Annotated in this window: 54 protein-coding genes (2 of these 54 only partly in view); 26 read left to right on the top strand and 28 right to left on the bottom strand. The window is 71.7% G+C overall.

The features are described 5' to 3' along the window. The 8 genes from REH65_RS02210 to REH65_RS02175 form a co-directional block, all read right to left on the bottom strand. Positions 1-1,166, bottom strand: the 5' portion of a protein-coding gene (locus tag REH65_RS02210; protein ID WP_406691029.1) for a hypothetical protein. The gene continues 124 nt to the left of window position 1, outside the view; only the first 1,166 of its 1,290 coding nucleotides appear in the window; its start codon is at positions 1,164-1,166; its stop codon lies beyond the left edge, outside the window. A gap of 151 nt (positions 1,167-1,317) precedes the next feature. Then, a complete protein-coding gene (locus REH65_RS02205) occupies positions 1,318-1,806 on the bottom strand; it encodes a winged helix-turn-helix domain-containing protein (RefSeq protein ID WP_406691028.1) in 489 nt (162 codons plus the stop codon). A gap of 50 nt (positions 1,807-1,856) precedes the next feature. Further along, positions 1,857-1,937: a putative leader peptide gene (locus REH65_RS02200; RefSeq protein ID WP_406693064.1), complete on the bottom strand. Its 81-nt coding sequence runs from the start codon at positions 1,935-1,937 to the stop codon at positions 1,857-1,859. Between the two features lie 66 nt (positions 1,938-2,003). After that, positions 2,004-2,504 (bottom strand): DUF1992 domain-containing protein, encoded by a 501-nt coding sequence (locus REH65_RS02195; protein ID WP_406691027.1) that lies wholly within the window; start codon positions 2,502-2,504, stop codon positions 2,004-2,006. Positions 2,505-2,571: 67 nt separating this feature from the next. Next, a complete protein-coding gene (locus REH65_RS02190) occupies positions 2,572-3,081 on the bottom strand; it encodes a mycothiol transferase (RefSeq protein WP_406691026.1) in 510 nt (169 codons plus the stop codon). Between the two features lie 98 nt (positions 3,082-3,179). Next, the gene (locus REH65_RS02185; protein ID WP_406691025.1) at positions 3,180-4,094 is read right to left on the bottom strand and encodes a ribonuclease Z; all 915 of its coding nucleotides are present in this window, start codon (positions 4,092-4,094) and stop codon (positions 3,180-3,182) included. A gap of 43 nt (positions 4,095-4,137) precedes the next feature. Next, on the bottom strand, positions 4,138-5,775 hold the full coding sequence (locus REH65_RS02180; RefSeq protein WP_406691024.1) for a cytochrome bc complex cytochrome b subunit: 1,638 nt from the start codon (positions 5,773-5,775) through the stop codon (positions 4,138-4,140). Between the two features lie 106 nt (positions 5,776-5,881). Next, positions 5,882-6,067 (bottom strand): hypothetical protein, encoded by a 186-nt coding sequence (locus tag REH65_RS02175; protein WP_406691023.1) that lies wholly within the window; start codon positions 6,065-6,067, stop codon positions 5,882-5,884. A gap of 163 nt (positions 6,068-6,230) precedes the next feature. Here REH65_RS02175 and REH65_RS02170 point away from each other — a divergent pair, with 163 nt between their 5' ends. Next, on the top strand, positions 6,231-7,337 hold the full coding sequence (locus REH65_RS02170) for a VIT1/CCC1 family protein (RefSeq protein WP_406691022.1): 1,107 nt from the start codon (positions 6,231-6,233) through the stop codon (positions 7,335-7,337). 44 nt (positions 7,338-7,381) lie between these two features. Here the strand turns inward: REH65_RS02170 and REH65_RS02165 are convergent, their stop codons facing one another. Further along, on the bottom strand, positions 7,382-8,365 hold the full coding sequence (locus REH65_RS02165; protein ID WP_406691021.1) for an aldo/keto reductase: 984 nt from the start codon (positions 8,363-8,365) through the stop codon (positions 7,382-7,384). A 90-nt stretch (positions 8,366-8,455) separates the two neighbouring features. Further along, positions 8,456-8,767 (bottom strand): GNAT family N-acetyltransferase, encoded by a 312-nt coding sequence (locus REH65_RS02160; protein ID WP_281454397.1) that lies wholly within the window; start codon positions 8,765-8,767, stop codon positions 8,456-8,458. A 74-nt stretch (positions 8,768-8,841) separates the two neighbouring features. Between REH65_RS02160 and REH65_RS02155 the strand changes: the two genes are divergently transcribed. Together REH65_RS02155 and REH65_RS02150 are read left to right on the top strand one after the other, a co-directional pair. After that, the gene (locus REH65_RS02155) at positions 8,842-9,834 is read left to right on the top strand and encodes a pirin family protein (RefSeq protein WP_406691020.1); all 993 of its coding nucleotides are present in this window, start codon (positions 8,842-8,844) and stop codon (positions 9,832-9,834) included. Between the two features lie 78 nt (positions 9,835-9,912). After that, entirely contained in the window at positions 9,913-10,917 is a 1,005-nt protein-coding gene (locus tag REH65_RS02150) for an NADP-dependent oxidoreductase (RefSeq protein ID WP_281454395.1), read from the top strand. A gap of 1 nt (position 10,918) precedes the next feature. Here the strand turns inward: REH65_RS02150 and REH65_RS02145 are convergent, their stop codons facing one another. Then, complete coding sequence (locus REH65_RS02145) at positions 10,919-11,725, bottom strand: SDR family oxidoreductase (RefSeq protein WP_406691019.1); 807 nt, start codon at positions 11,723-11,725, stop codon at positions 10,919-10,921. Positions 11,726-11,780: 55 nt separating this feature from the next. Next, positions 11,781-12,395 carry a hypothetical protein gene (locus REH65_RS02140; protein WP_406691018.1) on the bottom strand — a complete coding sequence of 205 codons (615 nt, stop codon included), beginning with the start codon at positions 12,393-12,395 and terminating at the stop codon, positions 11,781-11,783. A 200-nt stretch (positions 12,396-12,595) separates the two neighbouring features. Here REH65_RS02140 and REH65_RS02135 point away from each other — a divergent pair, with 200 nt between their 5' ends. Beyond that, positions 12,596-13,777, top strand: a complete 1,182-nt coding sequence (locus tag REH65_RS02135; RefSeq protein ID WP_406691017.1) for a fumarylacetoacetate hydrolase family protein — start codon at positions 12,596-12,598, stop codon at positions 13,775-13,777. 33 nt (positions 13,778-13,810) lie between these two features. On the opposite strand, the gene REH65_RS02130 is transcribed toward REH65_RS02135, so the two are convergent. Then, complete coding sequence (locus tag REH65_RS02130) at positions 13,811-13,963, bottom strand: hypothetical protein (RefSeq protein ID WP_406691016.1); 153 nt, start codon at positions 13,961-13,963, stop codon at positions 13,811-13,813. Between the two features lie 216 nt (positions 13,964-14,179). Here REH65_RS02130 and REH65_RS02125 point away from each other — a divergent pair, with 216 nt between their 5' ends. From REH65_RS02125 to REH65_RS02105, 5 genes are all read left to right on the top strand, one after another. Then, positions 14,180-14,584 (top strand): DUF5313 family protein, encoded by a 405-nt coding sequence (locus REH65_RS02125; protein ID WP_281454390.1) that lies wholly within the window; start codon positions 14,180-14,182, stop codon positions 14,582-14,584. 202 nt (positions 14,585-14,786) lie between these two features. Continuing rightward, positions 14,787-15,629 (top strand): nitrilase-related carbon-nitrogen hydrolase, encoded by an 843-nt coding sequence (locus tag REH65_RS02120; RefSeq protein WP_406691015.1) that lies wholly within the window; start codon positions 14,787-14,789, stop codon positions 15,627-15,629. Between the two features lie 11 nt (positions 15,630-15,640). Continuing rightward, positions 15,641-17,035, top strand: coding sequence for a dihydropyrimidinase (gene hydA, locus REH65_RS02115; RefSeq protein ID WP_406691014.1), 1,395 nt, complete (start codon positions 15,641-15,643; stop codon positions 17,033-17,035). A 10-nt stretch (positions 17,036-17,045) separates the two neighbouring features. Next, entirely contained in the window at positions 17,046-18,044 is a 999-nt protein-coding gene (locus REH65_RS02110) for a TIGR03842 family LLM class F420-dependent oxidoreductase (RefSeq protein ID WP_406691013.1), read from the top strand. A 111-nt stretch (positions 18,045-18,155) separates the two neighbouring features. After that, on the top strand, positions 18,156-19,496 hold the full coding sequence (locus REH65_RS02105; protein WP_406691012.1) for a uracil-xanthine permease family protein: 1,341 nt from the start codon (positions 18,156-18,158) through the stop codon (positions 19,494-19,496). Here REH65_RS02105 and REH65_RS02100 read toward each other — a convergent pair. Further along, entirely contained in the window at positions 19,493-20,152 is a 660-nt protein-coding gene (locus REH65_RS02100; RefSeq protein WP_406691011.1) for a TetR/AcrR family transcriptional regulator, read from the bottom strand. The two genes, REH65_RS02105 and REH65_RS02100, sit on opposite strands and share 4 nt — an antisense overlap. 335 nt (positions 20,153-20,487) lie before the next feature. On the opposite strand from REH65_RS02100, the gene REH65_RS02095 reads away from it, so the two are divergent. Both REH65_RS02095 and REH65_RS02090 read left to right on the top strand, forming a co-directional pair. Next, positions 20,488-20,622, top strand: a complete 135-nt coding sequence (locus REH65_RS02095; RefSeq protein ID WP_281454384.1) for a hypothetical protein — start codon at positions 20,488-20,490, stop codon at positions 20,620-20,622. Between the two features lie 361 nt (positions 20,623-20,983). Then, the gene (locus tag REH65_RS02090) at positions 20,984-21,580 is read left to right on the top strand and encodes a class I SAM-dependent methyltransferase (protein ID WP_406693063.1); all 597 of its coding nucleotides are present in this window, start codon (positions 20,984-20,986) and stop codon (positions 21,578-21,580) included. A 202-nt stretch (positions 21,581-21,782) separates the two neighbouring features. Here the strand turns inward: REH65_RS02090 and acnA are convergent, their stop codons facing one another. From acnA to REH65_RS02040, 10 genes are all read right to left on the bottom strand, one after another. Then, positions 21,783-24,581, bottom strand: a complete 2,799-nt coding sequence (acnA, locus tag REH65_RS02085; protein WP_406691010.1) for an aconitate hydratase AcnA — start codon at positions 24,579-24,581, stop codon at positions 21,783-21,785. A 569-nt stretch (positions 24,582-25,150) separates the two neighbouring features. After that, a complete protein-coding gene (locus REH65_RS02080; RefSeq protein ID WP_406691009.1) occupies positions 25,151-29,485 on the bottom strand; it encodes an HAD-IC family P-type ATPase in 4,335 nt (1,444 codons plus the stop codon). A gap of 16 nt (positions 29,486-29,501) precedes the next feature. Further along, a complete protein-coding gene (locus REH65_RS02075) occupies positions 29,502-29,891 on the bottom strand; it encodes a hypothetical protein (RefSeq protein WP_406691008.1) in 390 nt (129 codons plus the stop codon). A 96-nt stretch (positions 29,892-29,987) separates the two neighbouring features. After that, positions 29,988-30,686 (bottom strand): sirohydrochlorin chelatase, encoded by a 699-nt coding sequence (locus REH65_RS02070; RefSeq protein WP_406691007.1) that lies wholly within the window; start codon positions 30,684-30,686, stop codon positions 29,988-29,990. Continuing rightward, positions 30,665-31,810: a uroporphyrinogen-III synthase gene (locus REH65_RS02065; RefSeq protein ID WP_406691006.1), complete on the bottom strand. Its 1,146-nt coding sequence runs from the start codon at positions 31,808-31,810 to the stop codon at positions 30,665-30,667. Before REH65_RS02065 ends, REH65_RS02070 begins: the two co-directional genes overlap by 22 nt. Next, positions 31,807-32,130, bottom strand: coding sequence for a nitrite reductase small subunit NirD (gene nirD, locus REH65_RS02060; protein WP_281454378.1), 324 nt, complete (start codon positions 32,128-32,130; stop codon positions 31,807-31,809). Before nirD ends, REH65_RS02065 begins: the two co-directional genes overlap by 4 nt. Then, on the bottom strand, positions 32,127-34,646 hold the full coding sequence (nirB, locus tag REH65_RS02055) for a nitrite reductase large subunit NirB (RefSeq protein ID WP_406691005.1): 2,520 nt from the start codon (positions 34,644-34,646) through the stop codon (positions 32,127-32,129). Before nirB ends, nirD begins: the two co-directional genes overlap by 4 nt. Further along, positions 34,643-36,052: an FAD-dependent oxidoreductase gene (locus REH65_RS02050; RefSeq protein WP_406691004.1), complete on the bottom strand. Its 1,410-nt coding sequence runs from the start codon at positions 36,050-36,052 to the stop codon at positions 34,643-34,645. The genes nirB and REH65_RS02050 overlap by 4 nt, the downstream gene beginning before the upstream one ends. Beyond that, positions 36,049-38,124 carry a molybdopterin oxidoreductase family protein gene (locus REH65_RS02045; RefSeq protein WP_406691003.1) on the bottom strand — a complete coding sequence of 692 codons (2,076 nt, stop codon included), beginning with the start codon at positions 38,122-38,124 and terminating at the stop codon, positions 36,049-36,051. Before REH65_RS02045 ends, REH65_RS02050 begins: the two co-directional genes overlap by 4 nt. Then, the gene (locus tag REH65_RS02040; protein WP_406691002.1) at positions 38,117-39,511 is read right to left on the bottom strand and encodes a nitrate/nitrite transporter; all 1,395 of its coding nucleotides are present in this window, start codon (positions 39,509-39,511) and stop codon (positions 38,117-38,119) included. The genes REH65_RS02045 and REH65_RS02040 overlap by 8 nt, the downstream gene beginning before the upstream one ends. 265 nt (positions 39,512-39,776) lie before the next feature. On the opposite strand from REH65_RS02040, the gene REH65_RS02035 reads away from it, so the two are divergent. The 8 genes from REH65_RS02035 (at position 39,777) to REH65_RS02000 (ending at position 47,519) form a co-directional block, all read left to right on the top strand. Then, positions 39,777-40,562 (top strand): SIR2 family NAD-dependent protein deacylase, encoded by a 786-nt coding sequence (locus REH65_RS02035; RefSeq protein ID WP_406693062.1) that lies wholly within the window; start codon positions 39,777-39,779, stop codon positions 40,560-40,562. A gap of 137 nt (positions 40,563-40,699) precedes the next feature. Beyond that, the gene (locus REH65_RS02030; protein ID WP_406691001.1) at positions 40,700-42,010 is read left to right on the top strand and encodes an NlpC/P60 family protein; all 1,311 of its coding nucleotides are present in this window, start codon (positions 40,700-40,702) and stop codon (positions 42,008-42,010) included. A gap of 47 nt (positions 42,011-42,057) precedes the next feature. Beyond that, the gene (locus tag REH65_RS02025) at positions 42,058-42,630 is read left to right on the top strand and encodes a molybdenum cofactor guanylyltransferase (protein ID WP_406691000.1); all 573 of its coding nucleotides are present in this window, start codon (positions 42,058-42,060) and stop codon (positions 42,628-42,630) included. A gap of 259 nt (positions 42,631-42,889) precedes the next feature. Further along, positions 42,890-44,026: an AAA family ATPase gene (locus tag REH65_RS02020; protein WP_406690999.1), complete on the top strand. Its 1,137-nt coding sequence runs from the start codon at positions 42,890-42,892 to the stop codon at positions 44,024-44,026. An 83-nt stretch (positions 44,027-44,109) separates the two neighbouring features. Beyond that, positions 44,110-44,994 (top strand): DUF58 domain-containing protein, encoded by an 885-nt coding sequence (locus REH65_RS02015; RefSeq protein ID WP_406693061.1) that lies wholly within the window; start codon positions 44,110-44,112, stop codon positions 44,992-44,994. Between the two features lie 2 nt (positions 44,995-44,996). Next, a complete protein-coding gene (locus tag REH65_RS02010; protein WP_281454650.1) occupies positions 44,997-45,977 on the top strand; it encodes a VWA domain-containing protein in 981 nt (326 codons plus the stop codon). Between the two features lie 23 nt (positions 45,978-46,000). Continuing rightward, positions 46,001-46,591, top strand: coding sequence for an SAM-dependent methyltransferase (locus REH65_RS02005; RefSeq protein ID WP_281454371.1), 591 nt, complete (start codon positions 46,001-46,003; stop codon positions 46,589-46,591). A gap of 205 nt (positions 46,592-46,796) precedes the next feature. Then, positions 46,797-47,519, top strand: a complete 723-nt coding sequence (locus REH65_RS02000) for an MgtC/SapB family protein (protein ID WP_406690998.1) — start codon at positions 46,797-46,799, stop codon at positions 47,517-47,519. Positions 47,520-47,565: 46 nt separating this feature from the next. On the opposite strand, the gene trxA is transcribed toward REH65_RS02000, so the two are convergent. Continuing rightward, positions 47,566-47,922 (bottom strand): thioredoxin, encoded by a 357-nt coding sequence (gene trxA / locus REH65_RS01995; RefSeq protein WP_281454369.1) that lies wholly within the window; start codon positions 47,920-47,922, stop codon positions 47,566-47,568. A 294-nt stretch (positions 47,923-48,216) separates the two neighbouring features. On the opposite strand from trxA, the gene fabG reads away from it, so the two are divergent. The 3 genes from fabG (at position 48,217) to REH65_RS01980 (ending at position 50,927) form a co-directional block, all read left to right on the top strand. Then, positions 48,217-48,921 carry a 3-oxoacyl-ACP reductase FabG gene (fabG, locus tag REH65_RS01990; protein WP_406690997.1) on the top strand — a complete coding sequence of 235 codons (705 nt, stop codon included), beginning with the start codon at positions 48,217-48,219 and terminating at the stop codon, positions 48,919-48,921. A 92-nt stretch (positions 48,922-49,013) separates the two neighbouring features. Next, the gene (gene fabI, locus REH65_RS01985) at positions 49,014-49,781 is read left to right on the top strand and encodes an enoyl-ACP reductase FabI (protein WP_281454367.1); all 768 of its coding nucleotides are present in this window, start codon (positions 49,014-49,016) and stop codon (positions 49,779-49,781) included. A 126-nt stretch (positions 49,782-49,907) separates the two neighbouring features. Further along, complete coding sequence (locus REH65_RS01980) at positions 49,908-50,927, top strand: ferrochelatase (RefSeq protein WP_406690996.1); 1,020 nt, start codon at positions 49,908-49,910, stop codon at positions 50,925-50,927. 60 nt (positions 50,928-50,987) lie between these two features. Here REH65_RS01980 and REH65_RS01975 read toward each other — a convergent pair whose 3' ends face one another. Next, positions 50,988-51,782: a hypothetical protein gene (locus REH65_RS01975; protein ID WP_281454365.1), complete on the bottom strand. Its 795-nt coding sequence runs from the start codon at positions 51,780-51,782 to the stop codon at positions 50,988-50,990. Positions 51,783-51,912: 130 nt separating this feature from the next. Here REH65_RS01975 and REH65_RS01970 point away from each other — a divergent pair, with 130 nt between their 5' ends. The 3 genes from REH65_RS01970 (at position 51,913) to REH65_RS01960 (ending at position 54,371) form a co-directional block, all read left to right on the top strand. Further along, complete coding sequence (locus REH65_RS01970) at positions 51,913-52,719, top strand: DUF3097 domain-containing protein (RefSeq protein WP_406690995.1); 807 nt, start codon at positions 51,913-51,915, stop codon at positions 52,717-52,719. 72 nt (positions 52,720-52,791) lie between these two features. Next, entirely contained in the window at positions 52,792-53,220 is a 429-nt protein-coding gene (locus tag REH65_RS01965; RefSeq protein ID WP_281454363.1) for an NfeD family protein, read from the top strand. A 20-nt stretch (positions 53,221-53,240) separates the two neighbouring features. After that, positions 53,241-54,371 carry an SPFH domain-containing protein gene (locus tag REH65_RS01960; RefSeq protein WP_406690994.1) on the top strand — a complete coding sequence of 377 codons (1,131 nt, stop codon included), beginning with the start codon at positions 53,241-53,243 and terminating at the stop codon, positions 54,369-54,371. 45 nt (positions 54,372-54,416) lie between these two features. Here REH65_RS01960 and REH65_RS01955 read toward each other — a convergent pair whose 3' ends face one another. After that, entirely contained in the window at positions 54,417-54,818 is a 402-nt protein-coding gene (locus tag REH65_RS01955) for a PAS domain S-box protein (RefSeq protein ID WP_406690993.1), read from the bottom strand. A gap of 140 nt (positions 54,819-54,958) precedes the next feature. Then, entirely contained in the window at positions 54,959-55,636 is a 678-nt protein-coding gene (locus tag REH65_RS01950) for a GntR family transcriptional regulator (RefSeq protein WP_406690992.1), read from the bottom strand. Between the two features lie 72 nt (positions 55,637-55,708). On the opposite strand from REH65_RS01950, the gene REH65_RS01945 reads away from it, so the two are divergent. Continuing rightward, positions 55,709-56,925: the 5' portion of an MFS transporter gene (locus tag REH65_RS01945; protein WP_406690991.1), read on the top strand. The gene runs 67 nt beyond the window's last position; 1,217 of the gene's 1,284 nt are visible here — the first part of the coding sequence; it begins with the start codon at positions 55,709-55,711; its stop codon lies off the right edge, out of view.

The raw sequence follows: 56,925 nt of genomic DNA, 5'->3' as shown, positions 1-56,925 counted from the left end.
CGGATCAACCGCCTGCCGCTCGGATCGGTGATGCCCATCAGCGTCGCCAGCTCGCTGGGGGAGACCGCCCGGCCGTGCAGCTCCCGCTCCAGCGAGACCAGGCGGGACAGCGTCGTCGGACTCAACCCGACGTCGCGGGCCAGCCGCTCCAGCTCCGCGCTGTGATCCCGGTAGGCGAACTCCGCACGCCGACCGGACCCGCCGATCGGCCCGATGATCACCCCGCTGTCCTGGATGACGAACCCGCACGAGTACGGCTCGGCCTCGGCGCGCACCACCGCGCGCTCGGCCAGCGAGATGCCCTCCCGCACCGACGGTCCCAGCCCGAACCCGGCCGCGATGCGCACGTTCATGTCGCGCTCTGCCCGCTGCAGCCCCGGAACCACCTGCCAGTCCGAGGTCGCCCGCTCCAGCAGAGCCTTGTGCCCGAACAGCACCAGCCCGCGCCTGCCGCGGTTCTCCACCCAGGACCCGGCCAGCTGCGGGTCCTGCAGCAGGAACTCCCGCAGGGCCGCCCGCCCCCGGTCCACGTCGTCGCCGTCGCGGATCTGGAAAACCCCTGCGGCGACGCGACAATCCTCGGCCTGGTCGGCGCGCACCCGCAGCGCCAGCTCCTGCAGCTGCGTCCGCACCGTCGACGCGGGCAGCTCGACCTCGACCACCGGTGCCTCGGCGCGCAACGAGTCGGCGACCTGCCTGCGCGGGGTGAGCACCACCCCGCCGTTGCGCAACGCCTCCCGGTGGTGCGCGACGATCTCCTCGACCGGCTGGCCCGGCGCGTAGGGCAGCGCCGAGTGGCGCACGCCGAGCGAGGTGGCGACCTCCTGGATCACGTGGTGGTCGAAGGAGTCGATGCTGGCCCGTCGGTGCTCGGGGAACTCCGCGCGCATCCGGCCCACGGCCAGCGCCAGCTCCAACGGACCCGGTCGCACCACCGCCACCGGCATCCGCTCGGGGATCTGATCGCGCACCGCGTCGTAGGCGTGCGGGCCGAGGAGCAGGCCGTCCACACCGGGCGAGGACAGCAGCTCCCGCAACCGGTCGGGCACCTCCTCGGGTGCACCGTGGACACCCCAGCGCGCGGTCGTGCCGGTGATGGTGCTCGCGGCCTGGCGGAAGACCTCCTGGCGCCGCGCGTGCACCAGCACGCCGATCACCACGCTCATGTCGCCACCCGGATTCGTTTCGCCGACGAAACTTCACCAGGATTGCGCGAACCGGAGACGCGGTCAACGTGATCCGGAGAGGAAGTGCGTCGTGGTTGCTCCGCCCGGCGGAAAGGTGGGTCCCGCACCTGAAACGGCGGGTGTCGCCGCACTAGTCGGTGACGATCCGGACGCGTTCCGCGTGATCCAGGCGATACCCGACGCCGCGGACGGTGGTGATGAGATCGAGATCGGGGCCGAGCTTGGTGCGGATGCGGCGGACGTGGACGTCGACCGTGCGGGTGCGGGGTTCGCTGGCGAAGTCCCACACCGCAGCGAGCAGCGTGTTCCGGTGGTGCACGCGGCCGGGATTGCGGGCCAGGAACAGGAGCAGGTCGAACTCCAGTCGCGTGAAGCGGACGAGGGTGCCGTCCGGGCGCACGATCTGCCTGGCCGCCACCAGGATTCGCAGTTGCGGCCGCGCCGCCGGCGCGGTGTCCACGATGGACTGGACGGGGATCGAGCCGCGCGCCTCGGCGTTGCGGGTCAGGATGCGTTCCAGCAGTCCCAGGTCCTCGCGGGTGATCACGAATCGGGCGTTGACCTCGACCAGCTCGGCGTCCTCCGGGGCGAAGTCCGCTGCTGTCGGTTCCAGCGTCATGGCACGTTTCTCCATCGCTGCGGGGTGTGAACGGGCGGGAGCGGCAGAGCTCAACCGCGCGGACACGCCGCGGAGGCGACCCGCAGCAGGTCGATGTGCGCACGCTGCACCAGCAGCGTTCCCGTGGCCATGCCACAAGATGGAATCAGGTCCCACGGGGGCGGTCAAAGGGTGTCCGCACCGTGAGAACACGCAGGTCAGCGCCGGAACCAGCGAGGGAACCGGCGGTGAGGCTTGCGAGGCGGCTCCGGAACGGGTTCCGGTTCGTCGGGTTTCGGTCCGTCGGATTCCGGGGCCGCCCGGTCGGCCCGCCAGCGCCGGACCACGTCCTCGACGTCGACCGGCGCGACCGCCACGCGCGGCCCCTCCGGGAAGCGCAGGTGCTCGACGATCCGGCGGTTGAGCTCCGCGGCCAGGTCGCGCACCGACTGCTCGCTGGTCAGCTCCGCCACCGTCGACGGCAGCCGCTCGACCTCGCGGCGCAGCCGCAGGGGAGTGGGCAGCAGCGCGTCCCCGGACAGGCCCTCGCGGCGGATCTGCTCCTTGACCCACCACTGCTCGTCCAGCGGCGCACCGGCTCCCGGCAGCGGCTTGCCGGCGCCAGGCAGGTCGTCGAACTCACCGCGCTCCTGGGCGGTGCGGATCTGCCGGTCCACCCACGACTCGAACGTGACCCCGGGAGGCTTGCGCTCGCTCATGCCTCCCAGTGTCCGGCAAGGGCGGGTGTCCGGCAACGATCCGGTGTCCGGCAACGACGTCCCGATGTCAGGCGGTGCGGCGCAGGAACCCGTTGAGCAGCGCCGCCTGACCGGCGTGCTGCAGGTCGTCGGCGATGACGCTCACCAGTCGCACGCCCAGCGTCACCGGCGGGGACCAGCTCGCGTCGATGACCTCGTCCAGCTCGGCGTCGTCGAGGCCGGTGACGAACCGCAGCGTCTGCTCGTGCACCGCGTCGTAGTAGCCGGTCAGCAGCTCACCGGAGGCGCGCACCGACTCCACCTGGTCGGTGTCGTGGCCGTAGCCGGTGTCCTCCTCGTCCAGCGGCAGCGCGAACCGCGACGCCCAGTTCTGCGCCAGCCACACCTGCTCGATCTCGGCGACGTCGGCGATGTGGTCGTCCTGGACGCGCGCGAGGTGCCACACCAGCCAGGCGATCGAGTTCGCCCCGTCGTCGATCCGGTGCGCCAGCTGCTCCTCGTCGAGCCCGTCGACCGCCTCGTGCACCGCCTCCTGAACCCTGCTGAACGCATCGACAAGCACATCGGCGCTGGTCATCGGGTCCCGCTCCTCACATCCGGATGCACACGCTGGTGCCGACAACCGTACGGCGCTTCCTCCGCCGCGGCAGCGCTTTTCGCTCCCGGTGTGTTGGGTCAGCGGCGCGGTGGCACCGGGATCCGGTCGAGGTCGGCGGCCACCACGATCCGCCCGTCGAAGGCCGACGCCGCCTCGTCGTGGAAGCGGCGCGGGTCCGGGTAGCGCTGCGAGAAGTGGGTCAGCACCAGGCACCGCACCCCGCACTCGGCGGCGACCCGGCCCGCCTGCGCGGCGGTGAGGTGCCGGTAGCGCTCGGCCAGCGCGGCGTCGGCCTCCAGGAACGTCGACTCGATCACCAGCATGTCCGCGCCGTCGGCCAGCTCGAACACCCCGTCGCAGAGCCGCGTGTCCATCACGAACGCGAACCGCTGACCGGCCCGGGCCTCGCTGACCTCCGCCAGCGCCACCGCCCGGTCGCCGACCCGCACCGAGCCGTCCCGCTGCAGCCTGCCGATGTCGGGGCCGCGCACGCCCAGCTCGGCCAGCCGCCCGGGCAGCATGCGACGGCCGTCGGGTTCTTCCAGCCGGTAGCCGAACGCCTCGATCCGGTGGTCCAGCCGCACTGCCCGCAACGTCCCGAACCGGCCGCGCGCGACCTCCCCGTCCCGGGTGATCGGGTGCTCGTCGAGCCGCACCGAGTCGTCGTAGGCCGAGGCGTAGCGCAGGTGCTGGAAGAACTTCGCCCCCGACGCCGGGTAGTGCGCGTGCACCGCGCCGCGCACCCGGTCGGTCGACATCCGGTGGATCACCCCGGGCACGCCCAGGCAGTGATCGCCGTGGAAGTGCGTCAAGCACAGGTGGTCGACGTCGTTGGCGCTGACCCCGGCGAAGGTCATCTGCCGCTGCGTGCCCTCGCCCGGGTCGAACAGCAGCCCGGTCCCGTCCCAGCGCAGCAGGTATCCGTTGTGGTTGCGAGTGCGGGTCGGAGCCTGGCTGGCCGTGCCGAGCACGACGAGTTCCCGGTTGGACACGCCGGTCACCCTATGCCGCCGATCCCTCCGCGCGGGGACGCCGTCACGCCTCGGGCCGGCCGGGCCGGGAGGATTTCACCTGGGATTCCTCCTGGTGTTCCCGCGCGGACTCCAGCGCTGCGGTCTCCTCCTGCGGATCGGGCCGCAGCAGGCTGCCGGGAACCGAATGCCCGGCCGCGCCCAGCTTGTTCATCTTCTTGGGCACCGGAGCGCCCTGGTAGTCCAGGTGCTCGGGGTGACCGCGCTCATCCACCGGGCCCAGGGGCTGGTGGATCTCGATGAACTCGCCGTGCGGCAACCGCCGGATGATGCCGGTCTCCACGCCGTGGTCCAGCACCTCCCGGTCGCTGCGCTGCAACCCCAGGCAGATCCGGTAGGTGATGTAGTAGGCCAGCGGCGGCAGCACCAGCACCCCGACGCGGCCGGCCCAGGTCATCATGTTCAGCGACAGCCCGAACACGAAGGCGACGATGTCGTTCATCCCGGAGATCAGCACCACGAGGAAGAACGCGATCGCCATGACCCCGAGCGAGGTGCGCACCGGGTTGTCGCGCGGCCGCTGCAGCAGGTTGTGGTGGGCGTCGTCGCCGCTGAGCTTGCGCTCCAGCATCGGGTAGGCCGCGGCGACGGTGAACACCAGGCCCAGCCCCAGGATCAGCGGGAAGAACGGGGCGCCGATGGTGAACGGGCCGAGGTAGAGCTCCCACGGCGGCCACAACCGGCCCATCCCGTCGGTCCACATCATGTACCAGTCGGGCTGGGACGCCGCGGACACCTGGGAGGCGACGTAGGGTCCGAAGTTCCAGATCGAGTTGATCTGGAAGATGCCGCTCATGATCGCCAGCACGCCGGTGACGATGAGGAAGAACCCGGTGGCCTTGACCGCGAACACCGGCATGATCCGCACCCCGACCACGTTGGACTCGGTGCGCTTGGGACCCGGGTACTGGGTGTGCTTCTGGTACCAGACGATCGCCAGGTGCGCGGCCACCAGCGCCAGGATGATGCCCGGCAGCAGGAACACGTGGAACAGGTAGAAGCGCGGGATGATCTCGGTGCCGGGGAACTCCCCGCCGAACAGCAACCACTGCAGCCACGTGCCGATGACGGGGATGGACAGCAGGATGCCGGAGGCGATGCGGAGGCCGGTGCCGGAGAGCAGGTCGTCGGGCAGCGAGTAGCCGATGAAGCCCTCGAACATGCCCATCACGAACAGGCCGATCCCGATGAGCCAGTTCGTCTCGCGCGGGCGCCGGAACGCTCCGGTGAAGAAGATCCGGAACATGTGCGCGGTGATCGCGGCCATGAAGATCAGCGCGGCCCAGTGGTGCAGCTGGCGCGCGAACAACCCGCCGCGGACCTCGAAGGAGATGTCGAGGGTGCTCTCGAACGCCCGCGACATCTCCACGCCGCGCAGGTTGGCGAACCGGCCGTCGTAGGCGACCTCGGCCATCGACGGGTCGAAGAAGTAGGCCAGGTAGGTGCCGGTGAGCAGCAGGACGATGAAGCTGTAGAGGGCGATCTCGCCGAGCAGGAAACCCCAGTTGGTGGGGAAGACCTTGTTCAGCTGCCGCCGGATGCCGGGTGCAGCGCGGAACCGCTGGTCCAGCTCGTCGGCGCCGTGGGCCGCCGAACGGGACAGCCTGCTCTCGGGTTTCGTCGGCTGCGTCAGCTTGCTCATGTCGACTCCAGGCATGCCGGAATGCGCGACACCGCGCGACCAGACTAATGCCTCCGGCGCCGCTGAGCAGCTGATTTTTTTCCGGCGCCAGGGCCCTAAACAGGCCTTACTTGCCGTGGAAGAGGGTTTGGAAGAACGTCGTGAGCGAGCTGACCACGGTGGTCAGCGCGGCGATGACGGTGGTGAAGGCGTCGCGGACGGTCTGCGCCGCCGACACGGGGTCGCGGACCAGCAGCGAGCCGCAGACCAGCACCACGACGATCACGATCACGGTCACGGCTTTGCGGTTCATGGATCAGCCTCCGTCGGTCCGCCCGGCGCGCCGCAGGCACCCTACCTCGCGCACCCGCCCCAGCCGTCACGCGACGGGGTCATGCGTGTCGCCGCCCCGGCCGGGGGCCGGGTGCGCGGCGAGTCGAGTGGAGACCGCTCGTCGGCGCTGCGAAGCTGCAACCGTGCAGGACGAGATCACCGACGGCCGTTCGATCCGGCGCTGGCGCCGCAGGCTCGCCGACGAGCGCGAGGAGGCGCGGGTCTACCGCAGCCTGGCCGCTCGCCGCAGCGGCGAGGAGCGCGAGATCCTCCTCGGGCTCGCCGAGGCCGAGGAGCGCCACGCCCGCTACTGGGAGGAACTGCTCGGAGACGACATCGGCCCGCACCGCCGCGGCCAGTTCCACATGCGCATCCTGGTCGCCCTGGCGCGCCGCTTCGGCTCGGTGTTCGTGCTGGCCCTGGCCCAGCGCGCGGAGAGCCACTCGCCGTACCGCTACGACCAGGACGTCCCGGCCTCGATGGCCGCCGACGAGCGCATCCACGAGGAGGTGGTGCGCGCCCTGGCGGCCCGGGGCCGCGCCCGCGTGTCGGGCTCGTTCCGCGCGGCGGTCTTCGGCGCCAACGACGGCCTGGTCAGCAACCTCGCCCTCGTCCTGGGCGTCATCGGCGGCAGCCTCCCCACCGAAGCCGTCCTGCTCACCGGGTTGGCCGGCCTGCTGGCGGGTGCGCTGTCGATGGGTGCCGGCGAGTACATCTCGGTCCGCTCGCAGCGCGAGCTGCTGGCGGCTGCCGCCCCGGACCCGCGCGCCCGCGCGGTCGTCCCGGACCTCGACGTCGACGCCAACGAACTCGCCCTGGTCTACCGCGCCCGGGGCATGGACGAGGGCGAGGCCCAGCGCCGCGCCGACGCGTTGCTGCAGAAGCTCCAGCTGAAGCCCGAGGCCGCCTCCGAGACCGCCCACCCGGGTGCCGGCGAGGCGTCCGCCGACACCTCCGGCGACCACGAGGTGGTGGGCACGGGCGCGAAGGCGGCCGTGTCGAGCTTCGTGTTCTTCGCCTCCGGCGCACTCGTCCCGGTCCTGCCGTTCGCGGTGGGGCTGAGCGGGGGCCTGGCGGTCGGGATCGCGATCGTCCTGGTGGGTCTCGCGCTGATGCTCACCGGCGCCACGGTCGGCGTCCTGTCCGGAGCGGCCCCGCTGCCGCGCGCCCTGCGCCAACTCGCCATCGGCCTCGGCGCGGCGGGCGTGACCTACCTCCTCGGCCTCCTCTTCGGCGCCACGGTCGGCTGAGCTGGCGGGTCCGCGGGTCGGTGAGGGCCCGCGGACCGCCTCGATCAGCGATCCAGCCTGGACATGCCGTCCGGGTGGTAGCGCTCGCCCTCGGCCGCGCCGGGCGGGAACCGGGCGGACAGCTCCGCGACCAGGTCCGGGGTGAGGGTGACGCTCGCGGCTTCGAGGTTGGCGCGGACGCGCTCGATGCGGCGGCTGCCCGGGATCGGCACGATGTCCTCGCCCTGGGCCAGCAGCCACGCCAGCGCCAGCTGCGCCGGGGTGATGCCGAGGGACTCGGCGTGCTCGCGCAGCGGCCGGGTCAGCTCGATGTTGCGCTGCAGGCTCTCCTCCTGGAAGCGCGGGTAGCGCTTCGCCCGCACCTCCAGGTTCTCCACGTCGGAGACGCTGGAGAACGCGCCCGTGAGCACCCCGCGGCCCAGCGGCGAGTACGCCACCAGGCTCACGCCCAGCTCGCGGGTCGTCGGCAGCAGGTCGTCCTCCGGTTCGCGGGTGAACAGCGAGTACTCCTGCTGGACCGCGGTGATCGGGTGCACCGCGTGCGCGCGGCGCAGGGTCGCCGCGCTGATCTCCGAGAGCCCGACGTGGCGGATCTTGCCCTCGGCGACCAGCTCGCCCATCGCGCCCGCGGTGTCCTCGATGGGCGTGGTCTTGTCCAGCCGGTGCAGGTAGTAGAGGTCGATGTGATCGGTGCCCAGCCGCGTCAGGCTGGCCTCGACCGCCTTCCGGACGTAGTCGGGCTTGCCGCCGCCGGTCTCCTTGTTGGCGCCGAACTTGGTGGCCAGCACGACCTCGTCGCGGCGCTGGGCCAGCAGTCCGCTGATGAGCTCCTCGTTGTGGCCGTCGCCGTAGACGTCGGCGGTGTCGAGGAAGTTCACGCCGAGGTCGAGCAGCTGCTCCAGCAGCCGCGCCGACTCGGCGTCGTCGGCGTTGCCGTAGACCCCGGACAGGCCCATCGCGCCGTAGCCGATGGCGCTGACCTCGGGACCGCTGCGGCCGAGCCGGCGGCGTGGGGGAGCGTCGGACACGAGATCGACTCCTCAATTCCGAGTGCGGATGTGGTTCACCGGACAGCCTAGACCCGGTCGTGAGCAATGCTCACGATCCGGGAGTTGGGCTCAGAGCTCGAAGTCCGCGCGGCGCTCGGCGGGCACCAGGTCGAGGTAGTCGGGGTGCTTGCCGATCCAGCCGCGCACGAACGGGCAGAACGGCAGCACGGCCAGGTCCCGGCCGCGCACCTCGTCCAGCGCGGCCCGCACGAGCTTGCCCGCCAGGCCCTGGCCGCTGAAGCCGTCGTCGATCTCGGTGTGGGTGAACGAGATCTGGCCGGGCTTGAGCTTGTACTCGGCGAACCCGGCGAGGGCGCCGTCCACGCGGATCTCGAAGCGGCTCGCGTCGGGGTTGTCCTTGACGTCGGGCTCGGTGCTCACGGCGTGCTCCCGTCGATAGATGACCTTTCAACCAATATTGTGCACGCGCGTGGCCGATGGAGGAGGCTGAGGACGTGAGCAACGTCGAGAACCGACCGGACGAGCTGCGCTGCGGTGGCGTGGCCACCGCAGCGCCGGAACCAGAACTGCTGCAACCCCGGGAGGTCCCGCTCGGCGGACCTCGGGCGATGCTGGTGGGGCGGACCCTGCCCAACCGCGACCGCCGCATGGTCGGGGCCTGGTGCTTCACCGACTTCTACGGCCCGGCCGACATCACCGGCCAGGCCGGCATGCAGGTCCCGCCGCACCCGCACACCGGCCTGCAGACCGTCAGCTGGTTGCTCGACGGGCAGGTGCTGCACCGCGACAGCCTCGGCAACGTCCAGCTCATCGAACCGGGCCAGCTGAACCTGATGACCGCGGGGCACGGCATCTCGCACTCCGAGGAGTCCCCGGCCGACCACTCGGCGATCCTGCACGGCGTTCAGCTGTGGGTCGCGCTGCCCGCCGATCAGCGCGGCGTCGACCCGCACTTCGAGCACCACGACGACCTGCCGGTGATCACCACTTCAGAGGGCACCGCGACGGTGCTGATGGGCTCGCTGCTCGGCGGCACGTCCCCGGCCAAGTGCTACACGCCGCTGGTCGGCGCGGAACTGCTCATCAACCCGGGGCGGACGATGCGCATCCCGGTGGAGGCCGGGTTCGAGCACGCGGTGCTGGCGCTGTCGGACATCACCGTCAACGGGCGCGAGGTCGCCACCGGCGACATGCTCTACGTCGGCACGGGCGGCGACGACGTGACGATCGGTTCGGCCGGCGAGGGGCGGGCGATGCTGCTCGGCGGCGTGCCGTTCGAGGAGGAGATCGTCATGTGGTGGAACTTCGTCGGCCGCACCCACGACGAGGTCGCCGGAGCTCGCGCCGAGTGGGAGCGGGGGCGCGAGAAGTCCGACGGCCGCGGGCGTTTCGGCGTCGTGCACGGGTACCACTCGCCGGCGCTGCCCGCCCCGGCCCTGCCGAACGCGGCGTTGCGGGCTCGCGGGCGCACCCGCAACCCGTCCTGAACCACCGGCTCGTGGCCGGGGCGAGGCGGGCAGCGTAAAGTTGCCAAATGAAACTGTTCTAGTGAAAGGAGCACTTTTATGAGCAAGGGTCTGGAGATCCGCCTCGCGTCCCGGCCGCAGGGTCTGCCGACGATGGACAACTTCGACTTCGTCGAGGTGGAGGCTCCGCAGCCGGGCGAGGGCGAACTGCTGGTCCGCAACCTGGTCATGAGCGTCGACCCCTACATGCGGGGCCGGATGAACGAGGGCAAGTCCTACGTCCCGCCCTTCGAGCTCGGCGAGGCCCTGCAGGGCGGTGCCGTCGGTGAGGTCGTGAGCAGCAACGTCGAGGGCTACCAGACCGGCGACCTCGTGCTGCACATGTTCGGCTGGCGCGACTACGCCGTCGTGCCCGCCAAGCACGCCACCAAGGTCGACGCCGGGATCGCCTCCCCGAGCGCCTACCTCTACGTGCTCGGCATGCCCGGCATGACCGCCTACGCGGGCCTGGTCGACGTCGCCGAGCAGAAGGAGGGCGACGTCGTGTTCGTCTCCGGCGCGGCGGGCGCCGTCGGCTCGCTGGTCGGCCAGATCGCCAAGCTGCGCGGCGCCAAGAAGGTCATCGGCTCCGCCGGTTCCCCGGAGAAGGTCAAGTACCTGCTCGACGAGGTCGGCTTCGACGCCGCCTTCGACTACCACGACGGTCCGGTCCGCGAGCAGCTTGCCGAGGCCGCTCCGGAGGGCATCGACGTCTACTTCGACAACGTCGGCGGGGAGCACCTGGAAGCCGCGATCTCCGCGTTCAACGACTTCGGCCGGGCCGCCGAGTGCGGCATGATCTCGCAGTACAACAACGAGACCCCGCAGCCCGGCCCGCGAAACCTGATGATGATCGTGCAGAAGCGCCTCAAGATCCAGGGCTTCATCGTCGGCGACCACGCCCACATCAAGGACCAGTTCTTCTCCGAGGTCGGGGCCTGGCTGGCCGAGGGCAAGATCAGCTACCGGGAGACCGTCGTCGAGGGCCTGGGCAACGCCCCCGACGCCTTCCTGGGCCTGATGCGCGGCGACAACACCGGCAAGATGCTGGTCAAGATCGCCTGAGCTACCGCCCCTGGGCGGGGTGGTCGTGCAGCCACTCCGCCCAGGTGGTGCGGCCGTGCCGGTCGTTCGGGCACGTCCAGTCGGAGGCGATGCGCCGCAGGCGCTTCGGCGCCGGGACGCCGATGACGCGCGGCCGCGCCCCGCGCATCCGGCGCCACGTCGCCATCGCCTCGTCGAGCGTCAGCACCTCCGGCCCGCCGAAGTCGGCTCGGCGCCCCGCCGGTCCTTCGGCCACGCAGGTGGCCAGGTGATCGGCGAAGTCCCGGTCGTCGACCGGCTGCGTCGGCAGCGACCCCGGCAGCGGCAGGAGCGGGAACCGCGCGGCGCGACCGAACATCCGGTCCAGCAGCCAGTGGAACTGGGTCGCCCGCGCGATCGACCACGGCACGTCGGAGACGCTGACCAGCTCCTCCGCGGTGTGCTTGAGCCGCAGGTACGGCAGCGCCGGGCGGTCCACGCCGACGATCGAGACGTGCACGAAGTGCTCCACGCGCGCCGCCGCGGCGGCCTCCAGCAGCCGCGAGGTGCCGTCGACGTCGACCTCCGGCGGGCTGCGCCACAGGTCCACCGGGTGCGGGAACCCGCGCTGCGCCGCCGGTGAGGAGGTCGCGGCGTGCACCACGGTCCGGGCCCCGTCCACGAGCTCGTCCACACCGGATCCGGTCGCCAGATCCCCCGCCACCCACTGGATTTCGGGATCCGTGCCCGGGTGGCGGGTCAGCACCCGCACCCGGTGCGTCGGCTTGAGCAGCCGCACCAGCTGGCGCCCCAGGTGGCCGGTGCCACCGGTGATCGCGACCGTGTCCATGCCGGCACCTCCCGGGATCGACGATCCCACCGGTGCGCGGCTCCCGCGAGCGGCGTCAGCGCCCCAGCAGCGGGTCGGTCAGGCCCTGCACCACGTCGCCGACCAGCGGCAGCAGGACCGGCTGCGGCTCGCTCGTCTCGCTGGGCTGAGTCTCGCTGGGCTGGGTCGTTTCGCTGGGCTGGGTCGTCTGGGCGGGTTCCGAGGTCTGCGTCGGCTCGGACGTCTGCGTCGGTGCCGAGGTCTGAGCGGGCTCCGACGTGGGAGCGGGCTCGGAGGTCTGGGTCGGCTCGCCGGCTTCGCCGGTCGAGGTCGGCGCCGAACGGCGCGTGGTCTCCTCGCTCGTCGACGTGTCCGCGGCGGGTTCGGGCGCGGCCTGCGCCGGAGTGGTCGGCGCGGGCGGCGCGACCGGGGGAGGGGTCGGGCCGGGAGCGGGATCGACGAGCTGCGGCAGGTACTGCCGCGTCGGCGCTCCGGCGTGCGCGCGCACCGCGTTGGCCGGCTCGGGCATCGAGGCTTCCTCGGCGTGGGTCTGCGAGTAGTGCGCGCTGGTGGCGGCGATGACCGCCAGCACCGCCGCGGTCGTGTAACCGAGAACCGGTGCGGTGTAGCGCCACGCGGCGCCACGGCGATGACGCCCGCGCCCGGCCCGTGCCAACGACGACCTGCCCACTGCAACTCACCCCACTGTCGAATGATCCATTCCGACCACAGACCTTCACCCGAACGTGTGAAGGCGGGTCGAACCCTACGTCACCGCGGGGGACTCTCGCCAGCACCCCGAAAGCCGGGGGAGGGGCGTCCGTTCCGAGCGCGGTCGGGGAGGTGTTCGGGCCGCTAGGTTGATCGGCGAGTGCGAACGAGAGGTGAGACGTGAAGCTGCTCGACGACGCCCGTGACGTGCTGCCCGCCGATCACGACGCGGCCACGCTGGTCGGCCGCCTGCACGACCCGGACGAGGGCGGCCCGGCCGTGGTCGCCGTGCGCGGCGACGAGGTGGTCGACCTCAGCGGCACCGCCCCGACCCTGACCGACCTGCTCGAACACCCCGAGCCCGTCGAGCTCGCCCGCACCGCCGCCCCGCGCAAGAGCTGGCCGCTGCGGGCCGTGCTGGCCGCGACGCTCGACGGAGGTCCGGGGCCGAGACTGCTCGCGCCCGCGGACCTGCAGGTCCTCAAGGCGGCCGGCGTCACCTTCGTCAAGAGCATGCTCGAACGCGTCATCGAGGAGCGCGCCGCCGGTGACGTGACCCGCTCGGCGGAGATCCGCCGGCAGGTCGAGACCGCCATCGGCGGTGCCCTCGCGGCCGTGCGCCCCGGCTCGGACGAGGCCCGCGCGGTCAAGGACGTGCTGGTGCGCGACGGGCTGTGGTCGCAGTACCTGGAGGTCGGGCTCGGCCCCGACCCGGAGATCTTCACCAAGGCGCCGCTGCTGTCGGCGGTGGGCGCGGGCGCGGAGATCGGCATCGCCGAGGGCTCGGACTGGAACAACCCCGAACCCGAGGTCGCCCTGGCCGTGCGCTCCGACGGCCGGATCGTGGCCGCCGCGCTCGGCAACGACGTCAACCTGCGCGACGTCGAAGGGCGGAGCGCCCTGCTGCTGCCCAAGGCCAAGGACAACAACGCCTCGGCCTCGCTGGGCCCGTTCCTGCGGCTGTTCGACGACGGGTTCGGCCTCGACGACGTCCGCGACCTCGACGTGCGCCTGGAGGTCCGGGGGCGGGACGGCTTCGTCCTCGACGGGCTGAGCTCGATGCGCGAGATCAGCCGGGATCCCGAGGAGCTGGCCGCGGCCGCGCTCGGCGCGCACCACCAGTACCCGGACGGGCTGATCCTCTACACCGGAACCCTGTTCGCTCCCACCGAGGACCGCGGCGCGCCCGGCAAGGGCTTCACCCACCACGTCGGTGACGTCGTGCGGATCTCCACGCCGAAGCTCGGCACGCTCGCCAACCGGGTCAACCGCAGCGAGCAGTGCCCGCGGTGGACCTTCGGCGTGCGCTCCCTGCTCGCCAACCTCGTCCACCGCGGGCTGCTCCAGACCCCCTCGGTGTGACGTGACCGCCTCGCCCCCGAGGCGGTCACGCGCTCAGTCGCCCAGACGGGCGCTCCGCTTCACCTGCGCCGCGATCTCCTTGAGACCGCGCCGGGTGCTCATCGACCCGGTGCCCTCCAGCGCGTCGGTGAACATGACGAACCCCAGAACCAGAACCAACAGCATTGCCACGACGACGACGAACACTTTGTCCTCCCCTATCTGCCTGCGGTATCGAGCTCCCGCAATCCCTCGTTACTAGGGGGACGCGCATCACCCGCGAGCGTGGCGCGACTTCACCCGAATGTGTCTCACATCACCTCCGGTGGTCGCGTCATGTCGCCGGGAAACCGGTGCATAGGATCTGCCGCAGCGGCCGAACGGACCGCCGAGCAGCCCCGCGACGAGGACTAACCTGGAGCCATGGCGACCACCCCGCCCGCGCCGAGGACGCGACCCAATCCGGCGCAATGGGTCTGGTACGCCTTCGGAGGCAAGCTGCCGGACCGGTGCGCCGAGTGGGTGCTGCACGACGTCACCTGCCGCACGTGGGTGCTGCGCCACATCGCCCGCGCGCTGACCCAGCTCGCCCCGTTCTGCGCCGTGCTCATGCTGGTGCCCGGTCCGCTGTCGATCCGGCTGAGCTCGCTGACCCTCGGCGTGCTGGTCGGGCTGTTCTACTCGCTGTGCTACATGGGCGAGACCGGCGAGCACCGCGCCATCAAGCACGGGTTCCCGCCGGGCGTCGCCCGGGACACCCGCGCCATGCGCCGCGACCTCGACCGCGCCAACAAGCACGGCGTCGGCTACCGACCCTGGTGGGAGTGAGCCCGACACACCGGCGCGTGATCCGGCCGGGCGAATTCCGGAAACCGGCCCCGAACCCGTCGTCCCACGCAGCGGCCCCGCACGCCCGCCGTCGATCACCGTGCGTGTCCGGTCGGTGATTGCGGGTGTTCACCGGCGGGCCTACGTTCGTTCCCACCCGCTGAGATCCGGCGGGAGTCCGAGCGAGCAAGGGGTTCCGCCGATGCCCGACATCGTTCGCGCAGCGCTGGTGCAGGCCAAGTGGACCGGGGACACCGGCAGCATGGTCGACGCGCACGAGCAGCACGCCCGAGCCGCCGCCGCGCGGGGCGCGCGCATCATCGGGTTCCAGGAGGTGTTCAACGCGCCCTACTTCTGCCAGGTCCAGGAGGACCAGCACCACCGGTGGGCCGAAGCGGTGCCGGACGGCCCGACGGTGCAGCGCATGTGCGCGCTGGCCCGGGAGCTGTCGATGGTCATCGTCGTGCCGGTCTTCGAGATCGACGGCCCGGGCTTCCACTACAACACCGCCGCCGTGATCGACGCCGACGGCAGCTACCTCGGCAAGTACCGCAAGCACCACCTGCCGCACCTGCCCGGCTTCTGGGAGAAGTACTACTTCCGCCCCGGCAACCTCGGCTGGCCCGTCTTCGACACCGCCGCGGGCCGCGTCGGCGTCTACATCTGCTACGACCGGCACTTCCCGGAGGGCTGGCGCGCGCTCGGCCTCGCCGGTGCGCAGATCGTGTACAACCCCTCGGCCACCAGCCGCGGCCTGTCGTCCTACCTGTGGAAGCTCGAACAACCGGCCGCCGCGGTCGCCAACGAGTACTTCATCGCCGCCATCAACCGCGTCGGCGTCGAGGAGTACGGCGACAACGACTTCTACGGCACCAGCTACTTCGTCGACCCCTACGGGCGGTTCGTGGGCGAACCCGCGAGCGACACCGACGAGGAACTGCTGGTCCGCGACCTCGACCTGGGGATCATCGACGAGGTCCGCCGCACGTGGGCCTTCTACCGCGACCGCCGCCCGGACGCCTACGAGCCGCTGACCCGGCCCTGAAGGAGACCGCGATGAGCAGAACCATCATCCGCGGCGGCCTGGTGATCACCGCGACCGAGGAGACCGAGGCCGACGTCCTCATCGAGGACGACAAGATCGTCGCCATCGCCACCCCCGCGCTGGCCCGGGAGTGGACCGCCGACACCGTCCTCGACGCCACCGGCCGCTACGTCATCCCCGGCGGGGTCGACGCCCACACCCACATGGAGATGCCCTTCGGCGGCACCTACGCCTCGGACACCTTCGAGACCGGCACCCGCGCCGCGGCCTGGGGCGGCACGACCACCATCATCGACTTCGCCATCCAGCCCGTCGGTCGCACGCTGCGCGAGGGCGTCGAGACCTGGCACGCCAAGGCCGACGACCGCTGCGCCATCGACTACGGCTTCCACGGCATCCTCTCCGACGTCGGCGACGGCCTGCTCAAGGAGATGGACGCGCTGGTGGGGGAGGGGATCACCAGCTTCAAGATGTTCATGGCCTACCCCGGCGTGTTCTACAGCGACGACGGGCAGATCCTGCGGGCCATGCAGCGGGCCGCCGACAACGGCGCGCTGATCATGATGCACGCCGAGAACGGCATCGCCATCGACGTCCTGGTCCGCCAGGCGCTCGACGCCGGGCTGACCGACCCGAAGCACCACGGCCGCGTCCGCCACCCGCTGCTGGAAGCCGAAGCCACCCACCGCGCCATCCAGCTGTCCAAAGTGGCCGGATCACCGCTGTACGTCGTGCACGTCTCGGCCACCGAGTCGGTCGCCGAGATCACCCGCGCCCGCCACGAGGGCCACAACGTCTTCGGCGAGACCTGCCCCCAGTACCTGTTCCTGACCGTCGACGAGCTCGACGCACCGGGATTCGACGGAGCCAAGTACGTCTGCTCGACCCCGCTGCGCCCCGTCGAGCACCAGGCGGCGCTGTGGCGGGCGCTGCGCACCGGCGACCTCTCGGTGGTCTCCACCGATCACTGCCCGTTCTGCTTCGCGGGCCAGAAGGACCTCGGGCGCGACGACTTCTCCAAGATCCCCAACGGGATGCCCGGCGTGGAGAACCGCCTGGACCTGCTCCACGACGCCGTGGTCGCCGGCCGCATCACCCGCCGCCGCTGGGTGGAACTGGCGTGCACCGCTCCGGCGCGGATGTTCGGGCTGCACCCGCGCAAGGGCACCATCGCGCCCGGCTCCGACGCCGACGTGGTGCTCTACGACCCCGACGCCGAGCAGGTGCTCTCGGCCGAGACCCACCACATGAACGTCGACTACAACGCCTACGAGGGCAGACGCGTGATCGGCCGGGCCCGCACCGTCCTTTCCCGCGGCGAGGTGATCGTCGACGACGGCGAGTACCGCGGACGACCGGGACGCGGACGGTTCCTGCACCGCGACGCCTGCGGCTACCTGACCTGAGGAGGCGGAGATGGACTTCGGAGTGGTCCTGCAGACCGACCCGCCCGCCTCCTTGGTGGTCGAGCGGATGCGGCAGGCCGAAGCGCTGGGCTTCACCCACGGCTGGACCTTCGACTCCTGCGTGCTGTGGCAGGAACCGTTCGTCATCTACAGCCAGGTCCTCGCCGCCACGGAGCGGCTGCGCGTCGGCCCGATGGTGACCAACCCCAGCACCCGGGACTGGACGGTCACGGCCTCGCTGTTCGCCACCCTCAACGACATGTTCGGCCCGCGCACCGTCTGCGGCATCGGCCGCGGTGACTCGGCCGTGCGCGTCACCGGCGGCACTCCCGCCACGCTGGCGCGGCTCGGCGAGGCGATGGCGGTGATCAAGGATCTCGTCGAGGGCCGCGAGGCGAGCCCGAACGGCACGCCCGTGCGCCTGCCCTGGGTCCGCGACGGGCGGTTGCCGGTGTGGATGGGCGCCTACGGCCCGAAGGCCCTGGAACTGGCCGGACGCCAGGCCGACGGGTTCATCCTGCAGCTCGCCGACCCGTACCTGACCCGCTGGATGGTCGAGCACGTCCGCGACGCCGCGCGGCGGGCCGGACGCGATCCCGCCGAGGTGACCGTGTGCGTGGCGGCCCCGGCCTACGTCGGCGACGACCTCGCGCACGCGCGCGAGCAGTGCCGCTGGTTCGGCGGCATGGTCGGCAACCACGTCGCCGACCTCGTCGCCCGCTACGGCGACACCGGTGGTGCCGTGCCTGCCGCGCTCACCGACTACATCAAGGACCGGCACGGCTACGACTACTCGCACCACGGTCGCGCCGGCAACGCCAGCGCGGAGTTCGTGCCCGACGAGATCGTGGACCGGTTCTGCCTGCTCGGCGAGCCCGCCGCGCACCTGGAACGGCTCGCCGAACTCCGCGAGATCGGGGTCGACCAGTTCGCGATCTACGCGATGCACGACGCCGTCGACGGCACCCTCGGGGCCTACGGCGAGAAGATCATCCCGGCGCTGCGCTGATCAATTCCGCGTGAATTCCCGGCCTGAGGTGCCGATCACAAGGGCGGTGGTTTGTAGAGTTCCGCCTCGATTCGGGGTTCCCGCGCTGCGGGCGGAACAGGAAGGTGCGCCATGCGGCAGGGATTGGGCGCCAGGCTCGGCATCGGGTGGAGACTGCACGGCGACGGCGGCACGCCGCGCCCCGGGGAGGCCGTCGCTCCCGACGAGCGCCTCTCCTGGGGGCGCACCATCGGGCTCGGCGCCCAGCACGTGGTGGCGATGTTCGGCGCCACCTTCGTCTTCCCCGTCCTGATGGGGCTCGACCCGAACCTGGCGATCCTGGTCTCGGGCGTGGCCACGATCCTGTTCCTGCTCATCGTGCAGGGCAAGATCCCCAGCTACCTCGGCTCCAGCGCCTCGTTCGTGGGCGCGGTGACCGTCATCCGGGCCGGAGGCGGCGACAGCTCCGCGGTGACCGGCGCGATCCTGATCTGCGCGCTGGTGCTCGGGGCGGTCGGGGTGATCGTGCACTTCGTCGGTGCCGGGGCGGTGCACCGGATCCTGCCGCCCGCGGTCTCCGGTGCCGTGGTGATGCTGATCGGCTTCAACCTCGCGCCCGTGGTCGCCGAGACGTACTGGCCGCAGGACCAGTGGATCGCGCTGATCACGATGGTGATCGTGCTCGCGGCCACCGTCCTGCTGCGCGGGTTCTGGGGGCGCATCGCGGTGTTCCTGGGCCTGGCCTCGGGCTACGCGCTGTCCTGGGTGTTCGACGTGGTCTTCGGCCCGATCACCGCGCCGGACGCCGACGGCAACGTCGGCACCCACCTGCGGCTGGACCTCAGCGGCGTCGGCGACGCGCCCTGGTTCGGGCTGCCGCAGCTGCACGGGCCGTCGTTCGACCTGGCCGCGATCGTCGTCGTGCTGCCGGCCGTGATCGCGCTGATCGCCGAGAACACCGGTCACGTCAAGGCCGTCGAGCAGATGACCGGGGCGCGGCTGGACGGCAGCCTGGGCCGGGCGATCTTCGCCGACGGGTTCGCCAGCGCCCTGTCCAGCGCCGTCGGGGGACCGCCGACCACCACCTACGCGGAGAACATCGGCGTCATGGCCGCCACCCGCGTCTACTCGACCGCCGCCTACTGGGTGGCGGCGATCGTGGCCATCGCCTTCGGCCTGTGCCCGAAGTTCGGCGCGATCATCGCCGCGACGCCGGGCGGTGTGCTCGGCGGCATCACCGTCGTGCTCTACGGGATGATCGGCCTGCTCGGCGCCAAGATCTGGGTGGAGAACCGGGTCGACTTCGCCGACCCGGTCAACCTGCTGCCGCTGGCGGCCGGACTGGTCGCCGGCATCGGCGGGGTGTCGCTGCAGATCACCCCGTCGTTCGAGTTCAGCGGCATCGCCCTGGGCACGCTGGTCACGCTCATCGGCTACCACCTGCTGCGCGCGACCACTGCGCGTCGGGCTTAGAAGTCGATCTCCGGCGTGCGGATGACGACCTCGTCGGCCTCGATCGGCCTGCCCGGCAGCGGGCGGCTGTTCTCGGCGCGCAGGCCGTCGAGCAGCACCGCGATGTAGCGGGCGGGGGCGAGGCTGCGCAGCTCTTCGGGCAGCGCCTGCATGCCCTGCAGCGCGAGGCCGCTGAGCACGGCGATGTCACCGGTGCTGATGTCGTCGCGCAGCTTCCCGTCGGCCTGGGCGCGCCGGACGAGGTCGCCGACCAGCTGCAGGAACTGCTTGTTGACGGCCTCGGTGTTGGGGTCGGCGTTGATGAGCGCCCGGGCCCGGGAGGACAGGACCGTCAGCCGGACCACGGTGCGCAGCGCGAGGCCGCGGTGCATGATCTGGCTCAACGCGGTCCACGCGTCGGGCTCCTGCTCTATGGTGGCTCGGGTGTCCTCCAGGACGGTGGCGAAGGCGTCCTGGGCGACGGCCCGGATCAGGGAATCGCGGTCGGGGAACCGACGGTAGAGGGTGCCCACGCCCACCCCGGCGGAGCGGGCGACCTCCTCCATCGGCACCTCCGTACCGCGTTCGGTGAACACGGCCTGAGCAGCGCTGATGATCCGGTCCCGGTTGCGGCGCGCGTCCGCGCGCAGTCGCGGCGTCGTGTCGGTGGTGGTCATGATCCTCGATTCGGCCCTGGTGTGCTTGCGGCGGATTGTCGCACGACCGGTACTCCGTTAAGGGGATGAGCGGCATCCATTTCCCCCTGCGTCGCACACGCTTTCGTCACCTGCATCTATCCCCCGGAGGGGTGACGGAGAGGGTCTCACACGAATCGACTGTTCGGGTGTCGCGCACATTACATCCGCCCGGTTTGGGTGTTCGGGAACCGCGGCCCTAGGATTGGTTTGTACCGGGTTATCACCCAAACCTTCTTCCGATCGACCTGCCTTCGGGCGGGGGTGTGCGTGCGCGCGTTCGGAAGGCGGGGAGGACAGTGGAGAGGAGGCAAGAAGTGGCAACGGTGTGGGTGGCCCTCGCGGCCGAGGCGATCGTTCTCCTGGCTGCGGCCGGAGCGCTGACCAGCTGGGTTCGTCGTCCCAGCGAGGTTTCGGGTCAAGTCGTCGAGCCCGCCGGGCAGACCGCCTGAGGTAAGCGCGCGCACGGGCTTGCTCCCGCTGGGACAAGCCCGTGAAGCTTCTTCAATCGTTCTCGGAACGCATTTCGTTACACCTTTTCCGGCGCCGTCTTCGCGCCCATTCCGCTACCGGCCGGTTTCGTTTCGGCGAATTGCGGGAAACCCGATCTCGACTTCTCGATCTCCTCGCGCCGCGTGGTGTGGGGCACTGCTGTGCGCCCGGTCGCACATCGCCCGATAGGCTGGTGCGCACCAACGACCGGCCGCACCGATCGGGAAGGCATCCGTGACCTCATCGCACACGCCCAGCAGCCCGCAGACCTCGACGACGCCCGCTGCGCAGGCGCCGGGGAGCGGCCGCGGCGGGGGATCGGTGCTGCAGAACTACCGGACCTTCCTGCAGCGCGCGGCGAGCAAGCCCGGCCAGGTCGGTGCGGTGGCGCCCAGTTCGCCGCACCTGGCTCGCGAGATCGCCTCGGTGGTGCCGCGCACCGGTGAGCCGGTGGTCGTGGAGCTCGGCCCGGGCACGGGCGCGTTGAGCTCGGCCATCGCCGACCGGCTGCCCGCTGGTGGCCGCCAGCTGGCCATCGAGCTGGACGCGGGCATGATCGAGCACCTCGAGCGGGAACTGCCGTGGCTGGAGGTCATCCAGGGCGACGCCTCGCACCTGGGCGCTCTGCTGGCGGATGCGGGCATCGATCGGGTGGACGCGGTCGTCAGCGGCCTGCCGTGGTCGATCTTCCCGGCCAAGCTGCAGCACGACATCCTGCAGCAGGTCGGCTCGGTGCTCACCCCGGGCGGCGCGTTCACCACGTTCGCCTACCTGCACGCCCTGGGCATGAACGGCGCCCGCCAGTTCCGCCGTCGTCTCGACGTCAGCTTCGACGAAGTCCTGACCACCCGAACGATCTGGCGCAACGTCCCCCCGGCCAGGACCTACGTCTGCAGGCGCCCGAACCTCCCGGCCTGAAAACCGTCAGGCAACCGGCGAAGCCGGTTTCTCCATACCCCCACCTGAGCAACCGGCACCGCCGCTCAGGTTCCGCTTCCGGCACCGCCACGCAAAGAGACCACAGAGTCTTGTCAGTGAACGAAAGACCGGGCCCAGCCGGAGCTTGTGACTCCAACCGGGCCCGGTCTTCACCGTTCCTGCCAGGGATAAAAGCAGGGGGTCAGGAGCGGATCATCTTGCGGAGGACGTACTGCAGGATGCCGCCGTTGCGGTAGTAGTCCGCCTCGCCGGGCGTGTCGATGCGCACCTTGGCGTCGAACTCCACCTTGGAGCCGTCAGCCTTGGTGGCGGTGACCTGGACGGTCTCCGGGGTCTCACCGTCGTTGAGCTTGGTGATGCCGGAGAAGTCGTAGGTCTCGGTGCCGTCGAGGCCGAGGGACTTGGCCGAGGAGCCTTCCGGGAACTGCAGCGGGATGACGCCCATGCCGATGAGGTTCGAGCGGTGGATGCGCTCGAAGGACTCGGCGATGACGGCGCGCACGCCCAGCAGGCGGGTGCCCTTGGCGGCCCAGTCGCGGGACGAGCCGGAGCCGTACTCCTTGCCGCCGAGCACCACGAGCGGGGTGTTCTGCGCGGCGTAGTTCTGCGCGGCGTCGTAGATGAACGCCTGCGGGGCGCCTTCCTGGGTGAAGTCCCGGGTGTAGCCGCCCTGCACGTCGTCCAGCAGCAGGTTGCGCAGCCGGATGTTGGCGAAGGTGCCGCGGATCATGACCTCGTGGTTGCCTCGGCGGGACCCGTAGGAGTTGAAGTCCTTGCGGTCGATGCCGTGGTCGGAGAGGTACTTGCCCGCGGGGGAGTCGGCCTTGATGGCGCCGGCCGGGGAGATGTGGTCGGTGGTGACCGAGTCGCCCAGCAGCGCCAGCACGCGGGCACCGGAGATGTCGGTGACCGGGGCGGGCTCCATCTCCATGCCCTCGAAGTACGGGGGCTTGCGGACGTAGGTGCTCTCGGTGTCCCACTCGAAGGTCTCGCCCTCCGGGGTGGGCAGGGAGCGCCAGCGCTCGTCACCCTTGAACACGTCCTCGTAGGAGGAGGTGAACATCTCGTTGGTGATGGCCGAGTCGATGGTCTTCTGGACCTCCTGCGGCGACGGCCAGATGTCGCGCAGGTACACCGGGTTGCCCTCGGTGTCGTTGCCCAGCGGGTCGGTCTCGAAGTCGAAGTCCATCGTGCCGGCGAGGGCGTAGGCGATGACCAGCGGCGGCGAGGCCAGGTAGTTCATCTTGACGTCGGGGTTGATCCGGCCTTCGAAGTTCCGGTTGCCCGACAGCACCGAGGTGACGGTGAGGTCGTTCTCCTGCACGGCGGCGGAGATCTCCTCCGGCAGCGGGCCGGAGTTGCCGATGCAGGTGGTGCAGCCGTAGCCGACGAGGTGGAAGCCGAGCTTCTCCAGGTACGGCCAGAGGCCGGCCTTCTCGTAGTAGTCGGTGACGACCTGCGAGCCGGGGGCCATGGAGGTCTTGACCCAGGGCTTGCGGGTGAGGCCCTTGTCGACGGCCTTCTGCGCGAGCAGCGCGGCGCCGAGCATGACCGACGGGTTCGAGGTGTTGGTGCAGGAGGTGATCGAGGCGATCACGACGGCACCGTGGTCGAGCTCGAACTCGCCCAGCTCCTCCGAGGAGACCTTGGTGGGCTTGGAGGTGCGGCCGGTGGAGCCGTTGGCGGCGGAGATCAGCTCGGGCTTGGCGTGCGGGCTGATCGAGGCCGGGTCGCTGGCGGGGAAGGACTCCTCGCCGGCTTCGTCGAGGGCCGCGTCGTCGGTGGGCGCCTTGGTGTAGTCGCCCAGCGAGTTGCGGAAGGACTGCTTGGCCTCGGAGACGACGATGCGGTCCTGCGGGCGCTTCGGGCCGGCGATCGACGGCACGACGGTCGACAGGTCCAGTTCGAGGTACTCGGAGTACTCGGGCTCGTGGCTCGGGTCGTGCCAGAGGCCCTGCTCCTTGGCGTAGGCCTCGACGAGGTCGACCTGCTCGGCCGGGCGACCGGTGAGCTTGAGGTAGCGCACGGTCTCGTCGTCGATCGGGAAGATCGCGGCCGTGGAGCCGAACTCGGGGCTCATGTTGCCGATGGTGGCGCGGTTGGCCAGCGGCACGGAGGCCACGCCGGAGCCGTAGAACTCGACGAACTTGCCGACGACGCCGTGCTTGCGCAGCATCTCGGTGATCGTGAGCACGACGTCGGTGGCGGTGGCACCGGCCGGGATCTCACCGGTCAGCTTGAAGCCGACGACGCGCGGGATGAGCATCGACACGGGCTGGCCGAGCATCGCGGCCTCGGCCTCGATGCCGCCGACGCCCCAGCCGAGCACGCCAAGGCCGTTGACCATGGTGGTGTGGGAGTCGGTGCCGACGCAGGAGTCGGGGTAGGCCTGGCCGTTGCGGGCCATGACGGTGCGGGCCAGGTGCTCGATGTTGACCTGGTGCACGATGCCGGTGCCCGGGGGGACGACCTTGAACTCGTCGAAGGCGCCCTGGCCCCAGCGCAGGAACTGGTAGCGCTCCTTGTTGCGGCCGTACTCGAATTCGACGTTGCGCTCGAAGGCGTCGGGCTTGCCGAACACGTCGATGATCACCGAGTGGTCGATGACCAGCTCGGCCGGGGCCAGCGGGTTGACCTTGGAGGTGTCGCCGCCGAGGTCGGCGACGGCCTCACGCATGGTGGCGAGGTCGACGACGCAGGGCACACCGGTGAAGTCCTGCATGATCACCCGGGCGGGGGTGAACTGGATTTCGGTGGCGGGCTCCGCCTTGGAGTCCCAGCCGGCCAGTGCGCGCACGTGGTCGGCGGTGATGTTGGCACCGTCTTCGGTGCGCAGCAGGTTCTCCAGGAGGATCTTGAGGCTGTAGGGCAGCCGCTGGGCACCCTCGACGGCGCTGAGCCGGAACACCTCGTAAGAGGCGTCGCCGACGTTCAGCGTTCCGCGGGCGCCGAAGCTGTCCTTGCTCGCAGGTGCAGTCACGTTCAACTCCATCTCGCGACGGGCGCAAGTTCGGGAACGATTGCGAGTCTCGCGCACGTCAGCTGAGCGTGCGCGGGGACTCGCGCTCTTCACAGCTAACAGTACGCGTGTCCTATATAGGCGCTCAACACAGGGTGACCTGACTCTGGGTGTTTCTCGCCAAAACGTGAAAAACGCCAGGTGTTTCCAGTCCGCAACACCGCGTTTTCGGTTCTGGCACACCCGCCGGGACGCGAAATTCGCCGGACCGGACGGCCCGGCCCGGCGAATGCGGACATCCGGCGGTGTCGCCCTGCGGCGCCCCACCGGGGTTTCCCGTGTGCGTTTGTTCTGGAGTCAGCGTTCGCGGACCGGCTCAGGCCGCGCGCACGGCTTTCTTGACCAGGTGGACGACCAGCGTCTCAAGCAGGGCGATCGCCACGCCGGTGATGATCGTGGTCAGGAACTGAGGCATCGTGGCGCCCTCGTCGGTGTCGGTGGTGCGGAACGCCTCCGAGCGTGCGGGCGGCGGGTTAGCCGTGTTCGCAACGCAGGTGACCGGCCGGTGAACCGGTGCTCAACTCTGCAGGTCAAGCAGTGATCCTGCGCCCCACGGGCCGCTGCTGCCACACCTGCACCGCCAGCGCCACCACGACCGAGGCGCCCAGCGCGATCGCCCACTGGTGCGGCAGCAGCGGGGTGCTGCCGAAGAACTGGCTCACACCGGGGATCTGCACCAGCGCGACCAGCACCAGCGCCGAGCCCGCGGCGGCCAGCACCACCAGTGGGGTGCGGCCGCGCGAGGTCAGCGTCTGGGCCAGCTGGGTGGACACCAACCCGACCAGCCCTGCGGTGCGGGCCTGCCCGGCGGTGGCCAGCGGCCGGGTCAGCGTCCAGGACAGTCCGGCTGCGACCGCGGTGCCCACCGCGCGGGCGCCGATCTCGCGGGCCAGGGTCGAACCCAGCGAGGCGTCCGGTCCTTCGGACAGCAGCTTCTCCGGGGTCCGGTCGGCGGGCGGGCGGACCGCGATCGCGATCGTGGGCAGCACGTCGGTGAGCATGTTGACCACCAGCAGCTGCCGGGCGTTGAGCGCGGCCGAGGGGCTGATCAACCCGGTGCCCAGCGCGTAGCCGATCTCGCCGAGGTTGCCGCCCAGCAGCACCGCCAGCGCCTCGCGCACAGAGATCCACATGCCCCGGCCCTCGGCGATGCCCTCGGTGAGCGTCTCGATCCTGTCGTCGGCGACCACCAGGTCGGCGGCATCGCGGGCGGCGGGGGTGGCGTGGGAACCGAAGGCGATGCCCACGTGCGCCAGGTTGATCGCGGGCACGTCGTTGGCGCCGTCGCCGGTCATGGCGACCACTCGGCCCGCATCGCGCAGGCAGCGCACGATCCGCGCCTTCTGGCCCGGGCTGACCCGGGCGAACACCGCCACCTTCGGCACTTCGCCGGCGAGCTGCTCGTCGTCGAGCAGGTCCAGCTCGGCGCCGGTGAGCACGCGCTTGTCGCCGAGCATGCCGAGCTCGGCGGCGATGGCCTCGGCGGTGCTGGGGTGATCGCCGGTGATCATGATGACGTCCACGCCCGCACGACCCAGCCGGCCCACGGCCTCCGCCGCGGTGGCGTGCACCGGATCGGCCAGACCCAGCAGCCCCACCAGCTCCAGGTCGTCCACGGTGGATTCGTCGAGCCCGAAACCGGGGCCCACCCGGCGTTCGGCGACGGCCAGCAGCCGGAAGCCGCGCAGTGCCAGCCGTTCCACCTCGGCCTCGATGTCGGCACGGGCTTGCTCGTCGAACGGGTGCGGCTGCCCGTCGCGCCGCCAGCGGGCGCAGCGTTCCAGCATCACCTCCGGTGCGCCCTTGACCGAAAGCAGCCGGTCGGTGTGCACGGCGTGGAAACCGCGCGAGGGCTCGAAGGGCAGCTCCGCGAGCACCTCGCCGTCGGTGTCCAGACCGATTCCGCGCGCGCCTTCGAGCACCGCGCGGTCGGTCAGGTGCGGCAGCGGGTGGTCGTCCTCCGGGCGGGGAGTGGCGCGTAGCGCCGCCGCCACGATCTCCCGGTGCACCGGCTCCAGCTCGTCCATGTCCCGGCACTCTCGGCCGTCGGAGACCTCGCCGAGCGCGATGCGGCCCTGGGTCAGGGTGCCGGTCTTGTCGAAGCACAGCGCGTCGACCCGGCCGAGTGCCTCGATGGTCGCTGGGCTGCGCACCAGCACGCCGCGCTGCGACATCCGGCGCGCGGCGGCCAGCTCGGCGAGCGTGGCCACGAACGGCAGCCCTTCCGGAACGGCGGCCACCGCCAGGCCGACCGAGCGCGCGATGGTCTGCCCCATCGGCACCCCGCGCAGCAGGTCGGAGGCGAACAGCAGCACGCCGGCGCCGATCGAGACCGGCAGCACCTTCTTGGTCAGCTCCGCCAGCCGGACCTCCACCCCGGTCTCGTCGTCGGTCGCGGTGACCTGCGCGGTGGTGCGGCCCATCTCGGTGCGCCCGCCGACGGCGACCGCCACCGCGAGGCCACTGCCGCTGGCGATGACGGTGCCCTGGTAGAGCATGCAGGTCCGATCGGCGACCGCCGGCGCCGTGGTCGGGGCCGCGTTCTTGGCGACCAGCTGGGACTCACCGGTCAGCCCGGATTCGTCGACCTCCAGCGACTCGGCCTCGAGCACCCGGCAGTCGGCCGGAACACCGTCGCCCGCGCGCAATTCGACGACGTCACCGGGCACCAGCCGGTCGGCGGGCACGATCTCGCTGCAGCCCTCGCGCCGCAGCCGGGCCGGGGTCTGCCCGGCCTCCAGCAACTTGCCCAGCTCCCGGTCGGTGGCCCGGCGCTGCATGCCGTCGATCAGTGCGCTGGCCAGCAGCACGCCGCCGATGAGCACCGCGTCGATCACCGATCCCAGGCCCGCCGAGATCACCGCTCCGGCACCCAGCACCGGCGTGATCGGCGTGATCAGGCCCTCGATGGTCGCCGCGAACAGCCCCGGCGAGTCGCCGGCGCCGTCGGTGGGACGGTGCCGCTCGGCGGCCACCGCCTGGGTCAGGCCCTGCTCGGAGCTGTTCAGCGTCGCGAGAACTGCCGCGGCGGGCATCGCGTGCCACGGGGTGCGCTCCCGCGGCAGGGGCGGGGGCAGGCTGGCCGCGCGCAGCGCGATCCAGGTTCCGGTCGCGCACGCGGAGAGGGTGGCCACGTGCACCGGCATCGAGGCCCGCGCGGGGGCGCCGGTGGCCGGGCCGAACGCGGCGAACAGCGCTCCCAGCACGCCTCCGGTCATGGAGATCCCGGCGGCGTACCTGCTCGCGGTGCGCGCGTTCTCGGCCGAGCCGAGCAGTGTGTGCAACACGCCGGCGTGCGGGCAGAGCACGTCGGCGGCCCACCCTGCCGGGTCCGATGTGGAGAGTCCGATGCCGAGGTCGGCGGCCGCCAGCGCGGCGCTGTCGCGGTGCGAGACCACCGACACGACCGCGCCGTCGCGCTGCAACCGGTGCACGCCCCTGACCAGCCGGGAGCCGCCGGGCATCGCGCCGTCGAGGCCCAGCCGCCGGTCCAGGCCGCCCCGGGAACCGGCGACCAGCACGCTCGACGCCACGCCGCGGGCGGTGTCCACCAGGGCCTCGGCCAGCGGATCGAGCTCGTCGGCCACCACCACCAGCGCCACGGTCCTGCCGTCGCGCCGCAACGCGACCACCGTGGCTCCACGCGCGGTCTCGTACTTCGCGGCCCGCGCGATCGGATCGGGCAACGGGTCGCAGTCCTCCAGCGGCAGCACCGCCCAGCGGTCCTGGTGGCGGGGCTCGTTCGGTTTGGCCGGGTCAATGAGCTCGGCCGCGCGGGCGTACAGCCGCGCCGGATCCTCGCCCTCCTCGAGCGCGACCACCGAATCGACCACGCGGCGCCCGGTCAGCAGCGTCGCGGCGTCGAACACCACGGTGTCCAGCCGATCCAGCAGCCGCAGCGCGTCCGGCTCCAGCACCAGGCCTTCGTGTGCCGACAGCGAGGTGCTCAGCGACGTCGCGAACGCCTCTCGCCCGGCGACCGCGGGCTTGGGCACCGCCGCCAGCAACGCGCCCAGCGCCCGCTGCGGGGCGCGCGAGAGGAGGTACACCGTGGTCGCGCCGCCCACCGCGGCCGTGCCGGAGGCGTTGGCGACGCGCTCGACCGGACCGTCCGGCGGCGGGCACGGCCGCGGTGGCACCGGCAGCGCCGCGCAGCGGTGCGGCAGCGTGCCCTCCCAGTGCTGCCAGGCCTGGTGCCGCGACAGGGTTTCCCGGGCGGAGCAGAACCGGCCGCACAGATCGGTCAGCGCCCCCAGCGGTCGGCCGGCCAGGCCCTGCCCGGCGGCACCGCCCAGTGCGAGCGTGATCTCCAGCGGCGTCCGCCCGACGACCTGGCGCACCCCGCGCCGCATCCACGGCACCGTGTCGACCAGTGACACCGCGGCCGGTACCAGCGGGGAGACCAGCCGCAGCGGCAGCAACGCCGTCAGGCTCGAGTAGCCGAGCCCGACGGCGGAGACCGCCACCGCACCGGCGTCGCGCAGCACCGCCTCGGCGTTGCCGGGATGCCGGTCGCTGCGCGGCGCGACCTCCGCATCACCCAGGCCGAAATCCGCTTCGACCTCGCCGACGACCCGGGCCGGCTCGTCGAGATCGGGCAGTTCCGGATCGTGCCGCAGCACCACCCGGCCGAGCACGGCGTTGACCTCGGCCGCGTGGACGCCGGGTATTTCCGCCAGGCGTCGTTCGACCTCCCGGGCGGCGAGCTCGTTGTCGGGCAGGTGCACACCGCGCATCTCCAGGTGGCTGCGCTCCCTGCCGCGCCAGACACGGCGATCGAACGGGGAGGACGTGGCCACCTGGGCGGCCCGCAGCACCGGCGCGGCGATCTGGGCGGCTCGGGACAGCAGCCGGCGCAGCGGCATCGGCACTCCAGTGCGGTCAGTCTTGGTCGGCGTCCTGGCCGGAGCTGCGCCGCATCACGGCCGCGCCGATGCCGATCGCCGCGGCCACCGGCCACTCGATCACGCTCAGCGCCGCCGCTGCGGTCAGACCGCCGTAGAACAGCATCTGTTCCGGCGACGGCAGGTTCGAGCGCACCGCCGTGACCGTGGAGGCGAGGTTGTCCCGGCCCGGCATCTCGGGCAGCGGGATCTGGGTGGTGTGCCAGGACGCGGTGACGTAGGGGACCGGGATCGAGGCGCCGGTGGAGTCGGGCTTCTTCGCGCTCGCCGTCTTCCGAGCACTGGAACCGGAAGCCGACGAGCGTGTCTGCTTCGGCCCCGACGACTTGCGGCCGCGCTGGGTGTGTGTGGAGCCGGTGGTGGCCATCGCGGTGCCCTTCTACGACGTCAGGACCAGCTCAGGCTACTGCGAACGGGTCAGTCGTGTCGGGTGAACGCGCGGTGTCCGCGCACGACGGTCGGCTCAGGCCGCGGTGCTGCCGCTGCGCGCCGCAGCGCGGTAGCGGCGGGCGATCAACTCCACCACCGCCGGGTGCACCCCGATCGGCTCGGCGACCCCAGCCACCGGAAGCGCGGCCAGCCGCCGGTGGAACAGGCCCGGGGCCAGCAGGTACGGGGCCACGAAGTCACCGGGCTGGTGGATCTCCTCGGTCGCCGGGGCGGCCGTGGTGACGTAGCTGGGGTTGAGCCACTGCCCGCACGCGCGACCCAGCCGCCGCGCGGCAGCCCGCACATCGGCCAGCGCGCGTTCGTCGGAGGATCCGGCCGCCGAGAACAGCACCCGGTGACCCGGGCGCCACCCGGCCTCGGTCAGCCGGTCCCGCAGCGCTTCGGTGATCTCCCGCGCCGGCCCCAGCGGTTCGGTGATCGTCACGTCCCGCCTGCCGGTGGCCGCGACCTGCTCGGGCAGGTCGGCGCGCACGTGATAACCGGCCGCCAGGAACGCGGGCAGCGCCACGACCGGACCCGGCACCTGCTCCAGGGCCTCGGCCACGGTCGGGCCGATGACGTCGACGTAGCCGACGTGCACCGGCACGTCGAGCCGCTGCGCGGCGGCCTCGGCCAGGTGCTCGATCACCCGCGGCCCCGCGGGGTCGCGGGTTCCGTGGGCCACCAGCAGCAGCGGCGGGTGCGCGGGTTTCACGGCAACGGATCGGCGCATCGCGGGGAGTCCCCCATCGGTTCCAGCGGAAGTCGGTATCCGCGTTTGATCACGGTCTGCACCAGCTGCGGCCGGCCGAGCGAGGACCGCAGCCGCGCCACCGCCTGCTCGACGGCGTGCTCGTCGGCGGCACCGCCACCGGCGCAGTTGAGCGCTGCGGCCAGCGCCGGCCGCGAGACCACCCGTCCCGGCCGCTCGGCCAGCGCCCGCAGCAGCGTCGTTCCCTGCGGCGACAGCTGCTTGACCTCTCCGTCGAGGATGGCGGCGTGCCCGCGCACCTGGAGGCTGTGCCCGGCCACCGGCAGCGTCGGCGAGCGCATCGGCAACGCCTCGCACAACGACCGCACCAGCGCGCCGATCCGGAACCGCTCCGGGATCACCGCGGGCACCCCGCGGTCGGCCAGCGGCGCGTGCGTCACCGGACCCACGCACGCCGCCAGCACCGGACCGCGCAGCGCCGTCAGCAGCTCGTCCCGGCAGTTCCGCTCGGCGGCCAGCGACAGCAGGCTCGCCGCCGCCGGAGCGCTGGTGAAGGTCACCGCGTCGACCTGGTGCGCGCACACCGCCGCCAGCAGGCTCTCCAGCGCGGTGATGTCGGCCGGTGCCGTCCACCGGTACACCGGCACCTCGATGACCTTCGCCCCGGCGCAGTGCAGCGCCTCGACGAAGTCCGGCAGCGGCTGGCCGTGCAGCTGCACCGCGATCCGCAGCCCGTCGAGGGGTTCGCCGAGCAGGTGCTCCAGCAGCTCCGCCGAGGACTCCGAGGTCGGCGACCACGGGTCGGGCAGCCCGGCCGCCCGCACCGCGCCCCGCGCCTTCGGCCCCCGCGCCAGCAGCCGCGCCGAGCTCAGCGCGTCCAGCAGCTCGGCACCCACGCCCCAGCCGTCGGCGGCCTCCACCCAGCCCCGGAAGCCGATGCCGGTGGTGGCCACGACCGCGTCCGGCGGGTGCTGCAGGCACTCGTCGGTGACGCGGCGCAGCTCGGTGTCGTCGGCCAGCGGGAGGATCCGCAGCGCCGGGCCGTGCACGACCCGCGCGCCGCGGCGCTCCAGCAACGAGCCCAGCTCCTCGGCCCGTCTCGCCGCGGTGACCGCGACGGTGTAGCCGGTCAGTTCTTCGCTCAAGGGAGCGCGACCTCCACGACGGTCTCGCGGCGGCGCACCGGGAACACCGGCAGCCGCGCGCCCGGGTCGTCCAGGCACTCCCCGGTGCGCAGCGAGAACACCTGCTTGAGCATCGGCGAGGCCACGGTCGGTTCCCCGCCCCGGTCACCGACGATGCCGCGGCTCATCACCCCGGCCCCGCAGAACGGGTCGACGTTGCCGATCGCGTACAGCTCGTCGTCGTGGGTGCGGAACACGGCCACCGGGTGCTCGCCGATGAGCGCCGGAACGCCGTACTCGGGCAGCAGCAGTTCGATGTCGCAGATCTGGTGCCAGTTCACGAGCGGACCTCCTGTTTCGGGGCGACGATCTCGGGCATCGGCAGGCTCACCGGGCCCGGGCGGATCTGACCGCGTTCCTCGATGAAGCGGATGGTGGGGTCGGGCGCGTCGGGGGCGTTGACGAACGACACGAACCGCGAGAGCTTGCCCGGGTCCGACAGCACGCCCGCCCACTCGTCGGAGTAGGTGTCGACGTGGCGCTGCATCGCGGCCTCCAGCTCCTCGGCGATGCCCAGCGAGTCCTCGACGACGACCTCCTTGAGGTGCTCCAGCCCGCCGTCGAGCGACTCCACCCACGCCGAGGTGCGCTGCAACCGGTCGGCGGTGCGCACGTAGAACATCAGGAACCGGTCGATGAGCTGGATCAGCCGCTCGTCGTCGAGGTCGGCGGCCAGCAGCTCGGCGTGGCGCGGGGTGAACCCGCCGTTGCCGCCGACGTAGAGGTTCCAGCCCTTGTCGGTGGCGATGACGCCGAAGTCCTTGCCGCGCGCCTCGGCGCACTCGCGGGCGCAGCCCGACACCGCGGACTTGAGCTTGTGCGGCGAGCGCAGACCCCGGTAGCGCAGCTCCAGGCGGATCGCCATGCTCACCGAGTCCTGCACGCCGTAGCGGCACCAGTCGTTGCCGACGCAGGACTTCACCGTTCGCAGCGCCTTGCCGTAGGCGTGACCGGACTCGAAACCGGCGTCCACCAGCTTCTTCCAGATCTCCGGCAGCTGCTCCACCCGCGCGCCGAAGAGGTCGATGCGCTGCCCGCCGGTGATCTTGGTGTAGAGGCCGAACTCCTTGGCGACCTCGCCGAGCACGATGAGCTTCTCCGGGGTGATCTCCCCACCGGGCACCCGCGGCACCACCGAGTAGGTGCCGTTGCGCTGGATGTTGGCCAGGAACCGGTCGTTGGTGTCCTGCAGCGACGCCTGCTCGCCCTCCAGGATGTGGCCGTTGCCGAGGCTGGCCAGGATCGAGGCCACCGCGGGCTTGCAGATGTCGCAGCCGCGCCCGGAACCGTGCTTGGTGATCAGCTCCGAGAACGAGCCGATGCCGGTGGCCTGCGCGATCTCGAACAGCTCCGCCCGCGACTGGGTGAAGTGCTCGCACAACGCCTTCGAGGTCACCACGCCGCACTCGTTCAGCAGCGTCTTGAGCATCGGCACGCACGAACCGCAGCTGGTGCCGGCCTTGGTGCAGGACTTGACCTCCGGCACGTCGGCCAGGCCGTGCTCGGCGATCGCGCAGGTGATCTCGCCCTTGGTCACGTTGTTGCAGGAGCACACCGTCGCGTCGTCGGGCAGCGCACCCGAGTCCACACCGGACCCGGCGGGCAGCAGCAGCTGCTCCGGCGGCGCGGGCAGCTCGCGGTCCACCAGCGGACGCAGCACCGCGTAGGCGCTCGCGTCACCGACCAGCACCCCGCCCAGCAGCACCCGGGCGTCGTCGGAGAGCACCAGCTTGGCGTAGGTGCCCGCCGCGTTGTTGGCGTAGACGACCTCCAGCGCGCCCTCCGTGGTGCCGTGCGCGTCGCCGAAGCTGGCCACGTCGACACCGAGCAGCTTGAGCTTGGTCGACATGTCGGCACCCGGGAAGGTGCCCTCGCCGAGCTCCAGCAGCTGATCGGCCACGCCCTCGGCCATCGCGTAGCCGGGCGCGACCAGGCCGTAGCAGCGGCCCTCGACCGCCGCGCACTCACCGATCGCCCACACGCCCTCGACGCTGGTGCGGCAGGCGTCGTCGACGAGGAACCCGCCGCGCTCACCGCGCGCCACACCGGCGATCTCGGCCAGCTCGTCGCGCGGGCGCACCCCGGCGGAGAACACCACCAGGTCGGTGTCGATGACCGTGCCGTCGGCCAGCGTCACACCCGTGACGCGCTCCTCGCCGTCGAGGGACTGCGTGGCCGCGCCGGCGTGGATGGTCAGGCCCAGCTCCTCGACGAGACCGCGCAGCACCTGCCCGCCGCCCTCGTCGACCTGCAGCGGCATCAGCCGGGGCGCCATCTCCACCACGTGCGGGCGCATGCCCAGCAGCCGCAGCGCGTTGGCCGCCTCCAGACCCAGCAGCCCGCCGCCGATGACCACGCCGTCGCGGCCCTCCGTGGCGGCCTCGCGGATCGCATCGAGGTCGTCGATCGTGCGGTAGACGAACGCGCCGGGCAGCTGGTGACCGGGCACCGGCGGCACGAACGGCTTCGACCCGGTCGCCAGCACCAGCGCGTCGTAGGTCAGCGACTCGCCGCTGTCCAGCGTCACCGCGCGGGCACCGGTGTCCACACCGGTCACCGCGGCGTTGAGCCGCAGGTCGACCATCGGGTCGTCGAGGACGTCCTGACCCGTCAGGCTCAGGTCCTCGGCGCTCTTGCCGTCCAGGTAGGACGACAGCCCCACCCGGTCGTAGGCGGGGCGGGGCTCCTCGCCGAGCACGACGATCCGCCAGGCGTTCGCCTCATCGCGATCGCGGAGTGTTTCAACGAGCCGGTGGCCGACCATCCCGTGGCCGACGACGACGAGCGTGCGGGTCATGCCGCGCCCTCCCTTTCTGATTCGATGCGATCCGCCAACGAGCCGCAGAGCCGGCCGACGTCGTCGACGCAGCCCCCGCAGCCGGTGGTCGCCCGCGTTGCCCTGGCCAGCTCGGCGACCGACCGGGCACCTCCGTGCCAGGCGGTGATCAGGGACTTCTTGGTGACGTTGTTGCAGCGGCACAGCACCGCGTCCTCGGGCAGCTCCACCGGAGCGCCCGGCACCGCCGCCGGGGTGCCCAGCAGCAGCGACAACCGGTCCGCGGGCATCGGCAGGTCCCGGTCGTGCAGCTGGCTCACGGCGGCGATCGCGGCAGGGAACCCCAGCAGCACCGCGCCGGAGATCCGCCCGGAGCGCAGCGCGAGCTTGGCGTAGCGGCCCCGCGCCGGATCCGACAGCGTGACGATCTCGGCGTCGGCCGCGCCCAGCGCGCGCACCGAACCGACCGAGACCAGGTCGATGCCCCGGGCCTTGAGCCGCGACACGACCCGGGTCCCGGAGTGCGCCGCGTCGCGACCGGAAGACAGGTGTGCCGCCAGCGCCTCGGCCTGCTCCCAGGCCGCGCCGACCAGGCCGGGCGTGGTGCCGCGGTGCTCGGCGCAGTCGCCGATCGCGTGGATGCGCTCATCGCTGGTGCGCAGCCGGTCGTCGACGACCACACCGCGGTTGACCGACACCCCGGCGCGCTGCGCGAGCGTCACGTTCGGCCACACCCCGGTGCAGGCCACCACCCGCTCGGCCGGGACCTCCTCGCCGTCGCCGAGCCGCAGCACCGGCGCCCGGTACGAACCGGCCTTCACTCCCACCCGCACGTCCACCCCGAGCGCGGTCAGCCGCTCGGCCAGCATCCGGCCGCCGACCTCGTCGAGCTGGCGGTCCATCAGGTGCTCCTCGCGGTGCACCAGGGTGACCCGGTGCCCGCGCGCCAGCAGCGCCCGCGCGGTCTCCACCCCGAGCACACCGCCACCGAGCACCGCGACCGGGCCGGTGCCCTCCACCAGGCGCGCGCAGTCGTCGAGGGTGCGCAGCGCGGTGAGCCGCTCGGCGCCCAGACCCCGCACCTCCGGCACCAGCGGCCGCGCCCCGGTGGCCAGCACCAGCGCGTCGTAGCCGAACTCGCGGCCGTCCTCGGCGCGCACCACCCGCTGCGCCCGGTCGATGTCGGTCACCGCGCACCCGAGGTGCACCTCGGCGTCGAGCTCCGGCAGCGACACCGCGCCGGCGGGCAGCGACCCGTCCAGCACCGAGCCCAGCAGCACCCGGTTGTAGGCGGGCTGCCCCTCGGCGCCGAGCACGGTCACCGGGCCGTCATGGCCCAGCGCGCGCAGGCGCTCGACGAAGCGGTGCGCGGCCGGGCCGTTGCCGACCACGACGACCCGCCCGGCGGTCGGGTTGAGGGCGGTCATGGCGCGACCACCTCCCGCTCCGGTTCCAGGCGCACCGCGCTGACCTTGAACTCCGGCATCCGGCTGCGCGGGTCCAGCGCGTCGGAGGTGAGCAGGTTCGCCCGTCCGTCGCCGGGGAAGTGGAACGGCAGGAACACCGTGTCGGTGCGCATCGTCGGGACCAGGCGCACGGTGGCGACGGTGCTGCCGCGCGGCGAGGTCACCCGGGCCCGCGCGCCCTCGGCCAGCCCCGCGCGAGCGGCGGTGTCGGGGTGGACCTCCACGAACGCCTCGGGAGCCGCCTCGTTGAGCTCGGCGACCCGGCGGGTCTGCGCCCCCGACTGGTACTGCGCCAGCACGCGGCCGGTCGTGGCGGTCAGCGGGAACACCTCGGCCGGGACGTCACCGGCCTCGCGGTGCTCGACCGCGACGAACCGCGCGCGTCCATCGGCGTGGGCGAAACCGTCCAGGAACAGCCGGGGCGTTCCCGGGTGCTCGCCGTCCGGGCACGGCCAGTGCAGCGCCTCCCCGGCGTCGAGGCGCTCGTAGCTGATGCCCGAGTAGTCGGCCTTGCCACCGGCCGAGGCGCGGCGCAGCTCCTCGAAGACCTCGCGCGGCCGGGTGGGGTAGCGGTGCCCGGGCTCGCCCAGCCGGGTGGCGATGCCGTGCAGCACCTCCAGGTCGCTGCGCGCGTGCCCCGGCGGCACCTGCAACCCGCGGCGCCGCAGGACGCGGCCCTCCAGGTTGGTCATGGTGCCCTCCTCCTCGGCCCACTGGGTCACCGGCAGCACCACGTCGGCCAGCTCGGTGGTCTCCGACGGCACGAAGTCGGCCACCACCAGCAGCTCCAGGGCCTTCAGGCGGTCGGTCACGTGGGCGGCGTTGGGCGCCGAGACCACCGGGTTGGAACCGAAGACCAGCAGCGCGCTCGGCCCGTCCTCGGTGCCCAGCGCGTCAAGCAGCTCGTAGGCCGAACGACCCGGGCCGGGCAGCACCTCCGGGCGCACGCCCCACACCTCGGCGACGTGCTCGCGCGCGGCCTGATCGGTGATCATCCGGTAGCCGGGCAGCTGATCGGCCTTCTGGCCGTGCTCCCGGCCGCCCTGGCCGTTGCCCTGCCCGGTCAGGCAGCCGTACCCGCCACCGGGACGACCCGGCAGTCCCAGCGCCAGCGCCAGGTTGATGAACCCCGAGACGGTGTCCACGCCCTTGCTGTGCTGCTCGGCGCCCCGGCCGGTGAGCACGTACGCGCTGCCGGCCTCGGCGAGCATCCGCACCGCCTGGCGCTGCTCGGACACCGGGACGCCGGTGACCCGCTCGACCCGCTCCGGCCACCACGACATCGCCCGCTGCCAGGCGGACTCGAAGCCGCCGGTGCGCTCGGCGATGTAGCCGGTGTCGCTGTGGCCGTCGACGACCGCGATGTGCAGCAGTCCCAGCGCGAGCGCCAGATCCGTGCCCGGCAGCGGCTGCAGGTGCAGCGCCGCCTGCTCGGCCGTGGCCGTGCGGCGCGGGTCGATGACGATCAGCTCCGGCGACCGCAGGTGCTGCATCAGCGGCGGCATCGTCTCGGCCGGGTTCGCCCCGGCCAGCAGCACCACGTCGGCCCCGCCCAGGTCGGTCACCGGGAACGGCAGCCCCCGGTCCACCCCGAACGCTGCGTTGCCGGCCGCGGCGGCCGAGGACATGCAGAACCGGCCGTTGTAGTCGATCTGGCTCGTGCCCAGCGCCAGCCGCGCGAACTTGCCCAGCAGATAGGCCTTCTCGTTGGTGAGACCGCCACCGCCGAACACCCCGATCGCATCCGGGCCGCGCTCGGCCCGGATGCGACCGAGACCCGTGGCGATGGTGTCGAGCGCGATGTCCCAGGACACCGGGACGAGCTCGCCGTCGCGGCGCACCATCGGGTGGCGCAGCCGGTCGGCGACGTCCAGCAGGGACGGAGCGGTCCACCCCTTCTGGCACAGCCCGCCCCGGTTCACCGGGAAGTCCGTCGGGCGCACCGACACCCCGCGCCGCTCGCGCGTGAGCCGGGTGCCGCACTGCAGGGCGCAGTACGGGCAGTGCGTGGCCACGGTTCGAACGTCAGGCACGGCCTGCCTCCGCGGTCCGCTTCTCCGGCCGACCCGCCGGAACCCGACCGGGCTTGAGCGCACCCCGCAGGTACACCGCCCAGGTCACCAGCACGCACACCAGGTAGTAGGCGAGGAACACCATCAGCGCCCCGTCACCGCTGGCCGCGGCGCCGCCGTAGGACGAGCGGAACGCCAGGTTGATGCCCACCCCGCCGAGCGCGCCGATCGCCCCGGCGATGCCGATGACCGCACCGGACAGGCGCCGCGCCTTGGCGAAGGCCGCCACGGCCTCACCGCCGGAGGTCACCTCGTGCTCGGCCTCCTCGGCGTAGACCGCCGGGATCATCTTGTAGGTCGAGCCGTTGCCCAGGCCGGTCAGCAGGAACAGCGCGATGAACGCCGCCACGTACAGCCCGAACGAACCCTGCGCGGAGGCCACCAGCAGCACCGCCACACCGGCGGCCATGAGCACGAAGTTCCACAGCGTCACCCGCGCACCGCCGACCCGGTCGGCCAGCCAGCCGCCCAGCGGCCGCGACACCGACCCCACCAGCGGGCCCAGGAACGTCCAGGACGCCGCCTGGAGCGGGGTGAAGTCGAACTCGGTCTGCAGCACCAGGCCGAACGCGAAGCTGAACCCGATGAACGACCCGAAGGTGCCCACGTACAGCAACGAGATCCACCAGGTGTGCCTGCTGCGGCAGGCCTCGGCCAGCGCGCCCGGCTTCGCCTTGATGGCGTCGACGTTGTCCATGAACAGCGCCGCGCAGATCGCCGACACCGCGATCAGCGGCAGGTAGATCGCCGCCACGTAGGACGGGTGGGTGTTGCCCGCGAAGGCGATCACCAGCAAGCCCACCACCTGGATGGTGGCCACGCCGATGTTGCCGCCACCGGCGTTGAGGCCCAGCGCCCAGCCCTGCAGCCGCTGCGGGAAGAAGATCGTGATGTTGGTCATCGACGAGGCGAAGTTGCCGCCGCCGACACCGGCCGTGGCGCCGATGAGCATGAACACCCACAGCGGCGTGCCCGGCTGCTGCACGAAGTGGAACGCCAGCCCGGCGGGCACCAGCAGCAGCAGCGCGCTGAAGATGGTCCAGTTCCGGCCGCCGAAGCGGGTCACCGCCGCCGCGTAGGGCAGCCGCAGCACGGCGCCCACCAGGTTCGGGGTGATCACCAGCAGGAACTTCTCCGACGCCGTGAACGGCAGTCCGATGTCCGGGCCCATGAACAGGACCAGGACCGACCAGATGCTCCAGATGGAGAAGCCGATGTGCTCGGAGATGATGGAGAAGATCAGGTTCCGGCGCGCGACGTGCTTGCCGGTGGATTCCCAGAGGTCCTCGTTCTCGGGGTCCCAGCCCTCGATCCAGCGGCCTCTCGGGGCCCGTGCGTTCGCAGTCAACGCGGCTCCTCTCAACGGGTTGCCACGAAGGTAGGAACCGCCTGTTTCCCGTTGAATTGCCACGCGTTACCGGCAGGAAAAACGGGCTTCACATGATCGTCCCGCCGCCGGTCAGGAAGGCCGTGATCGGCGACACAGGCCGCCCCCGGTGGCTCGTTCCCGTCCCGCGCCGTGGCACCTTGGAGACGTGACCCAACCTGGCCCGGAGTCCGACGACGGCACGTTCCGGCACGACGAGGGGGCGACCTGGCAACGCGCCCGCCACCTGTTCGGCGCCGCCCGCCGCATCACCGCGCTCACCGGGGCCGGGGTGTCCACCGCCTCGGGCATCCCCGACTTCCGGGGACCCGACGGGGTCTGGACCCGCAACCCGCAGGCGGCGCGGCTCACCGACATCGACAGCTACCTCGCCGACGAGGACGTCCGCGTGCGCGCGTGGCAGGCCCGCGCGGCCAACCCCGCCTGGCACGCCGAACCCAACGCCGCGCACCGCGCGTTCGTCGACCTCGACGCCGCCGGGCGGCTGGGGGCGCTGCTGACCCAGAACATCGACGAGCTGCACCAGCAGGCCGGGCTCGCCCGCGACCGGGTCCTGGAGCTGCACGGCACGATGCGCCGGACCGTCTGCGTGCACTGCGGCGCCACCGGCGCCATGACCGACGCCCTGCAGCGGGTCGCCGACGGCGAGCCAGATCCGGACTGCCGCTCCTGCGGCGGCATCCTCAAGTCCGGGACGGTGTTCTTCGGTCAGGCCCTCGACGCCGAGGTGGTGCGCGAGGCGCGCCGCGCCGCCCTGGACTGCGACCTGTTCCTGGCCGCGGGGACCTCGCTGACGGTGCACCCGGCCGCGGCGTTCGCGGGGATGGCCGCCCGGGCGGGCGCGAAGCTGATCATCTGCAACGCCGAGCCCACCCCCTACGACGACATCGCCGACGCCGTCCTGCGCGGCCCGCTGACCGACGTCCTGCCCGGCCTCGCCGACGCCCCGCTGATCGACTCCGACGAGCCGCTGCGCACCTGGGGAGATCCCACCACCTGGGAACAGATGTGACACGAGTGGTTGACGTTGCAAACGAAACGTTCGTTTCGCGTGGTGCGTCTGGTGCGACAATGCAAAACTGCAGCTGATTGTGACTCCGTTCGGATTAATGTTCGACTCCGAACGGGTGCATCTGCTGGAGGTGACGGGTGTTGTCCACGAAACGAGGCGCGCGCAGGATCGGCGTGCTGGTGCTGCTCGGCGCGGTCGCTCTCAGCGCCACCGGTACCGGCGCGGCGGTCCCGGCACCTCCGCCGAACCCCAGCGACGCCGAGATCCAGTCCGGCGAGGCCGACGCCCAGCGCACCGCGGGCCAGGCCGGTGAGCTCGCCAACCGGCTGGCCGAGGCCGAGTCCCGTCTGGTCGGCCTGCAGTCGCAGGTCGAGGTCAAGATGGAGGACGCCAACAAGGCCCGCGTCGACCTCCAGCGCGCCGAGTCCGCCTACGGCCAGGCCCGCACCGCCGCCGACGCCGCGGCCGCCGAGGCCCGCGCCGCCGCCGGCCGGATCGAGGAGCAGCGCAGCAGGCTCGACCAGTTCGCCGCCAGCAGCTACCGGCAGGGCAGCAGGCTCGGATCGATCACCGCCTACGTCGGCGCCCGCAACCCGCAGGAGATGCTGGAGCGCGCCTCGCTGCTCGACGCCATCAGCGACTCCCAGCTCGACGTCCTCGACGACCTCGAACGCGCCCGCATCGAGAAGGTCAACAAGGACTCGCTGACCCGCGCCGCCCTCGACGAGGCCGAGGCCAAGCGCCAGGCCGCCGACGAGGCCCGCGCGGCCGCCGAGTCCGCCCAGCAGGCGGCCATCCAGGCCCGCACCCAGCAGACCCAGCAGGCCGAGGGGTTGCGCGCGGACCGCGACTCGGTCCAGGCCGAGCTCGACGCCGCCCGGTCGCACGTCTCGGGGCTGCAGGCCCAGCGCGCCGACTACGAGCAGTGGCAGGAGGACAAGGCCCGCGAGGAGCAGGCCGCGGCCGCCCACGCCGCCTCGGCCTCCGAGCACCAGGCGGGCAGCAGCGCCCCGGCCTCCTCCGCCTCCGGCGACGTCGAGGCCGTCATCTCGCGAGCGCTGTCCCAGCTGGGCATGCCCTACGCCTGGGGCGGAGGCAACTCGCGCGGCCCGACGCGCGGCATCCGCGACGGGGGAGTGGCCGACTCCTACGGCGACTACGCCAAGATCGGGTTCGACTGCTCCGGGTTGATGATCTACGCGTTCGCCGCGGCCGGGGTCTCGCTGGACCACTACAGCGGCTACCAGGCCCAGTCCGGCAAGCGCGTCCCGCTGTCGCAGATGCGCCGCGGCGACATGCTGTTCTGGGACGACGGCGGCTCCATCCACCACGTCGCCCTCTACCTGGGCAACGGCAAGATGGTCGAGGCGCCGTACTCCGGTTCCCGGGTCCGGGTGGCCCCGGTCCGCTACAGCGGCATCACCGGGTACGCGGTGCGCGTGCTCTGAACCACCTCGTCGCCAGCGATAACGGGGCGACCTGCGAACATGGGGGAGTGGCGGATTTCGCGGCGGTGGTGCTGGCCGGGGGCCGGGCGAGCAGGCTCGGCGGCGTGGACAAGGTGATGCTCCCGGTCGGCGGCCGCACCCTGCTCGACCGCACGCTCGCAGCGCTCAGCGGTGCCGATCCGGTGGTGGTCGTGGGTCCGCGACGCCCGGCCGCGGCGGGGGTGCGCTGGACGGTCGAGGACCCGGCCGGGGGAGGGCCGCTGGCGGCCGTGGACGCCGGGCTGCGCTGCCTCGACGCCGACGACGGCGTCGTCGCGATCCTCGCGGCCGATCATCCGCATCTCACGCGCGAGACCGTCGCGCGGCTGCGCGACGCGCTGCGCACCGACCCGGAAGCCGGGGGAGCGGTGCTCGCCGAGCCCGGGGGGCGCCCGCAGTGGCTCCTCGGGGTCTGGCGGGTGCGCGCGCTGCGCGATGCCATGCCGTCGGAGGTCCGAAACCGCCCGGTGCGAGCCCTCTTCGAAGCGCTCGACCCGGTTCGCGTCGACGCCACCACAGCTGAGGTGTCCGACGTGGACACCCCCGATGACCTCGACAGAGCGCAGGCCGCCGACTCCTGACCGGGATGATCCCGCAGAGGAGGGGAGCGGCGCGCCGCAAAGTTTTAAGAATGTCTATTGCTTCAGTGTCGAATGAAATCAATGCTCTTCGGGCCGGTCCCGGCACGACGCGCGGAGGCCGAAGCGGCCTCGCTTCACAGCCGTCATACCGGCCATGAGGTTGGGTGGGGGTTCGATGCGCCCCCTCGTGCGCCGTGCGCGGGGGGCGTGCCAGGATCTTGATCGGCCCGACGAGGCCGCATCGACGAGGAGGCTGAGAGTGACCGAGGCCGGCAACGGTGAGAGCGGGGGCGCCGGAGCCGCTGCGGCGCGTCCAGCAGGTCAGGCGGGGACGTCGAGCACCCCGGCGCGCGACGCGCAGCTGCTCGAACGCACCGTCTTCGAGGTCAAGCGGGTCATCGTCGGCCAGGACCGCCTGGTCGAGCGGATGCTGACCGGCTTGCTGGCCAAGGGCCACATCCTGCTCGAAGGCGTGCCCGGCGTCGCCAAGACCCTCGCGGTGGAGACCTTCGCCCGCGTCGTCGGCGGCTCCTTCTCCCGCCTGCAGTTCACGCCCGACCTGGTGCCCGCCGACATCCTCGGCACCCGCATCTACCGGCAGGGCAGCGAGCGCTTCGACGTCGAGCTCGGCCCGGTGCTCGCGAACTTCGTGCTCGCCGACGAGATCAACCGCGCGCCCGCCAAGGTGCAGTCGGCGCTGCTGGAGGTCATGGCCGAGCGGCACGTGTCCATCGGCGGCGAGAGCTTCCCGATGCCCGCGCCGTTCCTCGTGCTGGCCACCCAGAACCCCATCGAGAACGAGGGCGTCTACCCGCTCCCCGAGGCGCAGCGCGACCGCTTCCTGTTCAAGCTCCCGGTCGAGTACCCGACCGCGGAGGAGGAGCGCGAGATCATCTACCGGATGGGCGTCACCCCGCCCGAGCCCAACGGGGTCCTCGACCCCGAGGAGCTGATCCGGCTGCAGAACGTCGCCGCCGGCGTGTTCGTGCACCACGCGCTGGTCGACTACGTGGTGCGGCTGGTGGTCGCCACCCGCATGCCCAACGAGCACGGCCTCTCCGACGTCGCCGGGTGGGTCTCCTACGGCGCCTCGCCGCGGGCGAGCCTCGGCATCATCGCCGCCGCCCGCGCCCTGGCGCTGGTGCGCGGTCGCGACTACGTGCTGCCGCAGGACGTGGTGGACGTGGTGCCCGACGTGCTGCGGCACCGCCTGGTGCTGTCCTACGACGCGCTGGCCGACGGGATCCCGGTGGAGCACATCGTCGGCCGGGTGCTGCAGACCGTGCCGCTGCCGCAGGTCTCGGCTCGTCCGCAGGGCGGACCGCAGCAGCCGGCCCCGGTCGGTCCGGCCGGGCAGCCCGGCTACGGTCAGCCGCCGATGCCTCCGCACCAGTGAGGGGAGGGGCTGACGTGGCGGCACCCGAGCACGACGGCGGTGACCGCCCGGCCTGGGCGCCACCGGCCCTGGACACCGGGCGCATGGAGGTCGCGCTGCGCGCGCTGGAGCTGACCGTGCGCGGCAGGCTCGACGGGCTGTTGCAGGGCAACCACCTGGGCCTGGTGCCCGGACCGGGCAGCGAGCCGGGCGAGGCCCGCAGCTACCAGCCGGGCGACGACGTGCGGCGGATGGACTGGGCGGTCACCGCGCGGATGGCCGAACCGCACATCCGGCAGACCGTCGCCGACCGCGAGCTGGAGACGTGGGTGGCGATGGACCTGTCGCCGAGCCTGGACTTCGGCACCGCCGCGTGCGACAAGCGGGAGCTGGCGGTGGCGGCGCTGGCCGCGGTGATGTTCCTGACCAGCGGTGGCGGCAACCGGATCGGTGCTGTCGTCGACAACGGCACCGGGCAGCACCGGTTGCCGGCGCGCGGCGGTTCGGGTCATGCCCGGGCGCTGCTGAAGAAGGTCGCCGAGACCCCGCGCGCCCCGGAGGGCACGCGGGGGAACCTGGCGGCGCTGCTGGAGTCGCTGCGCCGTCCGCCGCGGCGACGGGGGCTGGCGGTGGTGGTCTCCGATTTCCTGGGTCCGACCGACTGGCAGCGGGCGTTGCGCGGTTTGGGCGCCCGGCATTCGCTGCTGGCGATCGAGGTGCTCGATCCGCGCGACGTGGAGCTGCCGGACGTGGGCACGGTGCTGCTGTCGGATCCGGAGACGGGCAAACGACGTGAGGTGCACACGAGTCCGGTGCTGCGCAAGGAGTTCGCCGCTGCGGCGGCCGCGCACCGCGACGACGTGGCGGGAGTTCTGCGCAGGGCCGGGTGCGCGCACCTGGTGCTGCGGACCGATTCCGACTGGATCGCCGACGTGGTGCGGTTCGTGATGGCGCGCAAGCGAGGCTGGTCCGGCGGAGGAGCTGGGTGATGTTGAGTCTGACCGGGTTCACCGCGCCGTGGTGGTTCCTGCTGCTGTTCGTGGTGGCCGGGCTGGTCGCCGGGTACGTGTGGGCGATGCGCCGGGCTCGGCGCGACACGCTGAAGTTCTCGAACCTGGCGGTGCTGGACCGGGTGGCTTCGGGCAGGCAGGGCTGGTGGAAGCACGTGCCTCCGGCGCTGCTGGGCGTGGCGCTGATCGTGCTGACGGTGGCGCTGGCGGGTCCGACGGCCGAGCAGCGGATCCCGCGCAACCGGGCGACGGTGATGCTCACGATCGACGTGTCGTTGTCGATGAAGGCCACCGACGTGGAGCCGAACCGGTTGGAGGCGGCGAAGGTCGCGGCCAAGGAGTTCGCCGACAAGCTCACCCCGGGCATCAACCTGGGGCTGGTGTCGTTCGCGGGGACGGCGACGGTGCTGGTCATGCCGACGACTGATCGCTCCAGCGTCAAGCAGGCCATCGACACGCTGAAGCTGGCCGAGGCGACGGCCACCGGTGATGGCATCAACGCCTCGATGCAGGCGATCGACTCGTTCGGGAAGATGGTGGGCGGTCCGGCGGGGGCTCCTCCGGCGCGGATCGTGCTCATGGCCGACGGCGGGCAGACGATCCCGCGGGAGATGGACGCGCCGCGCGGGGCGTACACGAAGGCCGGTGAGGCGAAGAAGGCCGGTGTGCCGATCTCGACGATCTCGTTCGGGACCAAGCACGGTTCGATCGAGATCGAGGGCGAGCAGGAGTGGGTCGAGGTCGACGACGAGGCGATGCAGGAGATCGCCCGGCTCTCCGGCGGTGAGTTCCACAAGGCGGCCAGCGCGGAGCAGCTGCGGGAGGTCTACGAGACGCTCGGCGAGCAGATCGGCTACGAGACCAAGCACACAGATGCCAGCAAGCCGTGGTTGGTGCTCGGTACGCTCTGCGCGATCGTGGCGGCCGGGATCTCGTTGTTCGCCGGTCGAAGACTGCCTTAACCGACGACGGGAGCAACGTCGCCTTGAGCACGGCAGCTCGTTTCCTGTGGGAGTTCGTCAAGTCGCCGACCACGACCGCGGCCGTGGGGCCGAGTTCGCGGGCGCTGGCCGAGCAGATGGTGGCCCCGATCCCGTTGACCGGTGATCCGGTGGTCGTGGAGCTGGGGCCGGGCACGGGTGCGTTCACCGAGGTGATCCAGCGGCGGCTGGCGGGCCGGGGCACGCACCTGGCGGTGGAGCTCAACGAGGGTTGGGCGGCCGAGCTGGGCGGCCGGTTCCCGGGCGTGGAGTCGGTGTGCGCCGATGCCCGCCGGGTTCCGGAGCTGCTGGCCGAGCGGGGGCTGGGCCGGGCTGACGTGGTGGTCAGCGGCCTGCCGTGGGTGGCGCACGCCCCGGTCGACGGGATTCCGCTGGTGGAGCTGCTGGCCGGGGTGATGGCTCCGGACGGCGCGTTCACGCAGTTCGCCTACACCTGGACGCGTTGGGCGCCGCCTGCGCGCCGGCAGCACGCGGACCTGCGCGCGACGTTCGAGGAAACGGTCGTCAGCCGCACTGTCTGGCGCAACCTGCCCCCGGCGGTGGTCTACCTGGCCCGCAGACCCCGCTCGGCGTAGCACTAGCCCTCGACTCAAGAACCCCGGTCTTCCCTCGGTCGAAAACCGCGGTTTTCGCGAGACGAAAACCGCGGTTTTCGCGGTCACTGGGAGTGATCGGCCTCGGTGGGGTAGGGATTCCGGGGTGTCGGTCGGGGGTGTTGGCCGCGTGGGGAAGTGCGAAAGGACCGCGGCTGCGGGGTCGGGGCGGTGTTAGTTTTCTGGGATGGCTGATGACGCCGTGGTGTCGGGGCTGGACGAGTTACCGCTGCTGGTGGAGTTGGGGACGGCGCTGCTGTTCTCCAGCTTGATCGGGCTGGAGCGGGAGGTCAGGGCCAAGAGCGCCGGGTTGCGCACGCACGCCCTGGTGGGCGTGGGCGCGGCGTTGTTCATGCTGGTGTCGAAGTACGCCTTCGGTGATCTGCTGGTGTTCGACCGGGTGTCGCTGGATCCGTCGCGGGTGGCGGCGCAGATCGTGTCCGGGATCGGGTTCATCGGCGGTGGGTTGATCTTCGTGCGCCGGGATGCCGTGCGGGGGCTGACGACGGCGGCGTCGGTGTGGCTGGTGGCCGCGGTGGGGATGGCCTGCGGCGGTGGTCTGGTGGTGCTGGCGGCGGCGACGACCGCGGTGCACTTCCTGGTGGCGATCGGGTTCCCGTACCTGCTGCGCGCGGGGCGTCCGGCGTTGCGGGAGCCGCAGGTGGTGCGGGTGGGCTACCTGGACGGTTTCGGGGTGCTGCGCAGCGTGCTGACGATGTGCACGTCGCGCGGGTGGGCGCTGCTGGACCTGCACGTGGAGCGGGAGGATTCCGACGACGAGCAGCGCACGGCGGTGGTGGCGTTGCGGTTGCGGGGGAAGGTGCCGGTGGCGGCGCTGGTGGAGGAGATCAGCTCGTTGCCGGGGGTGTTGCACGCGGCGGCCGGCGACGACGCCGAGACGGGGTTCTAGAGCGAAAGGGGGCTCGGGCCGCTCGGCCCGAGCCCCCGAGCTGGGATCACTGCTGTTCGGCGTCCTTCTTGACCTGCTCCATGTCGAGGCCGCGGGCCTGGCCGACGAGGTCCTCGAAGACGTTCTCCGGCAGGGCTCCGGGCTGCTGGAAGACCAGAACCTTGTCGCGGATGATCGCCAGCGTCGGGATCGACTGGACCTCGAAGGCGGCCGCGAGCTCGGGCTGGGCCTCGGTGTCGACCTTGGCGAAGACGATGTCGTCGTGGTTCTCCGAGCCCTTCTCGAAGACCGGGGCGAATTGCTTGCAGGGGCCGCACCAGTCGGCCCAGAAGTCGATGATGACGAACTTGTCGTCGCCGACGACCTCGTCGAAGTTGTCCTTGGTCAGTTCGACCGTGGCCATGTGGGATCCCTCTTCGCAGACGGTTGGGGGCAGGTCCTCGGGCAACGCGGTGGTTCGACCGAGCATTCCCGCAGGTGGATGTCGCTTGCACCACGCACGTGGTGATCACCTTGGGTGTGGTGCGCCACCGTACTTGTCGTGGGGGCGCGCTGCCACGAACGGGGTGCGCCGGTGTGTAGGCGCGCCACGAGTTTGGGGCGCTTTTTGTGTCAGGAGTCGATGAGCGCTGCCGTGCGCTGAGCGGATAATGTCGCGGCTGAAACGAATCTTGGTGCGTTCGATGGGAGATCCACAGTGGCACGGTCCGTACTGGTGACCGGCGGTAACCGGGGCATCGGCCTGGCGATCGCGAGGGCGTTCGAGGCCGCCGGGGACAAGGTGGCGGTCACGCACCGCGGGTCGGGTGCCCCGGAGGGCCTGTTGGGCGTGCAGTGCGACGTCACCGATCCGGACCAGGTCGCGGCTGCGTTCGACGAGGTGGAGGACGCGCACGGGCGGGTCGAGGTGCTGGTGGCCAACGCGGGCATCACCGACGACACGCTGCTGCTGCGGATGAGCGAGGAGCAGTTCGGGCGGGTCATCGACGCGAACCTGGCGGGTTCGTACCGGGTGGCCAAGCGGGCGGCGAGCAGCATGCTGCGCAACCGGTTCGGCCGGATGATCTTCATCTCGTCGGTGGTGGGGCTCTCGGGTGGTCCGGGTCAGGTCAACTACGCGGCGAGCAAGGCCGGGCTGGTGGGCATGGCGCGGTCGATCGCCCGTGAGCTGGGTTCGCGCAACATCACCGCGAACGTGGTCGCTCCGGGCTATGTGGACACCGACATGACCGATGAGCTGCCGGAGGAACGCAAGAAGGAGATCCTCGGGCAGATCCCGCTGTCGCGGATGGCCAGCCCGGAAGAGGTCGCGGGCGCGGTGCGCTGGCTGGCTTCCGACGACGCCGGGTACGTGACCGGTGCGGTGATCCCGGTCGACGGCGGTCTGGGCATGGGGCACTGACGACTTCGATCGATGTCCGGCACGACGCGGGTGCCGGCCGTCGCGGGTGCGTGGGCGCCTGCGACGGGTGATTTCTGGGAAGGACTTCTCTCGTGAGCGGATTGCTCGAAGGCAAGCGCATCCTGATCACCGGTGTGATCACGGATGCTTCGATCGCGTTCCACGCGGCCAGGGTGGCCCAGGAGCAGGGTGCGGAGGTCGTGCTGACCGGGTTCGGCCGGTTGAGCCTGGTGGAGCGCATCGCCACCCGGTTGCCGAAGCCGGCGCCGGTGCTGGAGCTGGACGTGACCAACGCCGAGCACCTGGAGACGCTGCCGGAGCGGGTGCGCGAGCACGTCGGTGGCCTGGACGGGGTGCTGCACTCGATCGGCTACGCGCCCGCGTCGTGCTTGGGCGGGGACTTCCTGGCGGCGCCGTGGGAGGACGTGTCCACGGCGGTGGAGATCTCGGCGTACTCGTTGAAGTCGTTGAGCACGGCGACCCTGCCGCTGCTGAGCGAGGGCTCGTCGATCGTCGGCATGGACTTCGACGCGCGGGTGGCGTGGCCGGCCTACGACTGGATGGGCGTGGCGAAGGCGGCGCTGGAGTCGACGTCGCGGTACCTGGCGCGGGAGCTGGGGCCGAAGGGCGTGCGGGTGAACCTGGTGTCGGCGGGCCCGGTGCGGACGATGGCGGCCAAGTCGATCCCGGGCTTCTCGGAGCTGGAGGCGGGCTGGGGTGACCGGGCTCCGCTGGGCTGGGACGTCAACGACCCGACCCCGGTGGCGAAGTCGATCTGCGCGGTGCTGTCGGACTGGCTGCCGGCGACGACGGGTTCGATGATCATGGTCGACGGTGGTGTGCACTCGCTGGGGATCTGATCTCGACGAGCGAGGGGGCGACGTTTCCGCGGGGACGTCGCCCCCTCGTCGTGGTGAGGATTCCGTGGTTCACATCGGGTGCGCCCCGGTTGCGCGGGGGTGTTCGCGCGGCGCGATGATGGGGCGGTGAGCTTCGACGCGTTGTTGTTCCTGTCGTTCGGGGGGCCGGAGAGCCCGGAGGAAGTGCGGCCGTTCCTGGAGAACGTGACCCGGGGCCGGGGTGTGCCGCCGGAGCGCTTGGACGAGGTGGCCGAGCACTACCTGCACTTCGGCGGGGTGTCGCCGATCAACCGGCTGAACGAGGACATCATGGCCGCGCTGCGGTCCGAACTGGAGGCCCAGGGCCGGGATCTGCCGGTGTACTTCGGCAACCGCAACTGGCACCCGATGGTGGAGGACACCGTTGCGCGGATGGCCGGTGATGGTGTCGGGCGGGCGCTGGTGTTCGCGACGTCGGCGTGGGGTGGTTATTCGGGCTGCAAGCAGTACCACGAGGACATCGCGCGGGCGCGGGCCTCGGTGGGCGAAGGGGCGCCGGAGCTGGTGAAGCTGCGGCAGTTCTTCGACCACCCGCTGTTCGTGGAGGCCAACGCCGACGCGGTGCGGGCGGCGTTCGAGCAACTGGGGGAGCGGGCCGGGCAGGCGCGGCTGGTGTTCACCGCGCACTCGGTGCCGTTGCGGGCGGACGACCAGCCGGGCGCTGACGGGCGGCCGCAGTGGTATTCGCGGCAGGTCGCCGAGGCCGCGCGGCTGGTGGCCGAGCGGGTGGGTGTGGAGAGCTACGACGTGGTGTGGCAGTCGCGTTCCGGCCCGCCGCAGGTGCCGTGGCTGGAACCCGACATCTGCGATCACATCGAGGACCTGCACGCCAAGGGCGTGGATGCGGTGGTGGTCAGCCCGATCGGGTTCGTCTCCGATCACCTGGAGGTGATCTGGGACCTGGACAACGAGGCCGAGGAAGCGGCGCGGGAGCGGGGGATGGGCTTCGCGCGGGCCGCCACGGCGGGCACCGATCCGCGGTTCGCGAAGATGATCGTGGAGCTGATCGCCGAGCACACCGATGACGCTCCGGTGTGCAAGCTCTCGGAGCTTCGGGCCGCGGGGTCGACGGTCAACGGGGCGCTGTGCGCTCCCGGCTGCTGCTGAGCGCTGGTCGTCGAAGGGGTGCCTTCCGGAGGGGAAGGCACCCCTTTTTTGCGGCGTGGGTCAGGAGTGGGGTGCCTGCTCGGCCAGGACGCGGACCATCTCGGCGACGCAGGCGCGGCGGGCGGCGCGCACGGAGTCGAACAGCGGGCGCAGCGCGTCGGTGCGGGCGCGGATGGCCGAGGCCGACAGAGCGCCGCCGGGGGAGTCCTCGGTGGCCACCCACAGGATGGCCTCGACCTCGGTGGCGCGCTGCAGGATCCGCAGGGTGCGCTGGGGGATGCTCTCCGGCCAGTCCGGGGCGGGTTTGGCGGCGATGGTGCGGGCGATCTCCTCGCGGACGCCGGGCCGCTGCTTGGCGACGCCGAGGTCGATGAGGGCGGTGGCGGCTTCTCGCATGGCCGAGGACATGCCGTGCTCGGCTTCGCCGATGGGCAGGTGCTCGGCGGGCGCGAGGTCGGCGGTGGCGAAGACGGTCCAGCGCAGGACGCCTTCGGCGATGCGTTCGGGGACCAGGCCCAGTCCGGCTTCGGGCAGCACGGCGGCTTCCCCGGTGCGCATGGCGAGCTTGGACAGCGGGCTGGAGCCGTCGAGCCCGCGGGCGTCGCCGGGCACCGGCAGCGCCAGCTGGCCGGTGGAGGCTCCGGCTCTGCGCAGCGCGGCGAGCAGCAGGGCGGGGCCGGCGGGGGTGTCGTCGGGGCCGGGCAGGTCCAGGCGCGCGGCGAGTTCGTCGTCGGCGGCGCGGAACTCCTGCACCTCGCCCCAGGTCTGCAGGGCATCGAGCACGTCGTCCGAGGCGGCCGCGCCGTGCAGCCAGGCGGACGACCAGACAACCAGAGTGGCGCTTGGGCATGGCACGTCGCTAGAGGGTACGGATCGAAAACCCTTGCTGCGTCCCGGGGGAGGTGCGGTGTGACCCCGCCCATGGCGGTGTTGTCGCGGCGTGGCTGCACCGCTGCGGGCCACGATCGGATTAGCGTGTGCGCTCGTGCGGTCGTTTGAGTACGGACGGGATGTCCTGGCGGGTTCGCGGCGCAAGAAGGTGCCGGAGATCCCCGCGGAACCGGGTTTGGTCGTGGAGGATCCGGCCAGCGGGTTCTGCGGTGCGGTGCTGCGGGTGGACAAGGGAAACGTGGTGCTGGAGGACCGGCACGGCAAGCAGCGGTTGTTCCCGATGCGCCCGGCGGCGTTCCTGTTCGAGGGCAGGCCGGCGACGCTGGTGCCGGTGCCCGCGAGCGCTCCGGCGGCGGCGAAGCGCTCGGCGTCGGGGTCGGTGAAGGTGGAGGGCCTGCGGGCCCGCACGGCGCGCGGCAGCCGGATCTGGGTCGAGGGCATTCACGACGCGGAGCTGGTCGAGCGGATCTGGGGTCACGACCTGCGCGTGGAGGGCGTGGTGGTCGAGCCGCTGCACGGTGTCGACGACTTGCCGGGTCTGCTCGCGGAGTTCGGGCCGGAGCCGGGGCGCCGGGTGGGGGTGCTGGTGGACCACTTGGTGGCGGGCAGCAAGGAGTCCCGTCTGGTGGAGGGCATCACCGACGAGCACGTGATGATCACCGGGCACCCGTTCGTCGACATCTGGGAAGCGGTCAAGCCCGCGGCGGTGGGCATCCGGGAGTGGCCTGCTGTGCCGCGCGGTGAGGACTGGAAGACCGGCGTGTGCGCGCGGCTGGGCTGGGGTGAGCCCGCTGAGGGGTGGCGGCGCGTGCTGGCCGGGGCGAGCGGGTTCCGGGACGTGGAGACGCCGCTGCTGACGGCGGTGGAAGAGCTGATCGATTTCGTGACCGCTGACGGGTGAGACCGGGTCACGCCTTGATCACGCACCGCGAAAAGCCGGTGCGACCTGGCACGCTCGTGCCACGATGGGGCCATGACTCCTGCGCTGCTGTGGCTGATCGCCGGGGTGCTGCTGGTCGGTGCTGAGGCCCTGTCCGGGGACTTCGTGCTGGTCATGCTCGGCGCCGCGGCTCTGGGGGCCGCGGGGAGTTCGGCGCTGGGGATGCCGTTGGGCGTGGACGTGGCGGTGTTCGCGGTGCTCGCGCTGGGGTTGGTTCTGCTGGCGCGTCCGGCGATCAAGCGGCGGATGAACCAGACCGAGCTCAAGACGAACGCCGACGCCCTGGTCGGGAAGCACGCCCAGGTCGAGTCCGCAGTGGACGCGCACGGGGGTCGGGTCCGCATCGACGGCCAGGTGTGGTCGGCGCGGGCTCTGGACGAGACCCAGGTTATCGAGGTCGGCCGCACGGTCACCGTCGTGGAGATCGCGGGCGCCACGGCAGTGGTGTGGGCCGAACCGTGAGGAGATGAGGCTCTGTGGGGATGGCCGAACTGATCGTGCTGGTGGTCGTGGTGCTGCTGGTGCTCATCGTGGTGGTCAAAGCGGTGATGGTGGTGCCGCAGGCGCAGTCGGCGGTGATCGAGCGGCTGGGCCGGTTCCGGACGGTGGCGCAGCCGGGGCTGAACATGCTGGTGCCGTTCTTCGACCGGGTGCGGGCGCGCATCGATCTGCGCGAGCAGGTCGTGTCGTTCCCGCCGCAGCCGGTGATCACCCAGGACAACCTGACCGTCTCGATCGACACGGTGGTCTACTTCCAGGTCACCGATGCGCGGGCGGCGGTCTACGAGATCTCCAACTACATCGTGGCCGTCGAGCAGCTGACCACCACGACGCTGCGCAACGTGGTCGGTGCGATGAGCCTGGAGGAGACGCTGACCTCGCGGGACGCGATCAACACGCAGCTGCGCGGGGTGCTCGACACCGAGACCGGCCGGTGGGGCATCCGGGTGGCGCGGGTGGAGCTCAAGGCGATCGATCCGCCGCCGTCGATCAAGGACTCGATGGAGAAGCAGATGCGCGCCGACCGGGAGAAGCGCGCGATGATCCTCAACGCCGAGGGCACCCGGGAGTCGGCGATCAAGACCGCCGAGGGGCAGAAGCAGTCGGCGATCCTGGCGGCCGAGGGTGAGAAGCAGGCCGCGATCCTGGCCGCCGAGGCCGACCGGCAGTCGAGCATCCTGCGGGCGCAGGGTGAGCGGGCCAGCCAGTACTTGAAGTCGCAGGGTCAGGCCAAGGCGATCGAGAAGGTCTTCGCGGCGGTCAAGCGGTCCAAGCCGACCCCGGAGCTGCTGGCCTACCAGTACCTGCAGACGCTGCCGGAGATGGCTCAGGGCGACGCGAACAAGGTGTGGATGGTGCCCAGCGATTTCGGCAAGTCGCTGGAGGGTTTCGCGCGGATGCTCGGTGCTCAGGGCGAGGACGGGGTGTTCCGCTACGAGCCGCCGCAGGAGAGCACCCACGCCCCGCCTGCCGAGGACGTGGAGGACTCGGTGCAGTCCTGGTTCGACACCTCCACCAACCCGGAGGTGGCCGAGGCGGTGCGCGCCGCGGAGGCGGTGGCCCGCAAGGAGGTTCCGCCGGCCAACGTCTCCCAGCCCCCCGAGCAGGGTTAGGGGCTGTTCGGCGTCGTTCTGTTCAGGGGTGCGTCCCGGTGCCGGTCATCCGGTGCCGGGACGCGCTTGTTGGGTGGGGACGTCCAGCGGGGTGAAGGGTTGGGCGCCGGTGGGGGCGGCGGTGTAGGTCGCCGCCGCGCCCAGGGCGAGGCCGTGGGGGTCGCGCAGGACGCTGAACATGCCGGGGAAGACCCGGATCCGGCCGTCGTGGCAGACCACGGGCAGGTGGACGGCCGTGCCCTCCAGCCCTGACTCGCCGGTGTCCATCGCCCGGTGGAAGCCGGCCCAGTGGGCCTGCCGGTAGTCGCCGGGCACGATCAGGTCGAGGCTGGCGCCGAGGGCTTCGGTGCGCGGGTGGCCGAAGAGGTCTTCGGCGATGTCGTTGAGGTGGACGATCGTGCCGCTGCGGTCGGCGACGATGACGGCGGCCGTCGGGTGTTCGTTCATGGGCCGATGATGCGGCCGGTCCAATCCGAGCGCCTTTCGAGAACGCACTCGTCACTTGATTTCCTTTGTGATTTCAGTGGTCGCCGAAATCAATGCTCCGCATCGCAGCTCAGCACGCACGTCACCGAAAAGACCCGGCTTCAGGCCTCGGTGGAGGGGTCGAGGTAGGGGCCGCCTGCGATGCCGAGCGCGCGGACGGTGCCCAGCAGGTGCTCGCGCAGCAGGGTCTTGGCCTGCTCCGCTTCGCCTGCGGCGAGGGTGTCGGCCAGGGCGCCGTGCTGGTGGGTGATGCGCTCGCGCGCCGAGTGGGTGCGGGCGGTGGCGGTGATGCGCATCTGCTTGTCGCGCAGGGTGTTGTAGAGGTCGGTGACGACCGGGTTGCCCGCGGCGCTGACGAGCGTGGCGTGGAAGGCCCGGTCGGCGACGTGCATCTCGGCGTCGCTGAGGTCGGTGCCGTCGCAGGCGGGGTGGTCGGCCAGTTCGCGGCCGATGGCGGCCATCGCCTCGGCTCCTTCGATGGCGAGCTTGTCGATGGCGAAGCTCTCCAGGGCCAGGCGGGCCTCGATCACGGCGCGGGCCTCGCCGGCGCCGACGGGCACGACCAGGGCGCCGCGCTTGGGGTAGAGCTTGAGGAAGCCCTCCGATTGCAGCCGCAGGAACGCCTCGCGGACGGGTGTGCGCGACATCTGCAGGGCGTTGGCCACTTCTCCCTCGCTGAGCAGCTCGCCGTCGGGAAAGCTGCCGTCGAGGAGTCCTGACTTGACGTGCTGGTACGCGCGGTCGGCTGCCGGCGTTTCGGATGCTGTTGCGCTCGACACGTGAGCATCCTACTTCCACCCCTCTTGTATCTATGATGGATACAAGTCTTTTTTCTTCGGGAGGGGTAGCACGTGTCCACGACAGTCGAAGCCGCGCCGCCGCACCGGGCGAGCGCCGGGCCGGGCGGGTCGTCCAGGACGGCCTGGCTGGTCTGGGGCGTGGGAGCGCTGTGCTACTGCGCAGCGCTGTTCCACCGCGCCGGGCTGGGTGTGGCCGCACCGGAGGCCGTGCAGCGCTTCGACGCCGGACCGGGCGTGCTCGCGATCTTCTCCGCCCTGCAGCTGGGCGTGTACCTGGTGCTGCAGATCCCGGCGGGGCTGCTGGCCGACCGGCTCGGACCCCGCAAGGGCATCACCGGCGGCATGGTCGCCCTGGCGGTGGGCTCGGCGGTGTTCGCGCTGAGCGGGTCGATCGTCGGCGGCATCGCCGGGCGGATGCTCATCGGCTTCGGTGACGCGTTCATGTTCACCAACGTGCTGCGGCTGGCCGCGCACTGGTTCCCGCCGCAGCGCTACGGCAAGGTCGCGGCGTTGACCGGGCTCGCGGGCGGGCTCGGGCAGGTCGTCTCGACGTTGCCGCTGAGCCTGTCGCTGCACTCGCTGGGCTGGGTTCCCACGTTCCTGGGCGCGGCGGCGCTGACCGCGGCTCTGGGCCTGGCCGCGGCGCTGATCATCCGCGACCGCGACACCTCCGCCCCGGCTCCTGCCCCGGAGGAGGACGAGCCGGTGGGTGAGCGGATCGTCCACAGCCTGCGGGCGGTGATCGCTCAGCGCGGGACCGGACACTCGTTCTGGACGCACTTCGTGCTCATGGCGCAGTTCGTCGCGATCACCACGCTGTGGGGCGGGCCGTGGCTGGGTGAGGCGCAGGGGCGCGGTCAGTCCGAGGTCGGGTCGTTGCTGCTGCTGAGCGTTCTGGGGTTCATCGCGGGGTCGTGGTTGGCCGGGCAGTACGTCTCGGGCCGTCCGCGTCGTCGTGAGCGCTACACGCTGGGGTTGTCGGTGATGGTCGTGGTGGTGTGGTCGGTCATGGTCGGTTGGCCGGGCGCGGTGCCGCTGCCGGTGCTGGTGGTGGCGCTGCTGGCGATCGGTGTGGCCGGGGGTGCGGCGATGCTGGCCTTCGACGGGGCGCGGATGGCCAACGCCGAGCACCGCTCCGGTACTGCCACGGGTGTGGTGAACATGGGTGGTTTCAGCGCTGCGGTGCTGATCCAGCTGCTGGTCGGTGGGGTGTTGGAGCTCGTGTCGGGTCTGGATCCGGCGGTGGGGTACCGGTGGGCGTTCACGCC

This window comes from Saccharopolyspora sp. ID03-671 (assembly GCF_045278815.1).
In the GTDB taxonomy this organism is placed as follows: domain Bacteria; phylum Actinomycetota; class Actinomycetes; order Mycobacteriales; family Pseudonocardiaceae; genus Saccharopolyspora; species Saccharopolyspora ipomoeae.
Note: the sequence above shows the minus strand (reverse complement) of the source record. Positions and strands in the feature narration are given on the sequence as shown.

Bases quoted from the DNA above. Each gene is read 5' to 3' on its own strand.
- nirB (WP_406691005.1), bottom strand. From the start codon at position 34,646: ATGACCCGCACGCTCGTCGTCGTCGGCCACGGGATGGTCGGCCACCGG.
- hydA (WP_406691014.1), top strand. From the start codon at position 15,641: ATGAGCAGAACCATCATCCGCGGCGGCCTGGTGATCACCGCGACCGAG.
- REH65_RS02200 (WP_406693064.1), bottom strand. From the start codon at position 1,937: ATGGCCACGGGAACGCTGCTGGTGCAGCGTGCGCACATCGACCTGCTG.
- REH65_RS02015 (WP_406693061.1), top strand. From the start codon at position 44,110: ATGGAGGTCGCGCTGCGCGCGCTGGAGCTGACCGTGCGCGGCAGGCTC.
- REH65_RS02110 (WP_406691013.1), top strand. From the start codon at position 17,046: ATGGACTTCGGAGTGGTCCTGCAGACCGACCCGCCCGCCTCCTTGGTG.
- REH65_RS02100 (WP_406691011.1), bottom strand. From the start codon at position 20,152: ATGACCACCACCGACACGACGCCGCGACTGCGCGCGGACGCGCGCCGC.
- REH65_RS02050 (WP_406691004.1), bottom strand. From the start codon at position 36,052: ATGACCGCCCTCAACCCGACCGCCGGGCGGGTCGTCGTGGTCGGCAAC.
- REH65_RS02175 (WP_406691023.1), bottom strand. From the start codon at position 6,067: ATGAACCGCAAAGCCGTGACCGTGATCGTGATCGTCGTGGTGCTGGTC.
- REH65_RS02120 (WP_406691015.1), top strand. From the start codon at position 14,787: ATGCCCGACATCGTTCGCGCAGCGCTGGTGCAGGCCAAGTGGACCGGG.
- REH65_RS02080 (WP_406691009.1), bottom strand. From the start codon at position 29,485: ATGCCGCTGCGCCGGCTGCTGTCCCGAGCCGCCCAGATCGCCGCGCCG.
- REH65_RS01960 (WP_406690994.1), top strand. From the start codon at position 53,241: ATGGCCGAACTGATCGTGCTGGTGGTCGTGGTGCTGCTGGTGCTCATC.
- REH65_RS02070 (WP_406691007.1), bottom strand. From the start codon at position 30,686: ATGCGCCGATCCGTTGCCGTGAAACCCGCGCACCCGCCGCTGCTGCTG.
- REH65_RS02145 (WP_406691019.1), bottom strand. From the start codon at position 11,725: ATGGACACGGTCGCGATCACCGGTGGCACCGGCCACCTGGGGCGCCAG.
- REH65_RS02075 (WP_406691008.1), bottom strand. From the start codon at position 29,891: ATGGCCACCACCGGCTCCACACACACCCAGCGCGGCCGCAAGTCGTCG.
- REH65_RS02190 (WP_406691026.1), bottom strand. From the start codon at position 3,081: ATGACCAGCGCCGATGTGCTTGTCGATGCGTTCAGCAGGGTTCAGGAG.
- REH65_RS02125 (WP_281454390.1), top strand. From the start codon at position 14,180: ATGGCGACCACCCCGCCCGCGCCGAGGACGCGACCCAATCCGGCGCAA.
- trxA (WP_281454369.1), bottom strand. From the start codon at position 47,922: ATGGCCACGGTCGAACTGACCAAGGACAACTTCGACGAGGTCGTCGGC.
- REH65_RS02195 (WP_406691027.1), bottom strand. From the start codon at position 2,504: ATGAGCGAGCGCAAGCCTCCCGGGGTCACGTTCGAGTCGTGGGTGGAC.
- REH65_RS02000 (WP_406690998.1), top strand. From the start codon at position 46,797: ATGGCTGATGACGCCGTGGTGTCGGGGCTGGACGAGTTACCGCTGCTG.
- REH65_RS01965 (WP_281454363.1), top strand. From the start codon at position 52,792: ATGACTCCTGCGCTGCTGTGGCTGATCGCCGGGGTGCTGCTGGTCGGT.
- REH65_RS02180 (WP_406691024.1), bottom strand. From the start codon at position 5,775: ATGAGCAAGCTGACGCAGCCGACGAAACCCGAGAGCAGGCTGTCCCGT.
- REH65_RS02205 (WP_406691028.1), bottom strand. From the start codon at position 1,806: ATGACGCTGGAACCGACAGCAGCGGACTTCGCCCCGGAGGACGCCGAG.
- REH65_RS02150 (WP_281454395.1), top strand. From the start codon at position 9,913: ATGAGCAAGGGTCTGGAGATCCGCCTCGCGTCCCGGCCGCAGGGTCTG.
- REH65_RS01955 (WP_406690993.1), bottom strand. From the start codon at position 54,818: ATGAACGAACACCCGACGGCCGCCGTCATCGTCGCCGACCGCAGCGGC.
- REH65_RS02105 (WP_406691012.1), top strand. From the start codon at position 18,156: ATGCGGCAGGGATTGGGCGCCAGGCTCGGCATCGGGTGGAGACTGCAC.